The sequence below is a fragment of the Citrobacter sp. MGH105 genome (assembly GCF_001037485.2).
GTDB classification, from domain to species: domain Bacteria; phylum Pseudomonadota; class Gammaproteobacteria; order Enterobacterales; family Enterobacteriaceae; genus Citrobacter; species Citrobacter portucalensis.
Genome location: NZ_CP073048.1, coordinates 4,479,072 through 4,536,742 on the forward strand (window position 1 = coordinate 4,479,072; position 57,671 = coordinate 4,536,742).

The following is a 57,671-nucleotide window of genomic DNA, read 5'->3' on the forward strand; positions in this document are numbered from 1 at the left end:
ATATTTTGCGTCAACGCATGTTTATCTCATTGTTGCTGTTTGGCATTCAGGGTGAATGAATATTCATGAGAATCGTTTGCGATGAATAATTTGTGCATTTTTCGCTTGATCCCATAACGGAGCTGAGTATAATCGCGGACAATTTGCCGGGAGGATGTATGGTTCAGTGTGTACGACATTTTGTCTTACCGCGTCTGAAAAAGGACGCTGGCCTGCCGTTTTTCTTTCCGTTGATCACCCATTCCGAGCCCCTCAATTGAGGGGCTTTTTTTTTGCCCAGGCGTCAGGAGATAAACATGGCTAACCCGCTCTATCAAAAACACATCATTTCCATAAACGACCTCAGCCGCGATGACCTCAATCTGGTCCTCGCAACAGCGGCGAAATTAAAAGCTAACCCACAGCCGGAGCTGTTAAAGCATAAGGTTATCGCCAGCTGCTTCTTTGAAGCCTCAACCCGCACCCGTTTATCCTTTGAAACCTCCATGCACCGCCTGGGCGCCAGCGTGGTGGGTTTCTCTGACAGCAGCAATACCTCTCTGGGCAAAAAAGGTGAAACGCTGGCCGACACTATTTCCGTCATCAGCACCTATGTCGACGCCATCGTAATGCGCCATCCGCAGGAAGGCGCCGCGCGCCTGGCTACGGAGTTCTCCGGTAACGTTCCGGTACTGAACGCAGGCGACGGCTCCAACCAACATCCCACCCAAACGCTGCTGGATCTGTTCACCATTCAGGAAACTCAGGGTCGCCTGGACAATCTGCACATCGCCATGGTGGGTGACCTGAAATATGGCCGCACCGTCCATTCCCTGACCCAGGCGCTGGCGAAGTTCGAAGGTAACCGTTTCTACTTCATCGCCCCGGACGCGTTGGCGATGCCGCAATACATTCTGGATATGTTGAATGAAAAAGGTATCGCCTGGAGCCTGCACGGCACTATTGAAGAGGTGATGGCGGAGGTCGATATCCTCTATATGACCCGCGTACAAAAAGAGCGTCTGGACCCGTCCGAATACGCCAACGTGAAAGCGCAGTTTGTTCTGCGCGCCAGCGATCTGAACGGCGCCAGAGCAAACATGAAGGTACTGCATCCGCTGCCGCGTATCGATGAGATCACCACCGACGTCGACAAGACGCCGCACGCCTGGTATTTCCAGCAGGCTGGCAACGGCATCTTCGCCCGCCAGGCGTTACTGGCACTGGTATTGAATAGCGAACTGGCACTGTAAGGGAGAAAAAGAGATGACACACGATAACAAACTGCAGGTTGAAGCCATCAAACGTGGCACCGTGATTGACCATATTCCCGCACAGGTTGGTTTTAAGCTGCTGACGCTGTTCAAACTGACGGAAACCGACCAGCGTATCACCATCGGTCTGAACCTGCCGTCAGGCGAGATGGGCCGTAAGGACCTGATTAAAATTGAAAACACGTTCCTGACCGATGAGCAGGTAAACCAGCTCTCCCTGTACGCCCCGCAGGCAACGGTAAACCGCATTGACGATTACGACGTGGTGGGTAAATCTCGTCCGAGCCTGCCTGAGCGTATCGACAATGTACTGGTTTGCCCGAACAGCAACTGTATCAGCCATGCTGAGCCGGTTTCCTCCAGTTTTGCAGTGAAAAAGCGTGCTGATGACATCGCACTCAAATGCAAATACTGTGAAAAAGAGTTTTCGCATTATGTGGTGCTGGCCAACTAATTGGGGTTGGTTATGAGATCCCGGCTCCCTATAATGAGCGGGAACATTCTACTACCGCTGTAATTCAGGAGAAATCATGAGCAAGACTATCGCGACGGAAAATGCACCAGCAGCAATCGGCCCATACGTTCAGGGCGTTGACCTGGGTAGCATGGTAATCACTTCCGGTCAGATCCCGGTCGATCCGAAAACCGGTGCCGTAGCGGAAGACGTGTCCGCTCAGGCACGTCAGTCGCTGGAAAACGTAAAAGCTATCGTTGAAGCAGCAGGCCTGAAAGTGGGCGACATCGTAAAAACGACCGTCTTCGTAAAAGACCTGAACGATTTCGCAACTGTAAACGCGACCTACGAAGCGTTCTTCACCGAACACAACGCGACCTTCCCTGCGCGTTCTTGCGTAGAAGTTGCCCGTCTGCCGAAAGACGTGAAAATCGAGATTGAAGCGATCGCCGTTCGTCGCTAAATCTGCTTGTGCCGGATGGCGGCTTCGCGTAATCCGGCCTACGCAAGCGTAGTTTGTAGGCCCGGTAAGCGCGAGCGCCACCGGGCATTTATCACATCACACCAAACAGTTTCGGCAGGAACAGCGAAATCGCCGGAATGTACGTCACGAGCATCAGCACCAGGAATAGCACAAGGTAGAATGGCAACATCGCCTTCACCACCTGCTCTATTTTCTGTTTACTCACCGCACTGGCCACAAACAGCACCGACCCTACCGGCGGCGTAATCAGGCCGATCCCTAAGTTCACCAGCATGATCATGCCAAAATGAACCGGATCAATGCCGAGCGCGTTGGTCACCGGCAGCAGAACCGGCGTCAGAATGAGGATCAGCGGTGCCATATCCATCAGCGTACCGATCAGCAGCAGCATGATGTTAATACACATCAGGATGACGTATTTGTTGTCCGAGATGCTGGTGAAGGCTTCAGTGATACGCATCGGCAACTGCATATAAGTCATGACAGCACCGAACGCGGCGGCAAAGCCTATCAGGATCATGACGATAGTGACCGTTTTCACCGTGCGGAACATCAGCTTCGGCAGCTCAGACCATTTATAGTCACGATAGATAAACATGGTGACAAAGAAGGCCCACAGGCAGGCAATTGCCGCAGACTCCGTTGCGGTAAAGATACCTGACAGGATACCGCCCATGATGATCACAACGGTCATCAGGCCCCACAGCGTATCAACGAAAATCTTCAGTGCCTGGCGAAACGGTACACGTTCTCCTTTTGGATAACCGCGCTTGTGCGCAAAAGCCACGCACATCACCATCAGGCTGAGGCTTAACAGCAGCCCCGGCAGGATCCCGGCGATGAACAGCGCGGCAATCGACACCGTTCCACCGGTTGCCAGCGAGTAGATAACCGAGTTATGGCTGGGCGGCGTAAGAATCGCCTGCACCGAACCGCTGGCCGTTACCGCTGCGGCAAAGTCACGCGGATAACCTTTTTTATCCATCTCCGGGATCATTACCGAACCAATGGACGCGGTATCAGCCACCGACGATCCGGAAATAGCACCAAAAAAGGTTGATGCCACAATATTTACCAGCGACAGTCCGCCGCGGATAAAACCAACAAAAATATAGGCAAAGTTCACCAGTCGCCGCGCAATTCCCCCTTCGGCCATAATAGCCCCGGCCAGAATAAAGAATGGGATCGCCAGCAGCGAAAACTTATTCACCCCACTGGTCAGTTGGATCATTACCGCTTCCAGTGGAATATCTATGTACCAGGCCCCAATGATGGCGCTAATGCCAACTGCGTACGCTACCGGTACCCCAATCGCCAGCATAATGCCGAGCGTAAAGACGAGAATAAATGCATCCATCTGCTTTCCTTTCTGAAATGGGGGCGGTAACTAGCTGGTCGATCCCAGCATGACAACGGGACGTTGGTACTGCGGACCACGGAAAATCTTTTCAGCGATAAACAGCAGCGTTATGGCAGAGCCTATCGGCAACGGAAGATAGTTTTGCCCGGCGCTTAAAAGCGGGAATTCCGCCACAGGCTGGTCCCACAGTTCAAGACAGAGATTGGTTCCGTACCACAGAATGAACAGACTTATCGCCACCAACATAACGTCAGCGATTACCGAGCAATAACGGCGGGAAGCATCCCCCAGACGGTCAATCACCATGCTCACCGCGATATGCGAGCCTGCACGATAGCTCACCGCCGCGCCAATAAAGGTGAATGTCACCATACAGAGAATAGCGACGGGTTCAGGCCATGACAGGGCGTTATTCAGAACATAACGCGCGAATATGCCAATGGGGATAATGGCGACCATGACCAATAATGCGATACCGGCAATCCACATTGACACCCGATAAAGAAAATCCATTACCGATGAATAGCATTCACCCATAATTATCACCTCGAATTAATCAAAAGATTCAGGCGGAGGGTTGATATCCTCCACCTGATGAATTACTTCACATCCTGAATACGTTTGATCAAATCCTGGTGGTCTTTACCATAATTATCCCGCACTGACTGCGTGGCTTTATAGAAATAATCCGTATCAATATCGTGGAACTGAACGCCGTTGGCTTTCATGGTCTCCAGTGATTTCGCATTATAATCCTGCCAAAGTTTTCGTTGCTCTATCTGTGCTTCCTTGGCGAGTTTAATAATGAGATCCTGATCTTCTTTTTTCAACTTATCCCATTTAGCTTTCGAAAACAGAAAAAGCTCAGGAATAATAAAGTGTTTGCTCCAGGTATAGTTTTTCACGACCGGCAAATAGTTATGCGCAACAAACGTTGGCGGGTTATTTTCCGTGCCATCAATAACGCCGGTCTGCATGCCGCTAAATACTTCACTGACGCCCATGACAACGGAGTTAGCGCCCATCGCTTTCAGGGTATCCAGCGCTATCGGACTTCCTTGAACACGGATTTTCATACCGTGTAAATCTTCCGGTTTCACCACCGGATTTTTGGTGATCAGGTTACGCGTGCCGGCATCCATCCAGCCGAGAAACACCAGCCGCGATTTGGTATTAGCCGTCAGACGGTCGCCAATTTCCTGCCCGATCATGCCGTCGAGAACCTTATGCAGATGGTCCTCATCGCGGAAAATATATGGCAGGGTAAACACGTTAATTTCAGGGAGAATGGCGGCAACAGGCGTCATTGAGACACGAATAATATCGATAGCGCCTAATTGCGCCTGTTCAATCATCTGTTTTTCATCGCCTAACACGCCACCAGGAAATGTTTTAATCTCCAGACGGCCGTCGGTCGCAGCGCTAAGTTTTTCCCCCATATGTTTCACTGCGACAACGTTCGGGTAATCAGCCGGATGCACATCTGCGGCGCGAAAAGTTTGTGCCAGCGTTGCATGACTCGCCAGGAATACAGACGCGCCAATACACAGACTTAACAGGTTTTTTGTCAGTTTCATTTGTCCTTCTCCAGAAGTTCATAATATCCATTAACAGGAATAGCTTGCAGAGCAAATGACTGCCGGAATTAAAAACGGGCAGCGAGAAACTTTCTTAACGACGTTACCTGCGCAGACTAACTGGTGTAACAATTTATTTCGATGACTGCGTTCACAAAAAATCGCAGATGCTTAAAATTTTTAGCACACTGTTTCATTTTTGCAATGCAGATCGTTTTATTGATAAAAAAACAACGCAAGGAAGGCGATTTGATACTAATAACACCCGTTAGCATTTCAATAAAAATAAAACACTAATGTTGCGAGGTAATATCTTCGAATGAAAATGAGGAATGCAGGATGGTATTAACACCATCCTGCTGAGGCGTTTGATGTTTACTGCCAGCCGTAGCGACGGCTATAAAAACCTTTCACTAATTGAGTCAATGTCATGTAACCCGCCAGAATCGCAATCAGCCACGGGAAGTAGCTCAGCGGCAATGCCTGCAATTGCAGATAGCTGGCCAGCGGCGAGAACGGTAATGCAATGCCGACGACCATCACCACCAGCGTCATCAACATCAGCGGCCACGCGGCGCGGCTCTGGATGAATGGCACACGACGGGTACGGATCATATGCACAATCAACGTTTGCGACAGCAGGCCCACCACGAACCAGCCAGACTGGAACAACGTCTGATGTTCAGGCGTATTGGCATGGAAGACGAACCACATCAGGCAAAAGGTCAGAATGTCAAAGATCGAGCTGATCGGTCCAAAGAAGATCATAAAGCGGCCCAATTCGCTGGGATTCCAGCGCTGCGGCTTTTTGATCTGCTCTTCGTCGACGTTATCAAACGGAATCGCCACCTGGGATACATCGTACAGCAGGTTCTGAATCAGTAAGTGCAGCGGTAACATCGGCAGGAACGGTAAGAAGGCGCTCGCCACCAGTACGCTAAACACGTTACCGAAGTTTGAACTGGCCGTCATTTTGATGTACTTCAGCATGTTAGAGAAGGTACGGCGTCCTTCAATCACCCCTTCTTCCAGCACCATCAGGCTCTTTTCCAGCAGGATGATATCCGCCGCTTCACGTGCAATATCAACCGCGCCGTCAACGGAGATACCAATGTCCGCCGCACGCAGCGCCGGGGCATCGTTTATACCATCGCCCATAAATCCGACCACATGGCCTTCGCGCTTGAGCAGCGTGACAATGCGCTCTTTGTGCATTGGCGTCAGACGGGCAAACAGCGTGGTGCGCTGAGCAAGCCGAGCCAGCTCATCATCGCTTAACCCTTCAATGCTGCTACCGATAACCACATCGCCCGCATCCAGGCCCACTTCGTGACACACTTTTGCCGCCACCAGTTCACTATCGCCAGTGAGGATTTTCACCGTAATGCCGCTGGCTTTCAGCGCTTTAAGCGCAGGTGCGGTGGTCTCTTTCGGCGGATCGAGGAACGCAATATAGCCTTCGAGGATCAGATCTGATTCATCAATACGCTGGTAATCACCTTCACGCGCTGGCAGGTATTTCGTCGCCACCGCCACCACACGCAGCCCCTGGCGGTTCAGCGTGTCCGTAACGCGTTTCACCCGACGCAGCATGTTGTCATCTAACGGGACTATCTCACCGTTGTGACGCACCTGGGTACACACGCTGAGGATCTCCTGTAGCGCCCCTTTACAGACCAACTGGTGCACATCGGTTTCTTCTGCCACCACTACCGACATGCGGCGACGTTCAAAATCAAACGGGATCTCATCGATTTTCTGCCAGCGAGTCGAGAGCTGGCGGGCTGATTCTTCGTCCACACCTTCCAGCACCGCCGTATCCAGCAGATTCTTCAGCCCGGTCTGATAATGGCTGTTCAGCCACGCAGAATGCAGGACATGTTCGCTGGGTTTACCAGAGATATCCGTATGATTTTCAAGTACAATTTTATCCTGAGTCAGGGTGCCGGTTTTATCGGTGCACAGAATATCCATCGCGCCAAAGTTCTGGATAGCGTCGAGGTGTTTAACGATAACCTTTTGTTTTGACAGCTTCACCGCCCCACGCGCCAGCGTCGAGGTGACGATCATCGGCAGCATTTCCGGTGTCAGTCCCACCGCCACAGACAGGGCAAACAGCGCCGCTTCCCACCAGTCACCTTTGGTGTAGCCGTTGATGATAAGCACGATGGGCGCCATCACCAGCATAAAGCGGATCAGCAGCATGCTGACGCGGCTGATCCCTTTCTGGAAGGCATTCTGCTCGCTTTCCTGCTCGCTGACGCGACCGGCCAGTTGCCCGAACCAGGTATTGGCTCCGGTTGAAATCACGATGGCCTGCGCCGTGCCGCTCACCACGTTGGTGCCCATAAAGCACAGGGTATCGCATTCCAGAGGGTTGCTTTGCTGCGGATCGCGACTGGTTGCCACTTTCTCCACCGGCAGCGATTCACCGGTCAGCGAAGCCTGGGCTACGAACAGGTCACGAGCCTGTACCACGCGCAGATCGGCCGGGATCATATCCCCTGCCGCCAGCTTGATGACATCGCCGGGAACCAACTGGTCGATCGGCAGTTCAACCCAGCCGTTCTCCCCTTTCTCGTTGATGACGCGCAGCACCGTGGCGGTGTTGCTGACCATCGCTTTCAGCGCATCAGCCGCTTTGGTGGAACGCGCCTCTTGCACAAAATTCAGCAGCGTAGAGATGACGACCATCAGGGCGATGACGCCAGCGGCAAACAGATCTTCGGTGGCATAGGAAATCGCCCCGAGAATGGTCAGCAGTATATTAAACGGATTGCGGTAGCAGACCCACAGATGCACCCACCAGGGCGACGGCTTCTGCGCCGGCAACTGGTTCTCGCCATGTATTTCGCGGGCGTTTTCGACTTCTGCGGCGTTTAAGCCTTCCGGATGAGCGCCGAACGTTTTCCACAGCGCGTCTTCGTCCATCAGCGCCATTTTCAGGCAATGTTCGCTTAGCGATGGCGGGATCGGCGTGCTGGCAACGGTCTGAGCATTCGGCAATGGATCACGATGCACCAGACGATGCGGTAAATGGCGGTTTAGCCGGGCAAACAGCTGGCGGGTCATATTTTTGAACATAGGCAGTCCCTCTGCACTTGTATAAACAGGCGCAGTAAATCCTTCAGGCGTGGCAAAGCCTTGCCTGGTGGCAATATTAAAATCACAACAGGGACGTCAGAACGTCACTGTCTTACTGCTCCGGTAAGACAGTGAAAGACGGGCTTACCGGAAAGGGTTGTTTCTCCATCTCGGGAGAGGGGTGGGATCGGGATCCATATAGCCTCCGGTAAGTGAATGATTTGCGTCGCGGATTATACGCAGAAAACCATAAGGTTTGTGGCAATTATGGCGGTATGATAAACCATGGAAACTAAACCAAACGTATACCAGACTTTGCCCATTGCGCCGCGCTTGAGTAAAGTTATTCTCTATTTGGCATAACTTCACACGCAACACGGGAAAACAGGATGCAAAATCGGCTGACCATTAAAGACATCGCCCGCTTAAGCGGTGTGGGAAAATCAACCGTTTCCCGTGTGCTCAACAATGAAAGCGGCGTGAGTGAACGCACCCGCGAACGCGTTGAGGCGGTGATGAATCAGCACGGTTTTTCCCCTTCCCGCTCCGCACGCGCTATGCGCGGACAAAGCGACAAGGTGGTGGCGATTATCGTCACGCGTCTGGACTCGCTTTCGGAAAATCTCGCCGTGCAGACCATGCTGCCCGCCTTTTATGAACAGGGCTACGATCCAATCATGATGGAAAGCCAGTTCTCGCCCGAGCTGGTTGAAGAACATCTCGGCATGCTCAGACGCCGCAACATTGATGGCGTGGTGCTGTTTGGTTTTACCGGCATTACTGAAGCCATGCTCGCCTCCTGGCAGGATTCTCTGGTGCTGCTGGCAAGAGATGCAAAAGGCTTTGCCTCCGTCTGCTATGACGATGAGGGTGCCATTCGTACCCTGATGCAGCGTTTATACGAACGCGAGCATCGCCATATTAGCTTTCTTGGTGTTCCGCATAGCGATGTGACCACTGGTAAACGCCGCCATGAGGCCTACCTGGCATTCTGTAAAAAACATAAACTGCATCCTGTGGCCGCGCTGCCGGGTCTGGCCATGAAGCAGGGCTATGAGCAGGCCGCCAACGTCATCACCCCGGAAACCACCGCTTTAGTCTGTGCGACGGATACCCTTGCCCTTGGCGTCAGCAAATACCTGCAGGAGCAGCGGATTGAGAACCTGCAGCTGGCGAGCGTGGGCAGCACGCCGCTGATGAAATTCCTCCATCCGGAAATTATCACCGTCGATCCAGGATACGCCGAAGCCGGGCGACAAGCGGCCTCGCAGCTGATCGAACAGATCAACGGCCGTAGCGAACCACGACAAATCGTTATTCCTTCCACCCTCTCCTGATCGCTTTCTGAGCATTAATTTGTGATCTTCGCTGCGTTTCGGGAACGTTCCCATTTTTAAATATTCATCGAAGATATACTCTGGCGCCAACAACGAGAGAGTTGCCGAATGACGACGCAACAGCGTCTTTTCCGGTCTACGGGGAACACACACCATCATGAGCAAAATAAAACAAGCAGACATCGACCGGCTAATTGAGCTGGTTGGCGGGCGCGACAATATCGCTACGGTGAGTCACTGCATTACTCGCCTGCGTTTTGTGCTGAATCAGCCTGCAAACGCCAGGCCGAAAGAGATCGAATTGTTGCCAATGGTCAAAGGCTGCTTCACCAACGCCGGGCAGTTTCAGGTGGTAATTGGCACCGAGGTGGGCGATTACTACAAAGCGCTGTTGGCGACAACCGGTCAGGCCAGCGCCGACAAAGAGCAGGCAAAGAAAGCGGCGCGGCAGAATATGAAATGGCACGAGCAGTTGATTTCTCACTTCGCGGAGATCTTCTTCCCTCTGCTGCCAGCACTGATTAGCGGCGGCCTGATCTTAGGTTTCCGTAACGTGATCGGCGATCTGCCCATGAGTAACGGGCAGACGCTGGCGCAGATGCATCCTTCGCTGAAAACCCTCTATGACTTCCTGTGGCTGATTGGCGAAGCGATCTTCTTCTATTTGCCGGTCGGGATTTGTTGGTCGGCGGTCAAGAAAATGGGCGGTACGCCGATCCTCGGTATTGTGCTGGGCGTGACCCTGGTTTCTCCGCAACTGATGAACGCCTATTTGCTCGGTCAGCAGGTGCCGGACGTGTGGAACTTCGGCCTGTTCAGCATTGAGAAAGTGGGCTACCAGGCGCAGGTCATTCCGGCACTGTTGGCCGGGCTGGCGCTCGGGTTTATTGAAACACGCATGAAGCGCATCGTCCCGGATTACCTGTATCTGGTGATCGTCCCGGTGTGCTCGCTGATCCTTGCGGTATTCCTTGCGCACGCCTTTATCGGTCCATTTGGCCGCATGATTGGCGACGGTGTCGCGTTTGCGGTCCGTCATCTGCTGACCGGCAGTTTTGCTCCGATTGGCGCGGCGCTGTTCGGCTTCCTGTACGCCCCGCTGGTGATCACCGGTGTGCATCAGACCACGCTGGCTATCGACATGCAGATGATTCAGAGCATGGGCGGCACGCCGGTATGGCCACTGATCGCCCTGTCGAATATCGCTCAGGCCTCTGCGGTGGTCGGGATCATTATCTCCAGTCGCAAACACAACGAACGTGAAATTTCCGTTCCTGCCGCGATCTCCGCCTATCTCGGGGTAACTGAACCAGCGATGTACGGGATCAACCTGAAATACCGCTTCCCAATGCTGTGCGCGATGATCGGCTCCGGTCTCGCCGGACTGCTGTGCGGCCTGAACGGTGTGCTGGCGAACGGGATTGGCGTCGGCGGTTTGCCGGGCATCCTCTCCATCCAGCCGACTTACTGGCAGGTCTTTGGCATGGCGATGGTCATTGCGATTGTCATCCCAATGGTACTGACCTCATTCGTTTACCAGCGTAAACACCGTCTGGGCACATTACAGATTGTCTAACTTTTCTTCGGGGCGCAGTTGCGCCCCAGCGTATTTCCAGGAAACAACCATGAATATTCCCCACTGGTGGCAAAACGGCGTTATCTATCAGGTTTACCCCAAGAGTTTTCAGGACACCACCGGCAGCGGCACCGGAGATTTACGCGGCGTGACGCAGCGCCTCGACTATCTGCAAAAGCTGGGCGTTGATGCCATCTGGCTGACGCCGTTCTATATTTCACCGCAGGTTGATAACGGTTACGACGTCGCAGACTACACGTCTGTCGATCCGGCCTACGGCACGCTGGAAGACTTTGACGAACTGGTGGCGCAGGCGAAAGCGCGCGGCATCCGTATTATTCTCGACATGGTGTTTAACCACACCTCAACCCAGCACGCCTGGTTTCGTGAAGCGCTGGATAAAGACAGCCCGTATCGTCAGTTTTATTTCTGGCGCGACGGCACGCCAGACTGCCCGCCAAATAACTGGCGCTCCAAGTTTGGCGGCAACGCCTGGGGCTGGCACGCCGAAAGCGAGCAGTACTATCTACACCTCTTTGCTCCGGAACAAGCCGACCTGAACTGGGAAAACCCGGCGGTCCGCGCCGAGTTAAAGAAAGTGTGCGAGTTCTGGGCCGATCGCGGCGTGGACGGACTGCGCCTCGACGTGGTGAATCTTATCTCTAAAGATCAGGACTTCCCGAACGACCCCGACGGCGATGGACGCCGTTTTTATACCGACGGCCCACGCGCGCATGAATTTTTGCGTGAGATGAACCGCGATGTTTTTACCCCACGCAACCTGATGACGGTCGGCGAAATGTCTTCCACTACGCTTGAACATTGCCAGCAGTACGCCGCACAAGATGGTAGTGAACTGTCGATGACCTTTAACTTCCACCACCTGAAAGTAGATTACCCCAACGGTGAGAAGTGGACGTTAGCAAAACCCGATTATGTGGCGCTAAAAGCCCTGTTCCACCACTGGCAGCAGGGCATGCACAATCAGGCATGGAACGCGCTGTTCTGGTGTAACCACGATCAGCCACGCATCGTGTCGCGTTTTGGCGATGAAGGTAAATACCGCGTTCCGTCGGCCAAAATGCTGGCGATGGTGCTGCATGGCATGCAGGGCACACCCTACATCTACCAGGGTGAAGAGATTGGCATGACCAACCCGCACTTCCGCCAGATTACCGATTATCGCGATGTGGAAAGCCATAACATGTTTGCCGAGTTGAACGGCCAGGGACGCGATGCGCAAGAACTGCTGGCGATCCTCGCCAGTAAATCACGCGATAACAGCCGCACACCGATGCAATGGGATAGCAGCAAACACGCGGGCTTCACCCGCGGCGAGCCATGGATCAATCTGTGTGACAACGCAGCAGACATCAACGTGGCGGCAGCACTGAACGATACCGACTCGGTGTTCTACACCTATCAGAAGCTGATCGCCTTGCGCAAAGCGGAGCCGGTTATCACCTGGGGCGACTACCAGGATCTGCTACCGGACAGCCCGCATCTGTGGTGCTATCAACGAGAGTGGCAAGGGCAGCGGCTGCTGGTCATTGCCAATCTAAGCGATACCTTCCAGAACTGGCAGCCATCCCAGACCGACGGAAACTGGCAGGTGCTGATGCACAACTATGCCGAGGTTGCCAGCCAACCTGGGGACATGACACTGCGTCCTTTTGAGGCCGTCTGGTGGTTGCAAAAATAGCTTGCAATTATGTTCAGGCCCGGTACGCATAGCGCTACCGGGCGTTGCTACATACGCTTAGCTTAGCTTCCTGTTTTTGTTGAATAATTAATCAGAATTTTCTGCCCACAATTTACAATCGCTGTACTGCCCGTCATCTGTACGCTCCGATTTTTACTTTGCGCTACATCAAATAAATCGTAAACATCCTTGATGCAAATCACTACATATAGAACTTAAAATGCACGCCGACCCAATATGTTGTATTAATCGACTACAATTGCTACAACTACAGTGCACCGTTTAACGGTGGAATTGTGGATAAAGTGGGTCAGGATTGCGGGAAGTCATTGGCCAGATAGATGAATAAAGCCATGGCCGCTTCTCCAACCTCTGTGGATAACCTGTTCTTATAAATATGGAGTGATCATGACACCGCATGTGATGAAACGAGATGGCTGTAAAGTGCCGTTTAAATCAGAGCGCATCAAAGAAGCCATTCTGCGTGCAGCTAAAGCAGCGGGAGTCGATGACGCAGATTACTGTGCCACCGTCGCAGAAGTCGTTAGTAGCCAGATGAATGAGCGCAGCCAGGTCGATATCAACGAGATCCAGACAGCGGTAGAAAACCAGCTGATGTCTGGTCCGTACAAGCAACTCGCCCGTGCGTACATCGAATATCGCCACGACCGTGATATACAGCGTGAAAAACGTGGCCGTCTGAACCAGGAAATTCGTGGTCTGGTTGAGCAAACCAACTCTGCTCTGCTGAACGAAAACGCCAACAAAGACAGCAAAGTGATCCCGACCCAGCGCGACCTGCTGGCCGGTATCGTCGCCAAACACTATGCGCGTCAACACCTGCTGCCGCGTGATGTCGTCCAGGCGCACGAGCGTGGTGATATTCACTATCACGATCTCGACTACTCTCCGTTCTTCCCAATGTTTAACTGCATGCTGATCGACCTGAAAGGTATGCTGACGCAGGGCTTTAAGATGGGTAACGCGGAGATTGAGCCGCCAAAATCCATCTCCACCGCGACCGCTGTCACCGCGCAAATTATCGCGCAGGTTGCCAGCCATATTTATGGCGGTACCACCATTAACCGTATTGACGAAGTTCTCGCACCGTTCGTGACCGAGAGCTTTAATAAGCATCGCAAAACCGCTGAAGAGTGGCAGATCCCAGATGCCGACGGTTATGCGCATTCCCGTACCGAGAAAGAGTGCTACGACGCATTCCAGTCCCTTGAGTATGAAGTGAATACCCTGCATACCGCCAACGGTCAGACGCCGTTCGTTACCTTCGGTTTCGGCCTGGGAACCAGCTGGGAATCGCGTTTGATCCAGCAGTCCATTCTGCGTAACCGCATTGCTGGCCTGGGTAAAAATCGTAAAACCGCCGTGTTCCCGAAACTGGTGTTTGCGATTCGTGACGGTCTGAACCACAAGTTTGGCGATCCGAACTATGACATCAAGCAGCTGGCGCTGGAGTGCGCGAGCAAGCGTATGTATCCGGATATCCTGAACTACGATCAGGTGGTTAAAGTGACCGGCTCCTTCAAAACGCCGATGGGCTGCCGCAGCTTCCTGGGCGTATGGGAAAACGAGAACGGCGAACAGGTCCACGATGGCCGTAACAACCTCGGCGTTATCAGCCTTAACCTGCCGCGTATCGCGCTGGAAGCTCATGGCGATGAAACCACCTTCTGGAAACTGCTCGACGACCGTCTGATCCTGGCGCGTAAAGCGCTGATGACCCGCATTGCGCGTCTGGAAGGCGTGAAGGCCCGCGTTGCACCAATCCTGTATATGGAAGGGGCCTGCGGCGTGCGTCTGAAAGCAGACGATGACGTGTCAGAAATCTTTAAAAACGGCCGCGCATCGATTTCTCTGGGTTACATCGGCATTCACGAAACCATCAACGCGCTGTTTGGCGACAAACACTTGTACGACAGCGAGCAGCTTCGCGCTAAAGCTATCGCCATTGTGGAACGTCTGCGTCAGGCGGTCGATCAGTGGAAAGACGAAACCGGCTACGGCTTTAGTCTGTACAGTACACCAAGTGAAAACCTGTGCGATCGTTTCTGCCGTCTGGATACCGCCGAGTTTGGCGTGGTGCCGGGTGTTACCGACAAAGGTTACTACACCAACAGCTTCCACCTCGACGTGGAGAAAAAGGTTAACCCGTACGACAAGATCGATTTTGAAGCGCCGTACCCGCCGCTGGCGAATGGAGGTTTCATTTGCTACGGCGAGTACCCGAACATTCAGCACAACCTGAAAGCACTGGAAGACGTCTGGGATTACAGCTATCAGCACGTGCCGTATTACGGGACCAACACGCCAATCGATGAATGCTACGAGTGCGGCTTTACCGGTGAGTTCGAGTGCACCAGCAAAGGCTTTACCTGCCCGAAATGTGGTAACCACGACGCCGCGCGCGTGTCGGTCACTCGCCGCGTATGCGGTTATTTAGGCAGCCCGGACGCTCGTCCGTTTAACGCCGGTAAGCAGGAAGAAGTGAAGCGCCGCGTTAAGCATTTAGGTAATGGGCAGATAGGTTAATTTCGACAGTATTATTGCCCGGCAATGCGATGCTTTTCGGGCCATTTTTTCCGCAACGCAATTCACGTCTTAGCAAGGCAGCAAATGAGTGGGTCCCGGGGAGCTTACATAAGTAAGTGACTCGGGCGCACGAATGCAGCTAACGCAGCTATGGCGCGAATTGATAAGCGGATGAGAAGCAAAAATGAGGTTTCATCAATATTACCCCGTCGATATCGTTAACGGCCCTGGCACTCGCTGCACCCTGTTTGTGTCGGGATGCGTGCATGAATGCCCTGGCTGCTATAACAAAAGCACCTGGCGACTCAATTCCGGCCAGCCGTTTACCAAAGAGATGGCAGACAAGCTCATTGCCGATCTGAACGACACGCGAATCCCTCGCCAGGGTATTTCGCTGTCCGGCGGCGATCCGCTGCATCCGCAAAACGTGCCGGATATCCTGCAACTGGTACAGCGTATTCACGCTGAGTGTCCGGGGAAAGATATCTGGGTGTGGACCGGCTACAAGCTTGATGAACTCAACGCCGCACAAATGCAGGTGGTGGATCTCATCAACGTGCTGGTCGATGGTAAATTTGTGCAGGATCTTAAAGACCCGGCGCTGATCTGGCGCGGTAGCAGCAACCAGGTTGTACATCATTTGCGTTAATCGCTAAAGCCGTTTGTTTGCATCGTGATAAACGGCTAAATGTTCTCGCTTACCTACCGCGACAACAAACACGACCACAACCTCATCCCGAACCTGGTACACCAGACGGTACCCGGACGATTTAAGCTTAATTTTATAGCAGTCAGGAAGACCATTTAAACGGGCAGAGTCAATTCTGGGGTTCAACAACACGTCGGCCAACTTCTTCTTAAACTGAGTCTTCACCGTATCACCCAGTTTATGCCACTCTTTTAAGGCTCTCGGGTCGAATTCCAGTTCATAAGTCATCCAGACTAACCTTGATTCCCTTTTGCGGGCTGGCAAGCCTTTCCCGGACTGTCTGAATGAGTGCATCTTCACTGTCGCTAAGGGTGACGGTTTTCACCGGCATGCGCCCCGTTTCCGCGACGTACTGAAACAGTAATCGCACAGCTTCCGTTGGAGTAATATTCAGTTTTTCCAGCACGGCATAAGCCTCATTTTTGAGTTTGTCATCCAGACGGACGTTCAGCGTGGCCATTATGCCTCCAGTAAAATCGAATGTGTAATGCAGTTTAGCATTACATTCGCATTACATCGAATTCTGGATAACGCCTCTCAAAAACGGCTCACACACTCCATCGCAACCGCTTTGAACTCGGTGAAATGACGGCACGCGCAGAGTCGCGTCATCGCGCGTTCGCGCAGGAAGGTGACGAAGATATCGTAGATAGCCATCGCCTCTTCGTATTCACTCTTGCTGATGGCGAGCAAGAAGATCACGTGGGCCGTTTCATCGCCCCAGGCGATACCCTGTGGGGCGAGGATGGTGTAGACCACCGTTTTCTTTGCCAGCAGACCAAGGGCGTGCGGCAAGGCAATGCTGTCACCCAGCATGGTGCTGACGATGGCCTCACGCTCAACCACCGAATCAAGAAACTCCGCATCGACAAAACCTTCATCCTGCAACTGACGGCATAAGGTTTTGAACAACGTTTGTTGATCCATTGACTCGTCAATCACACGAAAATGGGCGGCCTCGAAGAATTTGTTCAACATCCACGGACGGGTTCTGTCGACCAGCACCAGTTTGCCAATCTGCTCCAGCTGATAATCGGTAGGGAATGGCGCAATCATCACCACCGGCTTATCTTTTTCACCAATCCGCGCGGTTGAGATGACAAAATCTTCGCTGATGCTTTCCCGCTGTTCGTAGTCACGAAGCGTTACGGTATCGACGATCTCTATCTGCGGATACTTACGCGCCAGTACCGCTTCAATCATCCGCGCCATCGCATTTCCGGCATCGCATACCAGCAGAACCTTCGGCTGCCTCTGGTAACCGATGTTGTAACTACGCTCCAGCCCGACGCCAATATGCAGCACGAGGAAGCCAATCTCATTTTCACTGATGGTGTACGGCGTATATTTTCCCCATCCCGAGACGGCGGCCAGCGTCATGTCCCACGCCATGGGGTAGTGCTGTTTAATATTTTCCAACAACGGATTGGGGATCATTATCTGGTAACGCACCCGGGTGATCATCGTCTTAATATGCGTCAGCAGGTCAGCATGCAACTGTTTATCATTCAACAGGTTGTAGTTGTACTGGGTGTTGATAAAACGCAGGATGTAATTGACCAACGCTTCGTCATCATCCGCATTGATAGCACTGGGCGCGATCTCCTGAACCTGGCGGGCAGCAATATGCACCTGTAGCCAGTTTTCTTCGGAAACGGAAAGCGGTTTGTCTGCCAGGCGGTGCAGTACCGCCGCGATTTCCCGCGTGGCCAGGCACACCGATTGATCGGCTTCTTCTGCGGCAAAATCCGGGAGTGGATATCCTTCGCTAATCCGCCGTACCGCCACCGCGCAGTACAAGCGTAAAAACAGCTCGCCCTCATCGGTCAGACGAATATGGAAACGGGCAAAAATGTCCTGCAAAACAGGTTGCAACTGTTCAGGGAGCCCCGCATTCAGCGCTTCTTGCGTCACTAACGGATGCTGCGGATCCTGCTGCGCCAGCGTCCACAGCAGATCGGTCAAACAGGCGCGGATCGCCATTTCGCTGCCGAACAGCTTCATGCCGTGACGGGGACGCGTTTCCAGCGTCAGATGATAACGTTGCAGATGCTCGCGCACCTCAGCCATATCGTTTTGCAGCGTCGCTCGGCTGATAAACCATTCATCAGCTAAATCTTCTAGCTTCAGTGAGAAAGCCGATGTCAGAAAACGTACCACCAGCCAGTGTATCCGTTCCTGGCTGGTGCGTGGGATGCGCAGCAACGTATTGGGCTGCTGCGTTTGCAGGGTGTGAAAGCTTGCCGGGTCGTCAATTTTGAGCTGATATCCATTACCCCGGCTGAGGACAAACTGTGCGCCATACTGGGTGAGCAGCGCGTTTAGCGCGGTGATATCCGCCCGTACGGTGCGTGTGGAAACCGACAACCGCTGCGCCAGCTCGTCCTGTGGAAGCGCTTCGTTTTGCAACATGGCAAACAGCTGTGCTAAACGTTGGTTGGGGAATCGCACGTCAGTTTCCTCATCAGTCAGTTAGCCTACGCAGGCCCGGGTCATCGCCATCAGTTGGCGTACGTCGTCCGGACGAGTGTTACCACTCACCTTATCAATAATCGAACTATAGATGTGAGGAATGATTTTACTCACTCCGGCATCGAGGGCAATTTGCAGGATTTCAGTGAAATTATCCAGATCGATACCGCCGGTTGGCTCCAGCCAGAAGTCATGACGGGCGCAGGCCTGCGCGACCGCAATGTACTCGTCACGGCATTTCAGGCCGCCCATCGGGAAGTATTTAATTGAGCTACCGCCCATGTCTTTGAGCAGCGCAATCGCGGTTTCTACCGACACAATACCGTCCGGCGACTGGCTGCTTAGCGGACCAGTGGAGATTTTCACCCTGCCCGGCGTGCCAGTTGGCGAGACCAGACCGTTGACCACTGTCTCCTGCTGGCCCAGCAGCGCGCGACTGGTAGCCACGCCGGTAAAAACCTGATTGACATGCTGTGGCTGCACCTGACGGGAGATTTCACTGACCATCGCCGACTGGTTAGGATCGCCCGCCCCCAGCCCCACGGAGAGCGCATTGTCGATAAGGGCCGCGTATTCACGCATATCCGCTACCGCGCTTGCGACATCCGGGTAATTTTTTGACAACACGCCAACCAGCACGTGTCCTTCCGCCGCCGCATAAATGTCCCGGGCATTTTCTTTGGAGCCTGCCAGCACGTTCAGGCAGACGCGGTCACGATAAAAGTTAGGGGTCAGTTTCATGCGTTTTTCTCCTGCGAAATCACTTCACCAATTCGACGGGCCACAATCTCCAGCTGCGCGCGATCGACGCTGCGCACATCGGCTTCGATAATGCCTTCATTGGCTTTGTAACCACGGAAGTAAATCGCGTACTCCCCCTGTTTCAGCGCGTCGACCAGTTCCCCCGTGGCGATCCCGGTTACCGCTTCATCAAACTTAATTTCTGTGCGCGCGATGTCGCGCCCTGCACTATCCCACACCACGCGGGCGCTCACGCCGTTAAGCTGGTTCAAGGCATTAATGAACGGCGTCATTTTCTCGACCATCTCCGCGCCGCTCTCTTTCTGCGCGTTCAGATACAGTTCGATGGCGCAGGTCAGGCCAAGAATCCCCTCTTTGCCCACCTTCATCGCCCGGCCAATTCCCGCCGTCTGGCGCTTCACCCACTCAACGTATTGGGTTTTACCAATCACCAGACCACTGGTTGGTCCTTCTATCGCCTTGGCGCCGCTATAAATCACCAGATCTGCACCAACCCGGTAGTAGCACTGCAAATCCTCTTCCGCCGCCGCGTCCACGATCAGCGGCAGATTATGCGTACGCGCCACCACCGCAGCCTGCTCCACGCTGAGCATACTTTTCTGGACGCAGTGGTGAGATTTGATATACAGAATGGCCGCCGTACGCGGTGTAATGGCCGCCGCCAGCTGCGCCGCGGAACATTCGTTGGCATAACCGGCTTCCACTAACTTGCCGCCGCCAAGCGCTACCATGGTGCCTACCGGAGCGCCAAAGTTGACGTTGTGACCTCTGGGCAGCACGATTTCGTTGTTCTCGATGGGCGTGACGTGCAGGTTCTCCAGCAGCCAGTCGCTGTCTTTAACCAATACGCCAGCCACCGACAGGGCAATCCCGGCCGAGGCGCAAGAGACAACCGTTGCCCCTTCCACTTCCAGTAATTTCGCGATGTAGTCGCCGGTTTTATTGACCAGGTCTTTCATCTCGAAATATTGGTTCATTCCCGCCATCGCGGCTTCAACCACTTCTGGTCGCGGCGTGGAAACGCCGAGCGCCGTCATGCGGCCGGAGGTATTAATCACCTGTTTTAAATCGTATTTCTCAAAAATCGAAGGCATGTTCCGCGCTCCCTTGTTCGGTCATATAGCCCTTGCCCGCACGTATTGCGGCAAGCGGCACCAGCAGTTGTTCAGCCTGCAGGCTGTCGTTTTCTGCATCTACCAGCACGGTTGGCTGGCGCTTAAGCGTAAAGAGGGTTAAATCGGCATCCAGACCGACCTGCAGCCGCCCCTTCTGTTTCAGGCGCAGACCATCGGCGGCATTGGCGGTAACGCATTCAATGACCTGCGGAAGCGACATCCCAATGGCGAGGAATTTCGACATCACATTCGCCAGGGAATGCACCGGGCCGCTGATACGGTTACGACAGTAAATATCGGAGCTGATGGTGTGCGGCAAAATACCCAGTTCGATAGCGCGTTTTGCCACCGCAAAGCTCAGGCTGGCGGTGCCATGCCCAACGTCCAGACGCACGCCGCGTGAAATCGCCCGCGTCACTGACGCCCGCAGCTCGCCTTGCGGCGTCAGAATGCGATTCGGCTTACCGTTGTAACAGTGGGTAATGATGTCACCTGCGCTCAGGCGCTCGGCGATCTCATCCAGGTCCGGCGGGTTGTTGCCGATGTGCACCATCAGCGGCAGATCACCGTTCTGCGCTTGCATCGCTTTGGCGCGATCCAGCGGCGTGATGCCATTTTCACCGACTACGCTGCTGCTCATACGTGCCTTCAGACCGACGATAAAATCAGGGTGGCGTTTCACCGCCTCTCGTACCGCATCAGCGTCAATATTGGCCATGTTGGCCAGCTCGTTCTGGGCAATAAGCCCAACGCGGGAGATATTCAGCAACGCGTACACTTCGGTGGCAGCTTCCCGGGTCAGGGTGTAAAAATCGTCGATGTCATCCGCCCCGGTACTGCCCGCATCCACTACGGTAGTGACGCCGGTCGCAATACCAACGCTATCCGGCTGGTCGTGGTAAATCGGGGATTTCGGGTAGCAATGAACGTGGGAGTCAATCCAGCCTGCGCTGACGTAGCACTCACCGCCCAGCTCGATGGTTTTCAGCGCCGGGCCATCAACGTCGCCCAACGCCGCGATCTTGCCGTCTTTGAGCGCAATATCGCTCACCGTATCGTCAACGAGGCGCGCACGGCGCAGGAGTAAATCAAACATGTCTCTCTCCTGTTGAAATGGGGGCGGTCGTGTAGGCCTGATAAGCGCAGCGCCATCAGGCGTCATTGCCGGATGGCGGCTGCGCCTTATCCGGCCTACAACGACACACCATCAACTAATGGCAATCGGGAAGATGGACCCGAGGATCATCGCGCCGAGGATCGCCCCGCCGGTAATCGGTTTTTGCCACAGGTAAAACAGCAGCGCGCCTGCCAGAGAACCGATTCCGATAGGAATCGAAGCCGTCATCGCGCTGAGGATAATCAACGGCCCGAGGAAGCGTCCGGAGGCGTTACCGGCCCCCATCATGACGTCCGCACCGTAGGTCGAGTCACTCTGGTTGATGGTGAACTTACGCGCCAGAATGATGATGTAGCCAATCGCCAGACCAATCACCAGACCGGTGACCAGCGAGGCGGCGAAGTTGGCGACCGGGAAGATAATGCCCGCGCCCAGCAGCAGCGCCGGAACACCTAACCCAACCCCGGTCTGAATCGCCCCGCCGATATCCAAAATCCCCACCAGCGAACCTTCAATGATGCGGGCAAACAGGAAGCTTGCGCCAAATGCCGCCACTGCTCCGTAGGATCCGGTATCCATTCCCGCCTTCAGCATCGCCACAAAAGCCACTTCGTTAAATGCGCCAATACCGTACAGGTAGTACATGTGTGTTCCGGCAAACACGCCAGAGGAGAGCAGGCCCACAAAGATCGGGAACGACCAGTCAGCGAACCAAAAACCTTTATTCTGTTCCATGATGACCTCCGTTATTTGCCGCTGAGCGAGTTGTGGATAAGTTCGAGCCAGTTAGGCACGGTCAGATGGAAGGATTCGATCATCTTCATGTCGAAGCCACGGAAGAAGCCGCTCAGGACAAACAGCGCGACGATAGCCACCATCATCACTTTAGTGACGTGGTTCCAGCCGCTCTCTTCAACACCTTTGCCGATCAGAATGCCGAGAACCAGACCCGGAACGGCGTTACCCATGATCAGCTGCGCCGCGCCGCCAAAAACGGTGGCCCAGAAGCCAGATTTCTTACCGGCGTCGATCGCCGCCAGCCAGAAGATTACTGGCATCACGGTGTTAACCAGCAGGTTAGCCGCGGGAACCAGCACCTTGACGGCGGTAACCTGCAACGCTTCCGGTACGGATGATGCGGTGAGGTTCAGGAAGGTCACCACGATCATCCCGATAACGCCGCAGGCAATTGCCATGCGTTTGGGGTCGTGCAGCGTTTCACCGACGTTGCGATTTTTAATCATCAGCGCGGCGGCGCCCCAGTTGGGGATGATGCGATGGTCGACGTCCTGCGTGAACGCCCCCGCCGCAACAGAGGAAGCCCAGGCGTTAAAGAAGAAGCCCAGGCCGAACGAGAAGTGAGAAGCCGGATCCCCTTCGCAGGAATTCAGTTCTCCCAGAGTACGAAACGCGCCCATCCCTTGAGTGGTAGGCGCATGAAACATGCGTGCAGCCCCAGCGCCGACACCAACGCCAACCAACGCGCCGATGATGAGCGATTTTATTAATATTATCAGGAACATAATTATGCCTTTTAATAGAAAATCAGCGTTGCGTAACGAAATCCACCTTGTCGAGATTGATGGCAGTCACGTTGACGGTCACGTCCAGCTCCACGCTGAAAGTGCGTCTTTCCCGGCGCAAAAAGAGGAATAAAAACGCCTCTTTACGCACCGATTCACGCGCTTGAACAACCTGCACATCCTGTGGCTCAATACGCAGTAAGATATGCGGCGACGCTTTCATCACCGCAGCCTGAACGTGGTTCAGGGCATCGGCAAAGGCGCGAGCTTTGGTCTCGCCCTTACCCGTGACTCTCACCATGGTGGTGAATTGCTCTTTCATGCTTAAGCGCCGTGTTTCTTTTGCCACGCCTGCACCAGGCGCTCGCCGAGCTCTTCTTTGTCCATAAAGCCGAATCCCAGTACGTTGCACCCTTCGTTGATGGCGGTTACCCCTTCATCGACCGAGCGCATGCCGTATTTCGCCTTGTAGCCGTATTTGGTCTGCGTGGTAATCGCACCCGCACCACCGCTGCCGCAAAACGAGATACCAAAGGTGGCGTTTTCCGCTTTCATCACGTCACCCAGCTTCATATCTGCTGCAACGCCCGGCACCACAACGGCACGGCCACCCGCTTTCTCTACGCCTGCCGCCACTTTCTGGCCTTTACCCAGACGATCGCCAATCACTACGGTAATCTGTTCCATCTTTTGCTCCTTAAAGGTTGTCTTTCGCGACTTCGAAGTGCACCGACAGCAGCCAGGCCTCTTCCTCAGGAAGATTGCCAAACTCGGCGACCACGTCGCGGGCAAGCGCCATTGATTCGGCAGATATTTCATCAAACAAGCTTGCATCGACCTCTGGTAAGGGTTCACCCGTTACCGAGCGGTGCGCCATGGCGCGAACATGCGACGTCAGCATCTGTTCCTGTACGGCGTTGGGAATAATGTTGCGTTCACGCAGCAAGGCATACACCTGCGCCAGCATGCGGTCGGCCAGTTCCACCGATTCCCCCATGTCATTCATTACAGCTCCGTTATTCACTCGTCTTACCCCGTTAATGTCTCTGAGGATAAATTAGCGACGGAGGTTATGAGTTTGTAGCGAGTTGTTTTCCACTTCGAAGTGGAAAGGTGTGCAGCGATAGTGATCTGTGCCGCAAAAAGAGCTGGAACCACGATTTATCACTGGAAGAATGTGATTGAGATCGCAAGAGCGAGCAGAAAAATGGAAGGAAGTGCGAACAATGAATGGGCGATAAAAATGAAAAAATGTGATGGGGATAGCGTTTACTTATGGGACGTGCAGTAGCGGGGTGTTGTATCCGACCTACGGGTATGCAGGTCGGATAGCGCAGATTAGCGGAACTTCTTGTGGTTTTCGTTGCGCGTGGTTTTCAGCTCTTCCGCAACGGCTTTCGCCTCTTTAACTTTACCTTCGTTCGCCAGCTTCAACGCACCGTCGATCTGACCGATCAGCGTGTCAAAGCCGTGGCGGAAATCCTTCATCTCCGGGCTGTCCGGGGATTTGTTTTCCAGCTTCGGCGGCGTTCCCTTTTGCGCGTCCAGCGCAGCTGCACGCATTTTGGTTAACGCATCTTTCAGTTCAGTCGCATTATCCGTTTTTTCGACGATTTTCAGGTTGTCGTTGAGGATCCCCATATCGTCTTCAAGATCGGCTGCAAACGCAGAAGAACCAAGAACCAGCGTTGAAGCTGCGACGATCGCTAACAGGTGTTTACGCATTGCTCACTTCCTTTTTTATTATTCAAAAATAAACAAACGCCAGATACCCTCAATAATTCACGCCACAGCTTGAAGTATGACGGGTATTATTGCCCGGCGATCTTCATCTCCGGCAACAGGACCGAACCACACTGAATATTACTGCGCGTTTCAATATCGTTGCCGACGGTGACGATATTACGCCACATCTCTTTTAAGTTACCAGCGATGGTAATTTCACTCACCGGGTACTGAATTTCGCCGTTTTCGACCCAGAAGCCCGCCGCGCCGCGCGAGTAATCGCCGGTAATGCCGCTTACGCCCTGTCCCATCAGCTCGGTAACCACAAGACCTGTGCCCATCTCTTTGAGCAACTGCTCGAAGCTTAGACCCTGTCCCGGAATTCGCCAGTTGTGGATCCCGCCTGCATGTCCGGTGCTCTTAAGCCCCAGCTTACGTGCAGAATAATTGGTCAGCAGCCACTGAGTCAGCACACCGTCTTTAATAATGTCGCGGCGTTTGGTCCGTACGCCTTCGCTGTCGAACGGTGAAGACGCCAGCCCTTTCAGCAGGTGCGGATGTTCTTCAATGGTCAGCCATTCCGGCAGAATTTGCTTGCCCAGCGAGTCGAGCAGGAAGGTGGATTTGCGGTACACCGAGCCGCCCGCAATGGCGCCAACCAGGTGTCCGAACAGTCCGGTCGCCACTTCATTGGCGAAAATCACCGGCGCTTTCATGGTGGAAAGCTTTCGCGGAGACAGGCGAGATAAGGTACGGCGAGCGCAGTCTGCCCCCACCCACTCCGGCGTTTGCAGATCGCCCATCGCCCGGCCAATGGTGTAAGCGTAATCACGCTCCATATCACCATTTTCTTCTGCGATTACGCAGCTGGAAAGGGAATGGCGCGTGGAGCAGTAGCCCTGCAGCATACCGTGGCTGTTGCCAAACACTTTGATACCATAGTGGCTGTTAAAGCTGCCGCCTTCGGTGTTGGTGATGCGTTTGTCGGCCTGCAACGCCGCCTGTTCAGCGCGGGCAGCAAGTTCGATAGCTTCGTCAGGGGAAACTTCCGCCGGGTGGAACAGGTCCAGATCGGGCGCATCAAAGGCCAGCAGTTCTTTATCTGCCACGCCCGCACACGGATCCGGCGATGTGTAACGTGCAATGTCCAGCGCGGCCTGCACGGTGCGTGCAATCGCCTGCGGACTTAAATCGGTGGACGATGCGCTGCCCTTACGGTTCTGGTGGTAAACCGTAATCCCCAGTGCACCATCGCTATTGAATTCGACGTTCTCCACTTCACCATAACGGGTGCTGACGCTAATACCCGTGGTCTTGCTCACAGCGACTTCCGCGCCATCCGACTTACCTGATGCTAATTCCAGTGCCGTCGAGACTGCTTCTTCCAGAATCTTACGCTGCGCTTCAACTTGTGAGATTACTTTCATCGCAAATGCCATAATGTAGAGAGAGTTTCTCTGAAGTCTAACAGAGAACCGTTTTTCAGTGCGCATCTTAACTGGTAACATTAGCCTCTTTTTTTAAGGAGCCTGACATGACTAAGCAGCCCGAAGACTGGCTCGACGACGTTCCCGGTGATGACATCGAAGACGAAGACGATGAAATTATCTGGGTCAGTAAAAGTGAAATAAAACGTGACGCCGAGGAGTTAAAACACCTGGGTGTGGAACTGGTAAAACTGGGGAAAAACGCGCTGGATAAAATCCCGCTCGATGCGGATTTACGTGCCGCGATTGAGCTGGCCCAGCGTATTAAGATGGAAGGTCGCCGTCGTCAGCTGCAGCTGATTGGCAAAATGTTGCGCCAGCGCGATGTTGATCCTATCCGTCAGGCGCTGGACAAGCTGAAAAACCGTCACAACCAACAGGTCGTTGTCTTCCATAAGCTGGAGCAACTGCGTGACCGTATGGTTGACGGTAGCGATGAAGCTATCGAAGAAGTGATGAACCTGTGGCCTGACGCCGACCGTCAGCAACTGCGTTCGCTGGTGCGTAACGCCAGGAAAGAAAAAGCGGGCAACAAGCCGCCAAAATCTTCCCGCCAGATCTTCCAGTATCTGCGTGAACTGGCGGAAAACGAGGCCTAACCTCTTCGTCCGCCGAAAGTGCCGGATGGCGGTGCAAATACCTTATCCGGCCTACGATCCGTTGTAGGCCCGGTAAGCGTAGCGCCACCGGGCATTTTTTTACTCTTCTTCTGCCTGAGCTTTCTTCGCCAGACCATCCAGCAGTTTTTGATGAATACCGCCAAACCCGCCGTTGCTCATCACCAGAATGTGATCGCCAGGCTGTGCGGTTTTCACCACCATATCTGCCAGTGCATCCACATCGCCGCTCCAGTGTGCCGGCTGAACGCAGGCTTCAGCGACTTCTGCTACCTGCCACGGAATGTGCGGGGGTTGCAGCAGGAACACTTCGTCTGCACGCCCTAACGACGGCGCCAGATCGTCTTTGCACAGACCCATTTTCATGGTGTTCGAGCGAGGTTCCAGCACCGCGATGATGCGCGCCGTGCCGCCCACTTTACCGCGCAGTGCCGCAAGCGTTGCCAGAATGGCCGTCGGGTGATGGGCAAAATCGTCATACACCGTCACGCCATTGGCTTCACCGCGCAGCTCAAGACGGCGACGGGCGTTGATGAACGAGCCCAATGCATTGGCCGCATCCGCAGGCACGACGCCAACATGACGCGCGGCTGCAATCGCCATCAGGCCGTTGTGCATGTTGTGCTCGCCCACCAGGCCCCACTTCACTTCGCCGACTTTTTCACCGTCCAGCCACACTTCCCACTCGGAGGCATCGGTGGTCAGCTTTTTCGCCTGCCAGTGACCTTGTTCGCCCACCAGCTCTTGTTCGCTCCAGCAGCCCATCGCCATCGTCTGTTTCAGATTGATGTCGTTTTCCGGGTAGATGATGCGTCCCTGGCCCGGCACGATACGCACCAGATGGTGGAACTGTTTCTGAATAGCTTTAAGATCGTCAAAGATATCCGCGTGATCGAACTCAAGATTATTGAGGATCAGCGTGCGCGGGCAGTAATGTACGAATTTAGAACGCTTGTCGAAGAACGCACAGTCGTACTCATCCGCTTCAATCACGAAGAAGTCGCTCTCGCCGAGGCGCGCGGAAACCTCAAAGTTGCCCGGAACGCCGCCGATCACAAAGCCAGGTTTATAGCCGCAGGCTTCGAGGATCCAGGTCGCCATCCCGGCGGTGGTGGTTTTACCGTGCGTACCCGCAACCGCCAGTACCCAGCGATCGCGTAAGACAAAGTCATGCAGCCACTGCGGGCCTGACATGTACGGAATGTTCTTTTCCAGCACCGCTTCCACGCACGGATTACCACGGGTCATGGCATTGCCGATGATCACCAGGTCCGGCTGCGGGTCGAGCTGGCTGGCATCGTAACCCTGAATCAGATCAATGCCTTGCTTCTCAAGTAAGGTACTCATCGGCGGATACACATTGGCGTCCGAACCGGTTACTTCATGACCGAGCGAGCGCGCCAGCATCGCCAGACCGCCCATGAAAGTGCCACAAATTCCCAAAATATGAATGCGCATACGTCACTATCCTTTTTTAATCTGGGGGCCATTTTACGCACATGTCCGGCAAGTGAGAAACGCATTTCAGGATATTCCGCAGTTTGCTGGCGCGATTCACCTAAGCGCAGCAATGGAAATATTTGTTAATATTGTTGCGGTCGCTTTACTCCACATAAATTGCAGGGAAAGTGTTATGAAAACGTTAGGTGAATTTATTGTCGAAAAGCAGCACGAGTTTTCTCATGCTACCGGTGAGCTCACTGCTTTGTTGTCGGCAATAAAGCTGGGCGCCAAGATCATCCACCGCGATATCAATAAGGCCGGTCTGGTCGATATCCTGGGTGCCAGCGGTGCTGAGAACGTGCAGGGAGAGGTTCAGCAAAAACTCGATCTGTTCGCGAACGAAAAACTGAAAGCTGCACTGAAGGCGCGCGACATTGTGGCGGGCATTGCCTCAGAAGAAGAAGATGAAATCGTCGTCTTTGAAGGCTGTGAACACGCTAAATACGTTGTGCTAATGGATCCGCTGGATGGCTCATCCAACATCGATGTTAACGTCTCTGTCGGTACGATTTTCTCTATTTACCGCCGCGTAACCCCAGTCGGCACACCGGTCACGGAAGAGGATTTCCTGCAACCGGGCAACAAGCAGGTTGCTGCAGGTTACGTTGTTTATGGTTCTTCCACCATGCTGGTGTATACCACCGGCTGTGGCGTACATGCCTTCACTTACGATCCTTCTCTGGGCGTATTCTGCCTCAGCCAGGAACGTATGCGCTTCCCGGCGAAAGGCAGCACGTACTCCATTAACGAAGGTAACTACATCAAATTCCCGAACGGCGTGAAGAAGTACATTAAATTCTGCCAGGAAGAAGATAAGCCAACCCAGCGCCCGTATACCTCGCGCTACATTGGCTCTCTGGTTGCAGATTTCCATCGCAATCTGCTGAAAGGCGGGATCTACCTGTACCCAAGCACCGCCAGCCACCCGCAAGGGAAACTGCGTCTGCTGTATGAATGCAACCCGATGGCCTTCCTGGCCGAGCAGGCGGGCGGCAAAGCCAGCGATGGTAAAGAACGCATTCTGGATATCACCCCAGAAAGTCTGCACCAGCGCCGCTCCTTCTTCGTGGGGAACGACCATATGGTTGAAGATGTAGAACGCTTTATCCGCGAGTTCCCGGACGCGTAAGTATCATTCATCGCACGGACGTAGGCCGGATAAAACGCGTAGCGTTGCCATCCGGCCTACAAAATCCATCGTCCGGTTACGCTTTCTGTAGCTTAAATACGGCCATTGCTTCGATTAGCGCTGAAGACTGCTCTTCCAGCGAGCGGGTAGCCGCTGAAGACTGCTGCACCAGCGCCGCGTTTTGCTGCGCCGTTTCATCCATCTGAATTACCGCGATATTCACCTGCTCTATGCCGCGACTCTGTTCCTGGGACGCACTGGCAATTTCACGCATCAGTTTGGTCATACGCATAACCTCGGTCGCGATTTCATCCATGGTTTCGCCCGCCTGCTGCGCCAGTTCACTGCCTTCCCCCACATGGGTGTGCGAATCGCTGATTAGCGTACGGATCTCTTTGGCCGCCTCGGCGCTGCGGCTGGCCAGATTACGCACTTCACCAGCCACAACCGCAAAGCCCCGCCCCTGCTCACCAGCTCGCGCCGCTTCAACGGAAGCATTGAGCGCCAGAATATTGGTCTGGAAAGCAATGCCATCAATCACGCTGAGGATGTCGGCGATTCGGCTGGAACTGCCGGAAATATCGCGCATTTTCTCGATCACATAGCACACCATTTCGCTACCGCGATCGGCAGTATCCGACACCGATTTTGCCAGCTGGTGCGCCTGTTCCGCGTTCTGCGCATTCTGTTTCACCGTCGCCGTGAGTTCTTCCATGCTGGCGGCGGTCTGCTCCAGCGAAGTGGCTGTCGATTCAGTGCGTTGCGCCAGATGCTGGTTCCCGGCCGTCAGTTCACGACTGCCAATATCAATTTGCGAGCTGGCATCGCGTACGCGCTGTACCGAGTCGCCCAGCGCATGGCGCATGTCATCCATTGCTGCGTTCAGGCGGTTGAATTCGGCGCTGGCCGACAACGCGGTAACCGGCGACAAATCCCCCGTTGCCAGACGTTCCAGTTGCTCAACCATGTTATCCAACGGTTTGAGAAACTTATTTCGCAGCATAAACCAAATGACCGCCAGCAATGCGATAGCAGCCAACATTGCAGCGCTCATAATACCGTTATAAATCAACGAGGTAATGACACGGGTAGAAGCATATAGCCCCATGCCACCGGTCAGTAACAGCAGGAACGTCAGCAGAGACAATAACACCAACAAACTTGATCGAATTGAAAGGGATTTTGGCATCGTTATATTTCCGGTTGTAGGGTTAAAACAGACCTGTACAGAACCTATCGACTACAACCGGAAAAAGTTTAGGTATTTAAATGTTTTGTGCAAAATCAGGATGTTACTTTGGTGTTGCCGCCGTACCCACTCGGGTAACCGGCGAGCTTTGACGATTTTCCCAAAGCACCGTCAGACCGCGTTGTAACGCTATAAAAATAAACAATAAAATGCCAATCGCGATCTTCGTCCACCAGGAACTTAATGTGCCGTCAAAATTAATGTAGGTCTGGATCAGCCCCTGAATAGCGACGCCAAACAACGTCCCTAACACTGTACCGACCCCACCGCTGAGCAGCGTTCCACCAATCACAACTGAGGCTATCGCATCCAGTTCGACGCCAACGCCCGCCAGCGCATAGCCCGCCTGGGTGTAAATGGAAAAGACAATGCCGGCAAGCGTCGCAAGCCCGGTAGACAGCATATAAATGCGGATGGTGGTGCTGCGGGTTGAGATGCCCATCAGGTTGGCAGAAGTGGCGTTGCCGCCAATCGCGTAAACCTGATTACCAAAGCGCGTACGGTGCGCCAGGAATATGCCGATGACGACAACCGCCAGCATCAGCAATCCCATCGCGCTCAGGCGACCACCGCCGGGAATTTTCCATGCCAGGCTTGAGAGCATGTCATAAACCGGATGGTTAATTGGGATGGATTCTTCTGAGACCAGATAGCTGACGCCGCGCAGGAAGAACATTCCCGCCAGAGTGATAATAAATGCTGGGATCTTCAGCGCATCAATCAGTAACCCCATAAACGCACCAAACGCGCAGCCCATCAGCAAAACCAAAGGGAACGCCAGCAGCGGAGAAATGCCCCAATAGCCAATGGCCTTCGCCAGAAATACGCCGGTAAAGGCGATCACCGAGCCAACGGAAAGGTCGATCCCGCCAGAGAGGATCACGAAGGTCATGCCTACGGCAATAATGCCCAGAAAGGCGTTATCGGTCAGGATATTGCAAATGACCCGGGTGGAAGCAAAAGCGGGAAACTGCGTCAGGCAGTAGAGATAACCCAGCACAAACACGCCGAGGGTGATCATCAGCGGTAAATTACGTTTTATCATGACCACGCACTCCTTTTATCAGGCTGATAAAGCGTTGTGACTGCACGACCAGCACACACAACACCACCACGGCTTTGACCACCTGATTCAGTTCCGGCTGGAAGCCCGACAGCAGAATCCCGGTGTTCATGCCCTGAATAATCAAGGCGCCGATCACCGACAGCAGCAGGTTAAAGCGCCCGCCCATCAGCGACCCGCCGCCGATAACCACCGCCAGGATGGCATCCAGCTCCAGCCATAATCCGGCGTTATTGGCATCTGCCCCGCGAATGTCCGCCGTGACGATAATGCCAGCGATAGCCGCGCACAGGCCGCTCAGCACATAGGTGAGTATCACGATAATGCGGGTGTTCACCCCGGCGTTTTTTGCCGCACGAATGTTGATACCCACCGCTTCGATAAACATACCCAGCGCCGTTTTCCGCGTCAGCAGCCAGAACACCACCAGCGTGAGCAGTGCAATAATTACCGGCGTAGGGAACAGTAAGAGCGAGCCGCTGCCAAACCATGACAGTTCGGGCGAGTTAAAGGTGACGATCTGCCCGGAAGTGATAAGCTGCGCCACCCCGCGCCCGGCCACCATCAGGATTAGCGTGGCGACAAACGGTTGGATCTTGAGGATGGCCACCAGAATCCCATTCCACAGCCCAGCCAGAATGCCGGATCCTAAGGCAGCAAGCAGCACCACCGGCAGACTGTGCCCGGCCACCGTCATCGCCGCGGTAGTGGCGCCAGCAATAGCCATGACGGCCCCCACGGAAAGGTCGATGCCACCGGTTGCAATCACCAGCGTCATACCAATCGCCAACAGCGCCACGGGAGCGGCGCGGTTGAGAATATCAATCGGGCTACCGAACAGCCGACCATCCTGCAAAATCACCTGGTAAAAGTGCGGGGCGACCAGGCTATCCACCAGCAGCACCAGCAGTAACGCCACCAGCTGTGGCATCCCCTTTGGCCAACGGAACCGCCGTTTAGACGGATTGGATTGAGGGAGAGATTGAGGCATCACCATAGTCTCCTTAGGCCGCAATGGCATTCATGATCGCCGGTACGGACAGTTCAGCCAGGGGGATCTCGGCCACCTGTTTGCGATCGCGCATAATAATGACCCGATCGGCATAGCCCACTAACTCTTCCAGTTCGGATGAAATGACCAGCAGCGCCAGACCATCCGCGCACAGCGTTTCGATCAGGCGGATGATCTCCGCATGCGCGCCAACGTCGATCCCACGCGTGGGTTCATCGAGGATCAGGAACTGCGGTTTGGTCAGTAACCAGCGCGAGAGCAGTACTTTTTGCTGATTGCCGCCGGAGAGAAATTCGATCGGTTGCTCAGCGTTCGGAGTACGAATACCAAGCTGGCGGATAAAACGCTCGGCAATCTCGTTTTGCTCTTTCCGGGGAATAGGCCGCAGCCAGCCGCGCTGCGCCTGCAATGCCAGAATGATGTTTTCCCGCACCGAAGCGGCAGCAATAATGCCATCCGTTTTGCGATCCTCCGGACAGAAACCGATCCCCAGACACGAAGCCTGATGTGGCGATCGCAAGGTCTGCGGTTTGCCTTTAATCAGCGCACTTCCGCTGTCGGCGGGTTTAATACCGAAGATCACCTCCGCCGTTTCCGTTCGCCCGGACCCCAGTAGTCCGGCGAGGCCGACGATCTCACCGGGACGCACCTGTAGATCAAATGGCGCGATGGTGCCTTTTTTGCCAAAGCCGCTGAATGCCGCCACCGGTTTATCACTCAGCAACGTGCGGCCCGCACGCTGTAGTGCATGGGTATCCAGTTCACGGCCCAGCATCATTTTGACCAGTTCGATCTGAGGCAGTTCTCGGGTTTCACGGCAGCCAACGAAGCCGCCGTTCCGCAGGACGGTAATGCGATCGCTGACCTGATAAACCTGATCGAGAAAGTGGGTGACGAAGATCAGACTGACGCCCCGATCGCGCAGATGTCGCATCAGGCCAAACAGCATTTCAACTTCCTGGGTATCGAGGCTGGCGGTGGGTTCATCGAGGATCAGCACTTTCGCGGAGAGATCGATCGCCCGACAGATGGCGACGATTTGTTGCATCGCCACGGAAAAGCGGTTCAGCGGCTCGCGCACGTCAAGGGAAAAACCGTATGACGCCATCAGTTCCGTCGCGCGTTTTTCCATCTGCTTGCGCTGAAGCAGGCCAAAACGCCGCGGTTCACGACCAATAAATAAGTTATCGGCAACCGACATATTGGGCAGCAGGTTCACTTCCTGGTACACGGTGCCAATCCCCAGTTGTTGGGCATGGGCGGTGTTTTTGGGGGTGATCGGTTGGCCTTCAAGCCAGATAGTGCCGCGATCGGCATGGTAAACGCCGGTCAGCGCTTTGATGAGCGTCGATTTGCCGGCTCCGTTTTCTCCCAGCAGCGCCATAATCTCGCCACGACGCAAGCTGAAATCCACGTTATCCAACGCTTTGACGCCGGGAAAGAATTTGCTTAATCCTTCGGTGCGGAGGATTTCCTGATGTTGGTCGGTGGTCATGGTTCCCCCTGCATCACGCCGGATGGCGCTACGCTTATCCGGCCTACAAAAGAGCGTAATGTAGGCCGGGCAAGCGCAGCGCCCCCGGCATTTTCATGAAGGCTTAGTAGCCCATGTTTTTCTTCTTCTCTAACTCTTCTTTTGCCGTATCCGGCAGATAGAGGATCGACTTGGTAATGGTCAGCTTCTCAGGCATCGTGCCGTCTTTTTTGAATTTCTCCAGCGCGTCGAATGCCGGGCCGGCCATATTCGGCGTCAGTTCGACGCTGGCGTTGGCTTCACCATCAATCATCGCTTTGTAGATATCCGGTACGCCATCGATAGAACCGGTGAGAATATCTTTGCCAGGTTTCAGGCCCGCTTCTTTGATCGCCTGAATCGCACCGATCACCATGTCATCGTTGTGGGCGTAAACCATACAGATGTTCTTGCCGTTGTTTTCCGCTTTGATAAAGCTCTCCATCACTTCTTTCCCTTTACTGCGGGTGAAGTCACCGGACTGAGAGCGAATAATTTTGATGTTTGGCGCATTAGCGATAGCTTCAGCAAAGCCTTTCTTACGATCGATCGCCACGCTGGCCCCAACGGTCCCTTGCAGCTCAACGACGTTACACGGCTTGCCATCCACTTGTTTAATCAGCCAGTCGCCGATCAATTTACCTTCCAGCACGTTGTCGGCGGTGACGGTGGTCATATAGAGAGATTTGTCTTTTACATCGATGGAACGATCGAGCAAAAAGACCGGAATGTCGGCATCTTTAGCTTCTTTTAACACCGGCTCCCAACCCGTTGCCACGACCGGCGCAATAAAGATGGCGTCGACGCCCTGCGCAACAAATGAGCGGACTGCTTTAATCTGGTTTTCCTGCTTTTGCTGGCCATCAGCGATTTTCAGCGTAATTCCCCGCTTTTCGGCCTCGCTTTTCGCGACGTTGGTTTCTGCGGCGCGCCAGCCGGATTCAGAGCCAACCTGCGAAAATCCTACGGTTAAAGGGGCTGCCATTGCCATAGACGACATGGCTGCCGAAACTGCTGTGACTAAAAGTAAGCGCTTCCACATAAGTGCATCCTCGTAGGGTGATTATTGTTGGTTAATTAACCGTTGCGAAAAAACTATAGACAATTGAGCATGTAACGGATTGCGTTACATCACACTTCAAAAAAGTAAATAAAACGTTAATCACAACTTTGTAATCGCTTTCATCTCACTATGAAAAATGCGGCTGAAGATATGGATTTTTCTGTCACGAGAGAGAGATAAAAAGAAGAAAATGCACGCAGAGAAAGCGAAAACAAGCGGAGACATTCCGCGCGAGTTGGCTATAATACCCGCCACTTGTTTGCCATAGCTTATTTAAAGGAAACAGACATGAGCTTACTCAACGTCCCTGCCGGTAAAGACCTGCCGGAAGATATCTACGTTGTTATCGAGATCCCTGCGAACGCAGATCCGATCAAATACGAAGTTGACAAAGAGAGCGGCGCCCTGTTCGTTGACCGCTTCATGTCCACCGCGATGTTCTATCCGTGCAACTACGGTTACATCAACCACACCCTGTCTCTGGACGGTGACCCGGTAGACGTTCTGGTCCCGACTCCGTACCCGCTGGAGCCAGGTTCAGTGATCCGCTGCCGTCCGGTTGGCGTACTGAAAATGACCGACGAATCCGGTGAAGATGCGAAACTGGTTGCGGTACCGCACACCAAGCTGAGCAAAGAATACGATCACATCAAAGATGTGACCGACCTGCCGGAACTGCTGAAAGCGCAGATCACCCACTTCTTCGAACACTACAAAGATCTCGAAGCGGGCAAATGGGTAAAAGTTGACGGTTGGGACAACGCTGAAGCCGCTAAAGCTGAAATCGTTGCTTCCTTCGAGCGCGCGAAGAAGTAAGTTCGCTTTCTAAAGTCAGCATAATTGATTGAAGCCCCTCGTTTTATGAGGGGCTTTTTTTGATACTACTCTAAAAGATTAGTTTCAGTTCAGGCTTCGTTTCAAAAAAACGTTCCTGCTCCTGCAAATCTATTAACCTACTAGCCCCTTCGGGTATTTTGGTTCTCGAAACCGTTACTCCTGATTTACAGGTCTCACACCAGATAATCTTCCATCCTATATCACTATTATCGAAACCAAGATATTGATAAGAAAGTCCCTTTTCACCACAGTTCAGACAGTCAGTTAACACATATAAACTATCACTCCGCGGCAGGTGTCTTAACCAATCAATATACCTCACTGAATTTTTCATCAATTGATTCATAGAGATGCTTTCAAGCTACACTGACTCGCACCACTGTCTATTCAACCGAGTTATTTCGCTGAGCAACTGACCGTCATCAAGATCATCATCATCTCTTAATTCAGAATCTGAACAATACTGGTCAACCGCAGTAAATACCCGATCCAGATATACTTGAGTGTTGACTTCAAGGTTACTAACATCATCTGATGTCTCTATAGTATCTCCAGGCATCAAGGTATTGCTTATCAAACTCTGAAGCAGATAGCACACCGGAAAGAAAGGAATCGATTAACCACTGACTGGCATTGGTCATTCTGCTATTAATCTCCTGAATGACGGTTTTTTACATACTCATGCCCTTCATCAGTAACCCGATAGTCAGGTTGAGTAGCATTTTCGATATCAATGATTTCTACAAGGCCCTGATCAGCCAAGCTATTAACAATTCTGACTACATTACCAAAACCTGGAATATCTCTTACAGAAAGTACCCGATCAAGAAGATAACAATTCCAGTTTTTGTCTTTCTCAGCCATAACTTTCAGTACGTTAAATTCAATTTCATTAATCATCTAGTATCGCATCCGGGTGATATAAATCTGAAGCTTTTAGGTTATACTCTTCCAGAGTAGCAGTATGGGCATTATTCCACAGTTCATACCCCTCAAAACCTTCCGGTTCGCCGGTCTCCCAACCTAAATTGCAATAACGCTGGAACTCCCGACATTCATGAGTATAGTAATTCAAATCAACTTGCTCATGGAGGATTTTACCATCAGCAATGTCCTTCAAGCGTTTAATCATTACATCATTGGCAGGATCATGCTTAAACCGCGACACATGCTTTTCTACGACAGCTATACCGTCATAGTTGATAGTGACACCATCCGTGGTTAAATTCTCAATAGGCCCTCCAGCTAAATCGGGATTAAAAGGGCGTCCTGATGATATTCCTCTGGCACCAAAATGCTCCAATTCCTTAAGTACCCGAATCTCCGATTCTAACTCCATCCTCCCAAGTCCATAACCTGCGGCAATTGAGGCCGCTATGATGGCAGTACTGACCGTTTTCTCATTAAGAACCTGGTCATAGCCTTTGACGGCATCACCCCCCAATTTTTCTGCAGTATCCCTGAACCCCTCGATGTTGCCGTTATAAATCCCCCCAGCCGCCAGCAGTCGGCCTACACCAGCACTGTTAAGAGTTTGCGTCTGGGGTTTCGGCACAGGAACAAACAGCTTATTGTACTCCGCAGGTAGAGCAAGATAGCTAAACTCAGTATTACTTATCAGATGTTTACTGAGAATATAATCATAACCAACAGATATTGCTTCTGTATGTATCTCGTCATTTATAACTCTCATCTGAATGCTTGATATTGAAGCACCTCTGAGCTGTATATAATAATACTTCTCCCATTGACCATATCTATTTATGCGATAAAACCAAAACTCTAGAAACAGGTTTTCATTGTTATTATCGCATTCATTAATAGTGGTGAGCTTTTATCTATTTGCTTACTGAATGTTAAGCTCTGTAGATTTGCACCTTTTCCTGAATTCGTCACCTCCGAACACAAAGAAAAAACAAATATTTCATTCACATGGTTTCGTTGCCAACGATTACCGATTGAATCAGTTGTACCACATCTACAAGAAATATCACCTTGCTGTTCACCAATAAGTTTAAGATAAACAATATTGCTCATCCATTACTATCCTCCATGTTAGTAAATTTATACCTGAGTAATATTGCCTATGGCGTTTAATTATTTATGCCAGGCAGATCAAATTAAATAATTTTTTTATAACTATAAATACGGAGAATATTATTTCAGGAATAATTAGATATATTAATTAACATAACCTCATTGCAGTAACGGCAACTGAGCTATCGTGATTTTTGCTGTAAATACACACACATAAACCATGCCTATAAACACCTACCAGATTGGGTAGTCACATTTCATTTATCTTAATTGCGAATGAGATTAGATCTCATTATCATCTCAAGCATGTAAATAAATGTGAATAAAAGTCAATGAACCTCCACAATGTGAAGTCCCTGAAACGCTATTCCTGCGTGGCTCTCGCCACAGCACTGTTATTTACCAGCCTGTCCAGCGTGGCGCAGACGCTACCTGAGCAAGATTTTCTGACCCGCGACGTTGGCAACGGCGTGTATGAACTGGCGGTTGATAGCCAGCAGAATGCGCTTTTTGCTGCCTCGTCGCCGTCGTTTGATAAAGATAAAACCAGCGGGCTTATCTATAAACTCGATCTGGAGAAGCTCACCACGACTGAAGTTATCGAAACCAGCCGTCGTGCCTTTGCCACTGCCCTGGATGCAGGAAACCAGGTGCTCTATGTCGGCAACACGCTGGAGGGTTCGGTCACGCTCATTGATACCCGCAGCGGTAAAGAGCTGGCGATACTGCAACTGAGCGAAGCCAAAAACCCGAAAGAAATTGTCCATACCCGCGAAATGGTGCTCGATAAACAGCATCACCGCCTGTACGTTTCCGGCGTGGCTGAAAAGGGTATTGTCTGGGTGGTGGATACGCAAAAGCACGAGAAAATCGCCACCCTTGAAAACATGGGCCAGTATCCGACCGGTATGGCCGTAGATGCCAATAAGAACCGCCTGTATGTCGTAAATGGCCGCAACGAACTTATTACGCTGGATACCACTAACCATCAAATTATTAACCGCTTTAGTATTGAGCCAGGCAAAAAACATTTTTTCCTGAATATTGCTTTGGATGCAAAAAATAATCGCGCATTCCTGACCGATCCTGATTTAGCGGATGTACTGGTTGTTGATATTAATACCGGTAAGGTTATTGCCCCCATTAAGGTTATCAACTCCCTGGCAGTGATATATAACGAAAAGCGCCAGGAAGTGTATATCACCCACCGTAATGCAAAGCGCATCAGCATTGTGGACAGCAAGACTTATCAGGTAAAACAAAGCATTGAAACCAATGCGTTACCTAACAGCCTGGCGCTCTCGTCTGATGCCAACACCCTGTATGTCAGCGTCAAACAGCCGGAAAAAATGACCGGTGTGAAGCCCGACTATGTGCTGAAAATCGACCTCTCCAAATATTAATAATTAAAAACGCTTCTGACACCTTGCAGCTTTTCTGGGCTGCAAGGTGATGCTTTTATTTTTTACTTTTCAGGTGTCTATATTATGAAAACGCGTCAACTTATTACGCTGACAGGGATCGTTGCATTCTCAGGCGGTGTTATTTTCCCCACTCAGGCAGAAGAACTCACCGAAACCTCACGCAATAGCGAAGATGAAATGGTGATCACCGCATCCGGGTTCTCGCAGCAAAAGCGCGAAGCGCCGGCCACCATTTCCGTTATCGATCGTAAAACGCTGGATATTCAGCCGGACCGTAGCATTGGTGAAGCGATTAAAAACCTTCCTGGCGTCTCGGTCACCAACAGCAGCGGTATGAACGCTGGCAGCATTATGATCCGCGGCATGGACCCGTCCTATACCGCGTTTATGGTCAACAGCGTCAAACAAAATACCGGTGAATCTCGCCCTTACGGACATGACATCGGTACTGAAGCCAACTTCTTACCGCCGATGGAGGCCATTGAGCGTATCGAAGTTATCCGCGGGCCCATGTCCTCGCTGTACGGATCAGATGCCATCGGCGGTGTGGTCAACGTGATTACCAAAAAACCGTATGGCGCAAAAGAGTGGACGACGGCAATTGCCGCCAATACCTGGCTTCAGGAACACCAGTATTTGGGTAATACCAGCCAGATGAATCTGTTTACCATGGGGCCGATTGTGCCCGATGTTCTCGGCCTTAGCGTAGCGGCCTACTGGCTCGACCGTCGCGATGACGATCGCAATAACTATTTCGGCAAACACAACCGTAAATCCGTTGATATGACGCTGGGCCTGGCCGCTAGCGAAAATAACCTGTTCGATCTCAATGTGGTCACCGGTGAGCAGGAGAAAAACCGTACCCAGAAGCGCGGCGCGCCGTGGTCATGGCTGTTCGATCGTAACGCCGCCACCCTAACGCATACCGGCTGGTATGCCGACGACACCATCGCAACGACCAACTACATAAACTATGAAAAAGGCCGTTCGAAGTACGTTTATGACAGCCAGTCGCCGCAGTATGTGCAGATGGAGAACTACGTCGCCAATTCGCAAACCACCTTCACGCTCGACAACCATAAACTGACCGTTGGGGCGAATTTCACCCGCGAAGAGCTGAATGACCGCTTTGATGTGGCCAACAAAACGCTGCCCGGATCTGAGCCAGTGACAAAAATCAGCCGTAACGGTTGGGCATTGTTTGCTGAAGACGGCTGGAGCATTGACGACTTCATCCTGACCACATCAGCGCGTATGGACCAGGATGATAACTTTGGCACACATATTACGCCGAAAATGTACGGTAACTGGGCCTTCAGCAATGACTGGGCGCTGAAGGGCGGCGTTTCCGCAGGTTATAAAAAACCTGAGCTGCGTGCGACATCCAGCGACTTTGTCACCCCATACGGCTCGACTGTACCTTATCCCTTCCTGACCGTCGGTAACGACGATCTGAAACCAGAACAAAGCGTTAACTCTGAGCTGGGCCTCTACTGGACGGGGAATGCGCTGTCACTGGATAGCACCGTCTTCTATACGCAGTTCAAAGACAAAATTGCTGAACAAACCATTTGCGAAACCACATCGACGAATCAGTGCTCCGTGAATGGCTACAAGGCGGACTCCGTCAGTAAATACTTCAACGTCAGCAAGGCGGACGTGTACGGCATAGAACTGAATGCCGACTGGCAGATTAGCGCCGATGTAAAAGCCAACGCTAACTACACCTGGAACCATAGCGAACAGAAAAGCGGCGTAAACAAAGGCTACGCGCTCAACGATTACCCGCGCCATATGGCGAACCTGTCGCTGAGCTGGGCGGCAACGCAGAGTCTGGACGTATGGAGTACGGTGAATTACCGCAGCAGTAACCGCAACAGCGGCAATAACTATAAGTACGATGACTACACGATGGTCGACGTAGGCGTACGTTATAAGCTCAATAAGCACACGCAGCTGATGGCAGGGATCTACAACGTGCTGGATGAAGATCCGAAACTGACGACTGCATGGAATGAATCCGCGCAGGTGGAAGGACGCCGCTATAACCTCGGCGCGCGCGTGGAGTTTTAAGCCTTTAATAAACAACGCCACCCGAAGGCGGCGTTGTTTATTCTGGTAGACGATATATCAGTACTGGTCTCTGTCTAACCAGTTACCGCTTTCAATCAGCGTTAAGCCATCAACCGGACGTTGGTACACGTACATCCATGCACTTCCGTACGGCGTTTGAATTAACTGGCGTGCGTATTCACCGCCGCGGGTACGCAGAGCGTCAAGCTCTGCCAGCGTGGCGTTATCAATACGATAAACTTCCCCGTGTACTGTTCCATTTCCCGGAACCGCGCCTGGATAGTGGCCCAGGCTGTACAACTGGTAGTTATCGATACTGAAATTTCCCAGCAACAGGGCATTGGTCATCCAGTGGCTGTTGCCTTGTTTGGTTCGTAAACTGCCGTAGACAAATATTCGCATTGCTAAAACTCGAACTGATAGAGCAAATCAAGTGCCTGATCTACGCCAGACACTGCTTCCAGATATAGCTTAGGCATCAGACGATAACGTAGCGTGAGTGTCGCTAAGGAGTCAAATATACCCACACCATATTTCACCTGCAGACCTGGCAGTACGTATCCGCTGACAACCACCTGAGATGAGTCGCCCACCCCTTGCGTGTCCAGTGCCAGATTGCTTACGCCAAATGTCTCCCCGATTTTACCCACAACCTGACCACTTTGTGCAACCCCCAGACCAATAAGCATTGAAGTCATCGCTGCGCTATCGCTCTGTTCGCTATCCAGCCCTTGTCCACGTAGCAGGTAGGAAAGCGCCATTTGCTGCGACATTGCCGGGTCGGAGAAGATCTCCGCCTTCGGTTCATCGGCGGTACCGGTGACGCGAACGCCAGCGATCACGTCGTCTTCGGTGGCATCTGGGTTACGAATCGCTTCGATGTTGAGCAACGGCTGATCCGGCGGACCGGAGAACAACAGCTCGCCCTTACGCACAATCAGATCCTGACCATAGGCGTGGAAGCGACCGCTCGGGATATTAATTTGCCCGTTAAGCCCCAGACCTTGCTTATCCTGCACCACTTTCAGATCGCCCGTCAGACGCGCTTTCAGACCAAAGGCGTCAAGACGCACGTTGTTACCGACGTGGATGTTCAGGTTGCTGTTGATCGGAATACCGGCGGTCTGCGGTTTCTCCGGCTGCAGATTGTTGTTAAGCATAACCATATCGCTGGAAACCCCAACCGCGCTTTCCGGCAGGTCATGTACCACGATACGCGCCCACGGCACATCCACGTTGCCATCGAGAGTAAACAGGCTCGGCGTGGCTTCAAAGACCACGTCCGGCGATACGTCGAGGCGGACCATCGGCGGTACGGTAATACGTACCCTGCTGCCTTTAGCCGCGACACGCGCCCGCCAGTTGTCTATCTGACTCCAGTCGGCATCGCCGCTCAGGTTAATTTCGCCCTGCTGCGTACGCACCACGCCCGCCAGCGTTGAGCGTGTTCCGGTGAAGTTAACGGCTAACTGGCTTGGCTGCATGTCAAACGGCATGAAGTTACCGTCGATATCCAGACCACTCAGTTGCAGCTGTCCGAGCAACTGCGGGCTTTGCACATCGCCGCCCAGCCGCAGGTTGGCGTTGATCATCCCTGCCGCTTTTTCACCGCGCGAGAAGATGGGGTTCACCATCGCCAGATTGAAGTTGCGAATATTGACGTTACCGCCCAGATTACGACGCCCTTGCGGATCCGTTACCTGCACCTGTCCGTCAAACTGCCCGTTGTTGGTCAGACGAATCAGCCAGCCCAACTCGGCACGGTTATTGTGCAGGTCGGCGGTCAGATTCAGCGTTTCAAACGCCACGGGGAGCGGGGCATCATTCACGCTTTGCGTGACCTTGACGTTACGTCCGCTCAGGGTGACCTGCCCCTGTGGCAGCCCCTCTTTGGTAGTGTCCCAGCTCACATCAGCTTTGCCGGTGAACACTCCGCTGGCCTGGGTTGTCTCCGGCATAAACGGTTTTAGCATAGCCAGGTCGAAGCGGTTAAGATTCACCACCGCGCGACCTTCTGCACCGGCATCAATGGTTTGTGGTACGCACAGCTCCGCATTCGGGTTGTTCCAGCAGTGTGGCCCGATACTAATTTTCTGTTCCTGATTACGATAATCCAGCGCGATAGCCCGGTTGAGCGACCACGGACCGACCGGCGTCTGGAAGCGGGTATTGCTTAACTCCCCTTTCCAGCGCTGTTCTTTGCGATCAAAGCTCCCGGCAAGATCCAGTTGCCCGGAAACCGGCTCACCCTGAATACGTAACTGCAGTTCATGCTGCTTTTCACTGCCTTTGGCGTTGAGCGTTACCAGACCAATATTCACGTCAGGTTGTACAATTCGCTCTACGCGAACGTTGAGATTACCGGCGATTTGCTCGGCCGATTTCACATCGCCTTCGACGCGCACCTGAGCAACGGAAAGTTCCTGCCAGCGCAGACCACGGGCGGTAATATCCGCCAGCAGCTGTGGTGCTTCAACCGTACCGCGAACTTTTACCAGCCCTTTCGCCGTACCGCCCAGCCCCGGCAGCGCGTTATCCAGGCTTGGGGCATCAATCGTCGCGTCGAGGTTGAGGTCTTTAACCCCCAGCTCGCCTTTTACGTCCGCACTGTTGCGTCCCAGCTCCAGATGCAGGCCCGGAATCGTCCACTGCAGGTAACTGTTCCCCTTCAGCGAACCGTTCACATTGACCTTGTTCTGCTTCACGTTGCCGGTCAGCTTCAGCTCCGGAACCTCCATCTGCCAGCTTCCGCCGTACAGACTGCCGCGCGTTTTCACCAGGCCATTCAGTTTTGACGGCCAGTCCGGGATCGCTTTCGCGGTATTGATACCATCCAGCGTTAGCTCCCCGCGCCAGCTGATCGCCTGCTGCCAGTCCACCAGCGCTTTCAGCTCGGTTTTCCCTTCCAGCGCCGCAACGCTGAGTTTGTCGAGATTGATCTGCTGCTCGTTGCCTTTGGCGTCCAGCGTGATAGTAGCTGGAGGAATATCCTGACCTTTCACGGCGGTACGCATCGACAGCGTATAGTCGGTCATCTTGCCGGTCAGTTTGAGCTTGATGTCATCGGCCTGGAACTGTTTCTCACCGGTAAACGGCCAGTAAACCTGCTTACTCACCACCTCAATGTTGAGCGGCAATCCGGCTTCCGCCAGACGCGTCTGCGCACGCAGGTCCATATCCACCGGACCAGACAGATTGACGCCGACTTCCAGCTGTTCGCGCAGCGCGCCGCCAACCTTCAGCTTCACCTTTTCGCCTTTTAATGGATCGACGTTCAGCGTGCTGTTGAGGGTAATATCCACCGGCCATGTGTTGGTGAGCTGCGCCGTACCGCTGGCTTTTACCGTTCCCTGATTCGAGTCGATATCCAGCGCGTCGAGCTTCATGTTGCCGTCAATGCTGCTCACTTTCAGCAGCATACTATGTACTGTTAAATCCGTATCCCCGGTCACGCGCAGCTGCTCGCCGCGAAACTCTTCAATATTGAGATTGAGCGGCAGATGGACATCGGTCATTTCCGGCAGTACCGGCTTTGAGAACAGATCTTTTAGCGTTTCCCCGAGCGGCTTTTCATCCGGCTGTGGGTTTTGAATCTTCGGTTCGACAACCTCTTCCTGTGCCACTTCCGCCACTTTAGGCAGAGCAATCAGCAGCCCCTGTAATGACGTTGGCTTCAACGTCAGCGTTTTTTCCTGCCAGTTCAGGCCAGAGGTAAAATCCAGCACCGAAACCGTGGTGTCATCGATTTTGATATTGATGTTGTTCAGCGCCACGCGCGAAAGCGTGATGGGGTAAGGCGTGGAAAGATTAAGCGGACCGCTCTCTTCTTCCTCAACCGGCGCTGAGGGCGGCATTTTTTTGCTGTCGATCGCCACGTTGATGTTTTTCAGCGCCAGATCGTTGACGCACAGGCTGCTGTCCCACAGACAGTTAAGCCCCACGGCCAAATGCACTTCACCAGCATTCACCGCCACGCCAGGCTGGTCGTAGCGAATATTTTTCAGTGATAGATCCCGCCAGCCCCCGGTGACCTGACCAATTTCCAGACCCGGAACCCAACGATTAGCGGCTTTGAAGATCAGATGCAGGCCCGAGGTGGTACCGACGAGGAACGCCACCGTGCCTAACAACATCAGGATAAAAACCAGCACGCCGAGGCTTATCTTCTTCCATAAACTCATAATTCAGGCCCCAGACCGATGTAAAACTGTAAACCATGTTCATCTTTGTCGCCGACCGGGACGGCAAAGTCGAGCTTGATAGGTCCAACCGGCGATTGCCAGCGTACGCCGACCCCGGCACCGGTTTTGAAATCGCTTCGGCGAATATCGCTGACCGCTTCGCCGCTATCGACAAACATCGCTCCCCACCATTTACCAGTCACGTTGTACTGGTATTCCAGCGAGCCAGTTGCCAGCTTGGAGGCCCCTTTCAGCTTGCCGTCGCTGCCTTCCGGCGAAATAGATTTGTATTTGTAGCCGCGAATACTGCGATCGCCCCCGGCAAAGAAACGCAGGTCCGGCGGCACTTTGTCGAAGTCTCCGGTTTCAATCCAGCCGAGATTACCGCGCATCACAAAGCGATGCCTGTCGTACAGCGTGCGGATCCAGACGTTTTGCGCCTGGAAAACGGAGAAATCAACATCTGAACCCCAGGCCGTGTTCGAGTAATCAATAGAGTAGCGCTGGGAATCGCCCCAGACAGGCATCAGGCCGCCGCGTGAACGCGTCCGGCTGATCATCACGCCTGGATAGAGCAGCATAGTGGTGTTGGTGACATTACCCTGGGTAAAGTGGTCGAGGCTCCAGCGCAGGTTAATCGCGCGCTGCCAGCCGCTGGAGAGGTCCCAGTAACGGGAAACCGCAAGCGTTGTGGAATCCTGCTCGGTGTCGTTTAAATCGGTACGCTTAAAGCCGCCCTGTACCAGGTAATACTGCTCCAGCGGGTTCTTTAACAGCGGCATTTTATAGCTGAAATCAAGCACCTGCTCTGGCGCCGAGATACTGGCGCTGGTCGTCAAGCTGTGACCGTAGGAGTTCATCCACGGCTTTTTCCACGAGGTCTTCACCCGTGGCCCGACGTCAGTTGAATAACCGACCCCGGTTTCGATGGTGTTTTCGGTTCGCGGTGAGACCACGCCTTTCAGGGGCAGCACCTTGGTTTTGCGGGCTTTATCAAACTCCGGTGCGACGACCACGGAATTAAACCATCCGGTCGCCGACAGACGACGGTTCAGTTCGCCCAGATCTTTCGACTCGTACTCTTCACCTTCTTTAAAGGGCACCAGATTTTGCAGATACTCATCGCGAATTTGCGAGCCTTCAAAGGTGACATGCCCAAAGCGATAGCGTTCGCCGCTGTTGTAATCGATATCCCAGAACGCCTGGCGGCGCTCAAGCGCTATCCCGAGCTGGCTTTTATTAAATTCACTGTCGAAATAACCTTTACGCAGCGCCACGCTGGTGAGTGACTTTTTGAAGTTGTCATAGTCCCCCTGATTCAGCACGGTGCCGATTGCCGGGCGTGTTTTCAGCAGATCCAGATAATCTTTATCCGTACGCGCGCCACCGCGCAAAATCACCTCAGTGCCACCAATCAGCACCGGCTCGCCGGGGATCACTTTGGCAATCAGCACCTGGCGGCCTTTTGCCGGCGGTGGACGCAGCTCAAAATCGATGGTCGGCTCAAAGTAGCCCAGCGCTTTTAGCCCTTCGCGGATGGCATCATCAACGCGCGCACGAAAGCGTCGGTCTGGAGTGACTTCATCACTTTGAATCGTGGACAGCTGCGCACGGACGTTTTTCTCCAGCGGTCCTGATAATCCTTCGACCTGTAAGCGAACATTCGCGGCGGCGGCGGAGCCACTTAAGCACAGTAATCCCACCCAACATAACTGACGGATATGTGGCACATTTTCTCCTGAATATCCTTTTTTCCCACCCCTGGAAAAAAATACTATGCCGTTCCTCGGCTTAACAAAAAATCAACAATAAGAGTTGAAAAACAGACGACAACCCAAATATTTCTTATGTTTAACTCTAGACGTATTCACGCCGTTTATTGTGGGCAAAGACGCGTCTCGTTACAACCTTAACCCAAATGACTGATTTCGGGAGAACGGCCATGAGTTTATTTGATAGAAAGCATCTTGTTACTCAAGCAGATGCGCTACCTGGACGCAACACCCCGATGCCAGTGGCAACGCTGCATGCGGTTAACCAACATTCGATGACCAACGTGCCCGACGGTATGGAGATAGCTTATTTCGCCATGGGATGTTTCTGGGGCGTTGAGCGTTTATTTTGGTCATTGCCAGGGGTCTACAGCACAGCGGCCGGGTACACCGGCGGCTACACCCCAAACCCAACCTATCGTGAAGTGTGTTCTGGCGATACCGGGCATGCCGAAGCGGTACGCATCGTCTATGACCCGCATGTTATCAGCTACGAACAACTGCTGCAGGTGTTCTGGGAAAATCACGACCCGGCTCAAGGCATGCGTCAGGGGAACGACCAGGGCACGCAGTATCGCTCCGCCATTTACCCGTTAACGCCGGAACAAACCGCCGCCGCACAGGCCAGCCTTGAACGTTTTCAGGCAGCAATGACCGCCGCAGGCGACGAGCGCACCATTACCACGGAAATCACTACGGCAACCCCGTTCTATTATGCCGAGGACGATCACCAGCAGTATCTGCACAAAAATCCTTACGGATATTGTGGCATTGGTGGTATTGGTGTTTGCCTGCCCCCACAAGGATAATTTCCCCCTCTGGCGACTTTACAGTACCTTACGCTATACTAGCTTCTGAATTTACCGGCTCACTTCCACGAGCCGGTTTTCAATGAATATTCCATTGGATTTATACTCTAAGGATTTCGAGTTGCAGGCAGGCGGCAAACTCGTGAATCCCCAGGAGCATAGAGAACTATGTGACTGGGGTGAATGAGTGCAGCTAACGCACCTGCAGCTTGAAAGACGACGAGTATCAACTTCTCCCTTCCGAGGATCTGACCCGAACGGTCGGATAAGATATGTTAAACAGTATTTTAGTCATTCTCTGCCTGATCGCCGTGAGTGCGTTTTTCTCGATATCTGAGATCTCGCTTGCTGCATCACGCAAAATAAAACTTAAACTGCTTGCCGATGAAGGCAACGTAAACGCACAACGTGTTTTGAAGATGCAGGAAAACCCCGGCATGTTTTTTACCGTCGTGCAAATTGGCCTTAACGCGGTCGCCATTCTCGGCGGTATCGTCGGTGATGCAGCATTCTCTCCGGCGTTTTACAGCCTTTTCTCGAAGTACTTCGCTCCAGAGCTGTCCGAACAGTTAAGCTTTATTCTGTCGTTCTCGCTGGTTACTGGCCTGTTCATCCTGTTCGCGGATTTAACCCCGAAACGCATCGGTATGATTGCGCCAGAAGCTGTGGCTTTGCGTATCATCAACCCGATGCGCTTCTGCCTGCTGGTCTTCCGCCCGCTGGTGTGGTTCTTTAACGGTCTGGCAAACAACATTTTCCGTCTGTTTAAGATCCCAATGGTGCGTAAAGACGACATCACCTCGGACGACATTTACGCCGTGGTCGAAGCGGGTGCGCTGGCGGGTGTTCTGCGCAAGCAGGAGCATGAGCTGATTGAAAATGTATTCGAACTGGAATCCCGTACCGTCCCGTCTTCAATGACCTCGCGCGAGAATATTATCTGGTTCGATCTCCATGAAGATGAGCAAAGCCTGAAGAACAAGGTGGCGGAACATCCGCACTCCAAATTCCTGGTGTGTAACGAAGATATCGACCACATCATTGGTTATGTTGATTCAAAGGATCTCCTCAACCGCGTACTGGCGAACCAAAGCATGGCGCTGAACAGCGGCGTACAGATCCGCAATACGCTGATCGTCCCGGACACGCTGACGCTCTCTGAAGCGCTGGAAAGCTTCAAGACCGCAGGCGAAGACTTTGCCGTCATCATGAACGAGTACGCGCTGGTGGTGGGGATTATCACCCTCAACGACGTTATGACGACGCTGATGGGCGATCTGGTAGGCCAGGGTCTGGAAGAGCAGATTGTGGCACGTGATGAAAACTCATGGTTAGTCGACGGCGGTACACCGATTGATGACGTAATGCGCGTGCTGGATATCGACGAGTTCCCGCAGTCCGGCAACTATGAAACCATCGGCGGCTTTATGATGTTCATGCTGCGTAAAATCCCGAAACGCACCGACTCGGTGAAGTATTCAGGTTACAAATTTGAAGTGGTGGATATCGATAACTACAAGATCGATCAGCTGCTGGTGACGCGTCTGGACAGTAAACCTACCGTTCTGGTACCAAAACTGCCAGATGCAAAAGAAGAGGCCAAGGCGTCTTAACGCCTTACAGAAACATCAACGGCTCCCATCAGGAGCCGTTTTTTTAACTACTGCATAGCACTTTGATCAAGCCATCTCAGTTTGCAGACGCAAGACCTGACGGTTAACTTCGGACATCACGGAAAAATGCAGCTTGTCCTTCACTTTTGGGATAAGAATCTTACCCTTATCAAATTCAAAAGCGCCTACATCCTTGATATATAACCGTCCACGAAACAGGATCTTCACGTACTTCGCCACCTGCAGCGGGTTGTATCGTTGGAAAATTTTCATTGTTGTCTCCTGCTGAGCATTACGCCTTTGCGGTACCACAATCGGTCCGACAATCCTCAGGCGCAAATTTTAATGCCCTATGACTATAGACTATCTCGTTGATGTTTCCAGCGTGTATAAGTTTATTTACCTTCAAGTTACAATTATTCAGAATTATCTTTTCAACGCTTCGCTGTCTTCAGTATAAGCCTTCATTTTTCGCAGGATTTGTGCGCCCGTCCGCAAACTGGCATCGCGCTTGCGGGAAAAAGCATCATTCGCACATATGATTAAATTCCAGACCCAAGTGGTCGGATCACCTGCAAAATAAAAGAAAGAAGGAAAACCTATGACCTTACGAAAACTGCTGGCGCTGTCGTGCCTGCTACTGCCGATGATTGCCTCCGCACATAAGTTTGAGACTGACCAGCGCGTACCGCCGGTGGGGATCGCCGATCGTGGCGAACTGATTCTTGATAACGATAAGTTTAGCTACAAAAGCTGGAATAGCGCGCAGTTGCCAGGCAAAGTGCGAATTGTGCAACACATTGCCGGACGCACCTCCGCCAAAGAGAAAAATGCGACGCTGATCGAGGCAATCAAAGCCGCCAACCTGCCGCACGACAAATACCAGACCACCACTATTGTCAACACGGATGACGCCATTCCCGGCTCCGGTATGTTTGTGCGCAGCAGTCTGGAGAGCAATAAGAAGCTCTACCCGTGGTCGCAATTCATTGTCGACAGCAATGGCATTGCGCGTAAAGCCTGGCAACTGGATGAAGAGAGCTCCGCTATCGCCGTACTCGACAAGGACGGACGCGTGCAGTGGGCAAAAGATGGCGCATTAACGCAGGAAGAGGTGCAGCAGGTAATTGCCCTGCTGCACAAATTACTCAGTAAATAGAGACGCGGAAGCCGGGGTTGAGGAACGATTCACGTGGGGTGTAATCCAGAGGTTTCCCCTGCCAGTCGTGAACGTGCGCTCCGGCTGCGGCTGCAACGGCATGGCCAGCGGCGGTGTCCCACACGTTGGTTGGCCCAAAACGCGGATACAGCTGTGCGTGCCCTTCCGCCACCAGGCAGAACTTCAGCGATGAGCCAATCGACGTGGTCTGGTGCTCACCCAACTGTTGCAGATATTCTTTTAACTCATTGTCGGCATGCGAGCGGCTAATGACCACCAGCGGCGGACGCGCGTCACGAACCTGAATTTGTTTGCGTACGCCGCACTCTTCTTTCCACGCTTTACCTTCTGCTGCGCTGTACATCACTTTCATTACCGGCGCGTAAACCACGCCCAGAACCGGCTTTCCTTTCTCGATCAGCGCAATATTGACGGTAAATTCACCGTTACGCTTAATGAACTCTTTGGTCCCGTCCAGCGGGTCCACCAGCCAGTAGCGCTGCCAATGCTGGCGAACATCCCAGCCAGGAGGCGCCTCTTCAGACAGAACCGGAATATCCGGCGTCAGCGCCAGTAATCCTTCGAGGATCACCGTATGTGCGGCGATATCTGCCGCCGTGACCGGAGAATCATCCTGCTTGCTGGTAATCTCCATCGGTTTGATTCCATCGTAGACCTGCATAATGGCATCGCCCGCGTTCCGTGCAAGCTGGCATACATGTTCTAGCATTCTCCACCTCGTTTCTGTCAGTGGTGTTAACTCGTTGTTTTACTTATACCCGATCGTCAGGGGATCCGCCAACTGTGATAGCGTCTGCGGTTTTAAACGCTATATTCATGTCATGATTCACAGTTCTGTAAGCAAGAAGATTTATATACATTTTCTTTTGTGGCTTAGATCTTAAAAGGATGCCCCTGATGATTAAGTTTAGTGCAACGCTTCTGGCAACGCTGATTGCAGCCAGCGTCAATGCCGCGACCGTCGATCTGCGTATAATGGAAACCACTGATTTGCATAGCAATATGATGGATTTCGATTATTACAAAGATACACCGACTGAAAAATTTGGTCTGGTACGTACGGCAAGTCTGATCAACGCTGCGCGTGGTGAAGTCAAAAACAGCGTGCTGGTTGATAATGGCGATCTGATTCAGGGCAGCCCGCTCGGGGATTACATGGCGGCCAAGGGGCTGAAAGCGGGCGAAACTCACCCGGTATATAAGGCGCTGAATACCCTGGATTACGCGGTGGGTAACCTCGGCAACCATGAATTCAACTACGGTCTGGAGTATCTGCACAACGCGCTGGCCGGGGCGAAATTCCCTTACGTTAACGCCAATATCATCGACGTGAAGACCAAAAAGCCGCTGTTTACGCCTTACTTGATCAAAGACACTGAGGTGGTCGACAAGGAAGGGAACAAGCAGACGCTGAAGATTGGCTATATCGGCTTTGTTCCACCGCAGATTATGACCTGGGATAAAGCCAACCTCAGCGGCAAAGTCACGGTGAACGACATTACGGAAACTGCACGCAAATACGTTCCGGAAATGCGGGAAAAAGGCGCCGATGTCGTGGTGGTGGTTGCTCACTCCGGGCTTTCTGCCGACCCATATCAAACGATGGCGGAAAACTCCGTTTATTACCTCAGCGAAGTACCGGGCGTCGATGCCATTATGTTTGGTCACGCTCACGCCGTCTTCCCGGGTAAAGACTTTGCCAATATTAAAGGCGCAGATATCACAAAAGGTACGCTGAATGGGGTTCCTGCGGTGATGCCGGGTATGTGGGGCGATCACCTGGGCGTGGTGGATTTAGTGTTGACTAACGACAGCGGTAAATGGCAGGTCACTCAGGCGAAAGCCGAGGCGCGCCCGATCTATGACGCCGCAGCCAAAAAATCACTGGCAGCAGAAGACAAAAAAATCGTTGAGATCCTGAAAGCCGATCACGACGCCACGCGTGAGTTTGTCAGCAAACCGATCGGTAAATCCGCCGACAACATGTACAGCTATCTGGCGCTGGTACAGGATGACCCGACCGTACAGGTGGTGAACAACGCGCAGAAAGCCTATGTGGAACACTTTATTCAGGGCGATCCGGATCTGGCAAAACTGCCGGTACTTTCCGCCGCCGCGCCGTTTAAGGTCGGTGGACGCAAGAACGATCCGGCAAGCTTCGTAGAAGTCGAAAAAGGTCAGTTAACCTTCCGTAACGCCGCTGATTTGTATCTCTATCCCAACACTCTGGTGGTGGTGAAAGCCAGCGGTAAAGAGGTGAAAGAGTGGCTGGAATGTTCCGCCGGGCAGTTCAATCAGATTGATATCCACAGCAGCAAACCACAGTCGTTGATTAACTGGGATGGCTTCCGTACCTATAATTTCGACGTGATTGACGGCGTGAATTATCAGATTGATGTTTCACAACCCGCCCGCTACGACGGTGAATGTCAGACCATTAACCCGAAAGCGGAACGTATTAAAAATCTGACCTTTAACGGCAAACCAATCGATCCGAATGCCACCTTCCTCGTCGCGACCAACAACTACCGCGCCTACGGCGGTAAGTTTGCCGGAACCGGAGACAGCCACATCGCGTTTGCGTCACCAGATGAAAACCGCTCGGTGCTGGCCGCATGGATTGGTGCTGAGACGAAGCGTGGCGGTGAAATTCACCCGGCGGCAGATAACAACTGGCGTCTGGCGCCAATTCATAGCGACACACCACTGGATATTCGCTTTGAAACATCACCGTCTGATAAAGCCGCGGCATTTATTAAAGAGAAAGGCCAGTATCCGCTGAAGAAAGTCGCGACCGATGACATCGGTTTCGCTATTTATCAGCTGGATTTAAGTAAGTAATTTTCGTGCCGGATGCGGCGCAATAGCGTCTTATCCGGCCTACAAAACTACGCAGCCCGTTCGTCCCGCTGCGCTAAAACCTGCGGCAAATTCAGTTCTATCCAGTCCGCCAGCGCGGCGACTTTATCGCTCACCTGCTCACCCAACGGCGTCAGGCTATACTCCACGTGCGGCGGTACCACCGGATACGACACCCGATTGATAAACCCGTCATGCTCTAACGCTTGCAGGGATTGCGCCAGCATCTTTTCACTGACCCCGCCCATCTTACGGCGCAAATCACTGAAACGGTGCGTACCGTCGCGCAGCGCCACCAGAATCAACACGCCCCAGCGGCTGGTGACGTGTTTTAACACCTCACGGGAGGGACACTGTTCGGCAAACAGGTTGCCATCGCGTAATTGCTGGGAAAGCGTCGAAGCTGTCATTTTTATACTAACCTTTTTGTGCGTACTTACTAAAAGTAAGTTTAGGTGTTAGCGTGATTAAACACAAGACCAATACCAAGGAGTCACCCCATGATCGCAATTACTGGCGCCACCGGCCAACTGGGCCAACACGTTATTGAATCTCTGCTGAAAACCGTTCCTGCCAGCCAGATTGTGGCAATTGCGCGTAATCCCGCTAAAGCGACGGCGCTTAGCCAGCAGGGCATTACCGTTCGTCAGGCGGATTACAGCGATGAAGCCGCCTTTACAACTGCCTTACAGGGTATCGACAAGCTACTGCTGATCTCCTCCAGCGAAGTGGGACAACGTGCCCCGCAGCATCGTAACGTGATTAACGCAGCGAAAGCCGCGCACGTGAAATTCATCGCCTACACCAGCCTGCTGCACGCCGACACCTCCCCGCTGGGGCTGGCTGATGAGCATGTGGCAACTGAGAAGATGCTGGCTGAATCCGGTATCGCCTACGCGCTGCTGCGTAACGGCTGGTATACCGAAAACTATCTCGCCAGCGCACCGGCTGCACTGGAACATGGCGTGTTTATCGGGGCTGCAGGTGAAGGCAAAATTGCCTCAGCGACCCGCGCCGACTATGCCGCTGCCGCCGCGCGCGTCATCAGTGAAGACGGTCACGCCGGTAAAACTTATGAACTGGCGGGCGACGCAGGCTGGACCCTGAGCCAGTTGGCTGCCGAGCTGGCAAAACAGAGCGGTAAAAAAGTGGTGTATCAGAACCTGAGCGAAGCAGATTTTGCCGCCGCGCTAAAAGGTGTAGGCCTGCCTGCCGGGCTGGCGGACATGCTGGCTGACTCAGACACTGGCGCCTCCAAAGGTGGTCTGTTCGACGACAGCCATACGCTGAGCAAACTGATTGGTCGCCCGACAACCTCGTTGGCTGACAGTGTCAAAGGCATCGTGTAAGTGTTAAAAATTAGTTAATTGTGGTGGCATCCCCGCGCATCCTCTCTGATAATGACAGGATGATGCGTGGGGAGAGAAAACGTGCAAGGTGTACCTGAGCAGTTTATTGATGAGAAAGACAGCGCCCGCTTTCGCCATCTGGCGCAGGTGCCGGGCGTTGAGCTGTATCATGCACACATCTCGCGTTACGCTTTCGAGCCACACACCCATGAAGCGTTTGGCATTGGCGCGATAGAAGCCGGAGCCGAACGTTTTCGTTATCGCGGCACGCAGTATGTTGCCCCCGCCCATTCCGTCGTCACCATGAATCCCGATGAGCTGCATACCGGCGAAGCCGAAACCGCCGACGGCTGGCGCTATCGGATGATTTACCTTGAACCCGACCTTCTGGAAGAGGTCACCGGGATCCGCCACTGGTGGTTTCATGACGTAACGCGTCACGATCCGCTGCGCTCGCGCCAGATCTGCTCGCTGATCCACGGCCTGTGGAACACGGAGGATCCGCTGGCGCAAAAAGGACTCCTACTCGATCTGATCGACACGTTCCAGCCGCTGGCCCGCCATGCGCCGGTATTGCCGGAGGGGGCGCATCGCTTTGAACGGGTACGCGAGTATCTGCATGATAATTATATGCATCCGGTCACGCTCGACGAGCTGGCGCGGGTTGCATCGCTGAGTCCCTGGCATTTTCAGCGCCAATTTAAGTCTCATTTCCACGTCACGCCGCACCAGATGCTGATGGCGATCCGGCTGTGGCGAGCCAAAGGTTTTCTCACTTACGGTATGCCCGCCGCAGAGGTCGCCGCCGCAACCGGCCTCACCGACCAGTCGCATCTCACCCGCGCGTTTACCCATCGCTACGGCATTACGCCGGTACGTTATCAGAAACAAGTCGTCCGGCGTTGATCAGCAATCTCATACAATACGGCGGCATTTTTCCTGCCTACACTCGACTTATTGTTAAACGATGTGGATGTCCAAAATGATTAGCGGTGTGTTGTATGCCCTGTTGGCCGGGCTGATGTGGGGATTAATTTTTGTTGGACCGCTGATCGTACCGGAATACCCGGCGGTATTGCAGTCGATGGGGCGTTATCTGGCGCTGGGGCTGATCGCATTGCCGATTGCCTGGCTGGGACGTGCGCGCCTGCGTCAACTCGTGCGGAAAGACTGGGTAACTGCGCTGACGCTAACAATGATGGGGAATCTGATTTATTACGTTTGCCTGGCAAGCGCCATCCAGCGCACCGGCGCACCGGTCTCCACAATGATTATTGGTACATTACCGGTGGTGATCCCAGTCTTCGCTAACCTACTCTACAGCCAGCGTGACGGCAAATTATCATGGTGGCGTCTGTCGCCTGCGCTGGTATTGATTGGTATAGGACTGCTGTGCGTGAATATCTCGGAGCTGAATCAGGGGTTACCAGACTTTAGTGGCTGGCGTTATGGCTCAGGTATCGTGCTGGCGCTTGTTTCGGTGGTGTGCTGGGCGTGGTATGCGCTGCGTAACGCCCGCTGGCTGCGCGAGAATCCGGATAAGCACCCGATGATGTGGGCGACGGCCCAGGCTTTGGTAACGTTGCCCGTTTCTCTGCTCGGTTATATTGCCGCCTGCCTGTGGCTGAACGGGCAAACGCCGGACTTCGCTCTGCCCTTCGGTCCGCGTCCGGGTGTGTTTATCGGCCTGATGATAGCCATTGCGGTATTGTGTTCGTGGGTTGGCGCACTGTGCTGGAACGTCGCCAGCCAAAAATTACCGACGGTGATCCTCGGCCCGCTGATTGTCTTCGAAACGCTGGCTGGCCTGTTGTACACCTTTATTCTGCGCGAGGAATTTCCACCTCTGCTGACGGTAAGCGGAATAGCACTGCTGATGGTTGGGGTGGTGATAGCCGTCAGAGCCAAGCCGCAGAAACCGAGCGTCGTGGTGGTTTCACAATCATAATATGCCGGATGGCGCTGCTTATCCGGCCTACAAGGACTGTACGATATCATGTAGGCCGGATCAGGCGTTTACGCCGCCATCCGGCGCGACACTTTAAACACCGCTACCGTCTGGTTCAACCGCGCGGCCTGCTCTTCAAGCGCGGCAGCGGCGGAA

At 53.1% G+C, this 57,671-nt stretch carries 54 protein-coding genes and 1 pseudogene (1 of these 55 only partly in view); 21 read left to right on the forward strand and 34 right to left on the reverse strand.

Translation table 11 applies throughout. From position 1 onward, the window contains the following. Positions 1 to 158 precede the first annotated feature (158 nt). From pyrL to ridA, 4 genes are all read left to right on the forward strand, one after another. Positions 159 to 260, forward strand: coding sequence for a pyr operon leader peptide (pyrL, locus tag SK35_RS21455; RefSeq protein ID WP_003025819.1), 102 nt, complete (start codon positions 159 to 161; stop codon positions 258 to 260). A gap of 36 nt (positions 261 to 296) precedes the next feature. Continuing rightward, entirely contained in the window at positions 297 to 1,232 is a 936-nt protein-coding gene (gene pyrB / locus SK35_RS21460) for an aspartate carbamoyltransferase (protein ID WP_003025818.1), read from the forward strand. 13 nt (positions 1,233 to 1,245) lie between these two features. Next, positions 1,246 to 1,707 carry an aspartate carbamoyltransferase regulatory subunit gene (pyrI, locus tag SK35_RS21465; protein WP_003025816.1) on the forward strand — a complete coding sequence of 154 codons (462 nt, stop codon included), beginning with the start codon at positions 1,246 to 1,248 and terminating at the stop codon, positions 1,705 to 1,707. Between the two features lie 76 nt (positions 1,708 to 1,783). Then, entirely contained in the window at positions 1,784 to 2,170 is a 387-nt protein-coding gene (gene ridA / locus SK35_RS21470; RefSeq protein ID WP_000047544.1) for a 2-iminobutanoate/2-iminopropanoate deaminase, read from the forward strand. A gap of 91 nt (positions 2,171 to 2,261) precedes the next feature. On the opposite strand, the gene SK35_RS21475 is transcribed toward ridA, so the two are convergent. From SK35_RS21475 to mgtL, 5 genes are all read right to left on the reverse strand, one after another. After that, on the reverse strand, positions 2,262 to 3,548 hold the full coding sequence (locus SK35_RS21475; RefSeq protein WP_003830349.1) for a TRAP transporter large permease: 1,287 nt from the start codon (positions 3,546 to 3,548) through the stop codon (positions 2,262 to 2,264). A 30-nt stretch (positions 3,549 to 3,578) separates the two neighbouring features. After that, a complete protein-coding gene (locus SK35_RS21480; RefSeq protein ID WP_020996255.1) occupies positions 3,579 to 4,088 on the reverse strand; it encodes a TRAP transporter small permease in 510 nt (169 codons plus the stop codon). Between the two features lie 62 nt (positions 4,089 to 4,150). Beyond that, positions 4,151 to 5,128: a TRAP transporter substrate-binding protein gene (locus SK35_RS21485; RefSeq protein ID WP_048215053.1), complete on the reverse strand. Its 978-nt coding sequence runs from the start codon at positions 5,126 to 5,128 to the stop codon at positions 4,151 to 4,153. Between the two features lie 375 nt (positions 5,129 to 5,503). Continuing rightward, on the reverse strand, positions 5,504 to 8,212 hold the full coding sequence (gene mgtA / locus SK35_RS21490; protein ID WP_048215054.1) for a magnesium-translocating P-type ATPase: 2,709 nt from the start codon (positions 8,210 to 8,212) through the stop codon (positions 5,504 to 5,506). A gap of 144 nt (positions 8,213 to 8,356) precedes the next feature. Then, positions 8,357 to 8,410: a mgtA regulatory leader peptide MgtL gene (gene mgtL / locus SK35_RS27165; protein ID WP_223240846.1), complete on the reverse strand. Its 54-nt coding sequence runs from the start codon at positions 8,408 to 8,410 to the stop codon at positions 8,357 to 8,359. Positions 8,411 to 8,601: 191 nt separating this feature from the next. Here mgtL and treR point away from each other — a divergent pair, with 191 nt between their 5' ends. The 5 genes from treR to nrdG all read left to right on the forward strand — a co-directional run bounded on the left by treR (position 8,602) and on the right by nrdG (position 16,023). Further along, positions 8,602 to 9,549, forward strand: a complete 948-nt coding sequence (gene treR, locus SK35_RS21495; RefSeq protein WP_032942194.1) for a trehalose operon repressor TreR — start codon at positions 8,602 to 8,604, stop codon at positions 9,547 to 9,549. 157 nt (positions 9,550 to 9,706) lie between these two features. Further along, positions 9,707 to 11,125 carry a PTS trehalose transporter subunit IIBC gene (treB, locus tag SK35_RS21500; RefSeq protein WP_048215055.1) on the forward strand — a complete coding sequence of 473 codons (1,419 nt, stop codon included), beginning with the start codon at positions 9,707 to 9,709 and terminating at the stop codon, positions 11,123 to 11,125. Positions 11,126 to 11,174: 49 nt separating this feature from the next. After that, complete coding sequence (treC, locus tag SK35_RS21505) at positions 11,175 to 12,827, forward strand: alpha,alpha-phosphotrehalase (protein ID WP_048215056.1); 1,653 nt, start codon at positions 11,175 to 11,177, stop codon at positions 12,825 to 12,827. A gap of 408 nt (positions 12,828 to 13,235) precedes the next feature. Further along, on the forward strand, positions 13,236 to 15,374 hold the full coding sequence (nrdD, locus tag SK35_RS21510) for an anaerobic ribonucleoside-triphosphate reductase (protein ID WP_048215057.1): 2,139 nt from the start codon (positions 13,236 to 13,238) through the stop codon (positions 15,372 to 15,374). A 184-nt stretch (positions 15,375 to 15,558) separates the two neighbouring features. Then, positions 15,559 to 16,023: an anaerobic ribonucleoside-triphosphate reductase-activating protein gene (nrdG, locus tag SK35_RS21515; protein WP_048215058.1), complete on the forward strand. Its 465-nt coding sequence runs from the start codon at positions 15,559 to 15,561 to the stop codon at positions 16,021 to 16,023. A 3-nt stretch (positions 16,024 to 16,026) separates the two neighbouring features. On the opposite strand, the gene SK35_RS21520 is transcribed toward nrdG, so the two are convergent. The 13 genes from SK35_RS21520 to pmbA all read right to left on the reverse strand — a co-directional run bounded on the left by SK35_RS21520 (position 16,027) and on the right by pmbA (position 26,236). After that, positions 16,027 to 16,311 carry a type II toxin-antitoxin system RelE family toxin gene (locus SK35_RS21520; RefSeq protein ID WP_048215059.1) on the reverse strand — a complete coding sequence of 95 codons (285 nt, stop codon included), beginning with the start codon at positions 16,309 to 16,311 and terminating at the stop codon, positions 16,027 to 16,029. Beyond that, on the reverse strand, positions 16,301 to 16,543 hold the full coding sequence (locus tag SK35_RS21525) for a type II toxin-antitoxin system RelB/DinJ family antitoxin (RefSeq protein WP_003830370.1): 243 nt from the start codon (positions 16,541 to 16,543) through the stop codon (positions 16,301 to 16,303). Before SK35_RS21525 ends, SK35_RS21520 begins: the two co-directional genes overlap by 11 nt. A 77-nt stretch (positions 16,544 to 16,620) precedes the next feature. Continuing rightward, complete coding sequence (locus SK35_RS21530) at positions 16,621 to 18,534, reverse strand: BglG family transcription antiterminator (protein WP_048215060.1); 1,914 nt, start codon at positions 18,532 to 18,534, stop codon at positions 16,621 to 16,623. A gap of 21 nt (positions 18,535 to 18,555) precedes the next feature. Further along, positions 18,556 to 19,296 (reverse strand): 2-dehydro-3-deoxy-phosphogluconate aldolase, encoded by a 741-nt coding sequence (gene dagF / locus SK35_RS21535; RefSeq protein ID WP_048215061.1) that lies wholly within the window; start codon positions 19,294 to 19,296, stop codon positions 18,556 to 18,558. Next, positions 19,293 to 20,411: a DgaE family pyridoxal phosphate-dependent ammonia lyase gene (locus tag SK35_RS21540; protein WP_032942188.1), complete on the reverse strand. Its 1,119-nt coding sequence runs from the start codon at positions 20,409 to 20,411 to the stop codon at positions 19,293 to 19,295. Before SK35_RS21540 ends, dagF begins: the two co-directional genes overlap by 4 nt. Next, on the reverse strand, positions 20,395 to 21,528 hold the full coding sequence (locus SK35_RS21545) for an amidohydrolase/deacetylase family metallohydrolase (protein ID WP_048215062.1): 1,134 nt from the start codon (positions 21,526 to 21,528) through the stop codon (positions 20,395 to 20,397). Before SK35_RS21545 ends, SK35_RS21540 begins: the two co-directional genes overlap by 17 nt. Positions 21,529 to 21,639: 111 nt before the next feature. Beyond that, on the reverse strand, positions 21,640 to 22,284 hold the full coding sequence (locus SK35_RS21550) for a DUF4310 family protein (RefSeq protein ID WP_003830379.1): 645 nt from the start codon (positions 22,282 to 22,284) through the stop codon (positions 21,640 to 21,642). 11 nt (positions 22,285 to 22,295) lie between these two features. Further along, positions 22,296 to 23,072, reverse strand: coding sequence for a DUF4311 domain-containing protein (locus SK35_RS21555; RefSeq protein ID WP_003025764.1), 777 nt, complete (start codon positions 23,070 to 23,072; stop codon positions 22,296 to 22,298). A gap of 22 nt (positions 23,073 to 23,094) precedes the next feature. After that, complete coding sequence (locus SK35_RS21560) at positions 23,095 to 23,394, reverse strand: DUF4312 family protein (protein WP_048215063.1); 300 nt, start codon at positions 23,392 to 23,394, stop codon at positions 23,095 to 23,097. A 2-nt stretch (positions 23,395 to 23,396) separates the two neighbouring features. Then, entirely contained in the window at positions 23,397 to 23,759 is a 363-nt protein-coding gene (locus tag SK35_RS21565) for an SFCGS family glycine-rich protein (RefSeq protein ID WP_048215064.1), read from the reverse strand. Between the two features lie 10 nt (positions 23,760 to 23,769). Further along, a complete protein-coding gene (locus tag SK35_RS21570; RefSeq protein ID WP_003025758.1) occupies positions 23,770 to 24,078 on the reverse strand; it encodes a glycine dehydrogenase in 309 nt (102 codons plus the stop codon). A gap of 332 nt (positions 24,079 to 24,410) precedes the next feature. Beyond that, positions 24,411 to 24,797, reverse strand: coding sequence for a cytochrome b562 (gene cybC / locus SK35_RS21575; protein ID WP_003025756.1), 387 nt, complete (start codon positions 24,795 to 24,797; stop codon positions 24,411 to 24,413). 86 nt (positions 24,798 to 24,883) lie between these two features. Then, the gene (gene pmbA / locus SK35_RS21580; protein WP_048215065.1) at positions 24,884 to 26,236 is read right to left on the reverse strand and encodes a metalloprotease PmbA; all 1,353 of its coding nucleotides are present in this window, start codon (positions 26,234 to 26,236) and stop codon (positions 24,884 to 24,886) included. Between the two features lie 95 nt (positions 26,237 to 26,331). Between pmbA and yjgA the strand changes: the two genes are divergently transcribed. Continuing rightward, on the forward strand, positions 26,332 to 26,883 hold the full coding sequence (gene yjgA, locus SK35_RS21585) for a ribosome biogenesis factor YjgA (protein WP_008786039.1): 552 nt from the start codon (positions 26,332 to 26,334) through the stop codon (positions 26,881 to 26,883). 99 nt (positions 26,884 to 26,982) lie between these two features. Here yjgA and mpl read toward each other — a convergent pair whose 3' ends face one another. Next, a complete protein-coding gene (gene mpl, locus SK35_RS21590) occupies positions 26,983 to 28,359 on the reverse strand; it encodes a UDP-N-acetylmuramate:L-alanyl-gamma-D-glutamyl-meso-diaminopimelate ligase (protein ID WP_003830388.1) in 1,377 nt (458 codons plus the stop codon). A gap of 175 nt (positions 28,360 to 28,534) precedes the next feature. On the opposite strand from mpl, the gene fbp reads away from it, so the two are divergent. Then, on the forward strand, positions 28,535 to 29,533 hold the full coding sequence (fbp, locus tag SK35_RS21595; RefSeq protein WP_003830390.1) for a class 1 fructose-bisphosphatase: 999 nt from the start codon (positions 28,535 to 28,537) through the stop codon (positions 29,531 to 29,533). 76 nt (positions 29,534 to 29,609) lie between these two features. Here fbp and SK35_RS21600 read toward each other — a convergent pair whose 3' ends face one another. The 5 genes from SK35_RS21600 to ytfQ form a co-directional block, all read right to left on the reverse strand. Next, entirely contained in the window at positions 29,610 to 30,722 is a 1,113-nt protein-coding gene (locus SK35_RS21600) for a methyl-accepting chemotaxis protein (protein ID WP_075551217.1), read from the reverse strand. A gap of 103 nt (positions 30,723 to 30,825) precedes the next feature. Beyond that, on the reverse strand, positions 30,826 to 31,827 hold the full coding sequence (gene yjfF, locus SK35_RS21605) for a galactofuranose ABC transporter, permease protein YjfF (protein WP_048215066.1): 1,002 nt from the start codon (positions 31,825 to 31,827) through the stop codon (positions 30,826 to 30,828). Next, a complete protein-coding gene (gene ytfT / locus SK35_RS21610) occupies positions 31,814 to 32,836 on the reverse strand; it encodes a galactofuranose ABC transporter, ATP-binding protein YtfT (protein ID WP_048216362.1) in 1,023 nt (340 codons plus the stop codon). The genes yjfF and ytfT overlap by 14 nt, the downstream gene beginning before the upstream one ends. Positions 32,837 to 32,849: 13 nt before the next feature. Beyond that, positions 32,850 to 34,352, reverse strand: coding sequence for a galactofuranose ABC transporter, ATP-binding protein YtfR (gene ytfR, locus SK35_RS21615; RefSeq protein ID WP_048215067.1), 1,503 nt, complete (start codon positions 34,350 to 34,352; stop codon positions 32,850 to 32,852). A 103-nt stretch (positions 34,353 to 34,455) separates the two neighbouring features. Beyond that, on the reverse strand, positions 34,456 to 35,412 hold the full coding sequence (gene ytfQ / locus SK35_RS21620; protein WP_008786033.1) for a galactofuranose ABC transporter substrate-binding protein YtfQ: 957 nt from the start codon (positions 35,410 to 35,412) through the stop codon (positions 34,456 to 34,458). 309 nt (positions 35,413 to 35,721) lie between these two features. Here ytfQ and ppa point away from each other — a divergent pair, with 309 nt between their 5' ends. Next, the gene (ppa, locus tag SK35_RS21625) at positions 35,722 to 36,249 is read left to right on the forward strand and encodes an inorganic diphosphatase (protein WP_003025726.1); all 528 of its coding nucleotides are present in this window, start codon (positions 35,722 to 35,724) and stop codon (positions 36,247 to 36,249) included. 382 nt (positions 36,250 to 36,631) lie between these two features. Here the strand turns inward: ppa and SK35_RS27170 are convergent, their stop codons facing one another. The 3 genes and pseudogenes from SK35_RS27170 to tssD form a co-directional block, all read right to left on the reverse strand. Beyond that, on the reverse strand, positions 36,632 to 36,829 hold the full coding sequence (locus SK35_RS27170; protein WP_075551219.1) for a colicin immunity domain-containing protein: 198 nt from the start codon (positions 36,827 to 36,829) through the stop codon (positions 36,632 to 36,634). Positions 36,830 to 36,918: 89 nt separating this feature from the next. Further along, positions 36,919 to 37,170, reverse strand: coding sequence for a hypothetical protein (locus SK35_RS21635; protein WP_048215068.1), 252 nt, complete (start codon positions 37,168 to 37,170; stop codon positions 36,919 to 36,921). Continuing rightward, positions 37,163 to 38,307: pseudogene (gene tssD, locus SK35_RS21640) on the reverse strand (type VI secretion system tube protein TssD). The gene SK35_RS21635 and the pseudogene tssD overlap by 8 nt, the downstream one beginning before the upstream one ends. A 332-nt stretch (positions 38,308 to 38,639) precedes the next feature. On the opposite strand from tssD, the gene yncE reads away from it, so the two are divergent. Both yncE and SK35_RS21650 read left to right on the forward strand, forming a co-directional pair. Then, positions 38,640 to 39,710, forward strand: a complete 1,071-nt coding sequence (gene yncE / locus SK35_RS21645) for a 7-bladed beta-propeller protein YncE (protein WP_048215069.1) — start codon at positions 38,640 to 38,642, stop codon at positions 39,708 to 39,710. Positions 39,711 to 39,794: 84 nt separating this feature from the next. Beyond that, positions 39,795 to 41,804 (forward strand): TonB-dependent receptor domain-containing protein, encoded by a 2,010-nt coding sequence (locus SK35_RS21650; RefSeq protein WP_048215070.1) that lies wholly within the window; start codon positions 39,795 to 39,797, stop codon positions 41,802 to 41,804. Between the two features lie 57 nt (positions 41,805 to 41,861). On the opposite strand, the gene SK35_RS21655 is transcribed toward SK35_RS21650, so the two are convergent. The 3 genes from SK35_RS21655 to tamA are packed head-to-tail and all read right to left on the reverse strand — an operon-like array spanning position 41,862 to position 47,715. Continuing rightward, positions 41,862 to 42,206: a gamma-glutamylcyclotransferase family protein gene (locus SK35_RS21655; protein ID WP_003025723.1), complete on the reverse strand. Its 345-nt coding sequence runs from the start codon at positions 42,204 to 42,206 to the stop codon at positions 41,862 to 41,864. Between the two features lie 2 nt (positions 42,207 to 42,208). Next, positions 42,209 to 45,985: an autotransporter assembly complex protein TamB gene (gene tamB / locus SK35_RS21660; RefSeq protein ID WP_048215071.1), complete on the reverse strand. Its 3,777-nt coding sequence runs from the start codon at positions 45,983 to 45,985 to the stop codon at positions 42,209 to 42,211. Beyond that, positions 45,982 to 47,715 carry an autotransporter assembly complex protein TamA gene (tamA, locus tag SK35_RS21665; protein WP_048215072.1) on the reverse strand — a complete coding sequence of 578 codons (1,734 nt, stop codon included), beginning with the start codon at positions 47,713 to 47,715 and terminating at the stop codon, positions 45,982 to 45,984. Before tamA ends, tamB begins: the two co-directional genes overlap by 4 nt. Before the next feature lie 212 nt (positions 47,716 to 47,927). Between tamA and msrA the strand changes: the two genes are divergently transcribed. Both msrA and SK35_RS21675 read left to right on the forward strand, forming a co-directional pair. Further along, entirely contained in the window at positions 47,928 to 48,566 is a 639-nt protein-coding gene (gene msrA, locus SK35_RS21670; RefSeq protein ID WP_003830412.1) for a peptide-methionine (S)-S-oxide reductase MsrA, read from the forward strand. Between the two features lie 272 nt (positions 48,567 to 48,838). Beyond that, complete coding sequence (locus tag SK35_RS21675) at positions 48,839 to 50,179, forward strand: hemolysin family protein (RefSeq protein ID WP_003025713.1); 1,341 nt, start codon at positions 48,839 to 48,841, stop codon at positions 50,177 to 50,179. A 66-nt stretch (positions 50,180 to 50,245) separates the two neighbouring features. Here the strand turns inward: SK35_RS21675 and SK35_RS21680 are convergent, their stop codons facing one another. Then, positions 50,246 to 50,452, reverse strand: a complete 207-nt coding sequence (locus tag SK35_RS21680) for a DUF1107 domain-containing protein (protein WP_003025710.1) — start codon at positions 50,450 to 50,452, stop codon at positions 50,246 to 50,248. A gap of 328 nt (positions 50,453 to 50,780) precedes the next feature. On the opposite strand from SK35_RS21680, the gene SK35_RS21685 reads away from it, so the two are divergent. Further along, on the forward strand, positions 50,781 to 51,338 hold the full coding sequence (locus tag SK35_RS21685; RefSeq protein ID WP_048215073.1) for a YtfJ family protein: 558 nt from the start codon (positions 50,781 to 50,783) through the stop codon (positions 51,336 to 51,338). On the opposite strand, the gene cysQ is transcribed toward SK35_RS21685, so the two are convergent. Then, entirely contained in the window at positions 51,328 to 52,068 is a 741-nt protein-coding gene (cysQ, locus tag SK35_RS21690; RefSeq protein ID WP_008786026.1) for a 3'(2'),5'-bisphosphate nucleotidase CysQ, read from the reverse strand. The genes SK35_RS21685 and cysQ overlap by 11 nt on opposite strands. Positions 52,069 to 52,256: 188 nt before the next feature. Between cysQ and cpdB the strand changes: the two genes are divergently transcribed. Then, positions 52,257 to 54,200 carry a 2',3'-cyclic-nucleotide 2'-phosphodiesterase gene (gene cpdB, locus SK35_RS21695; RefSeq protein WP_048215074.1) on the forward strand — a complete coding sequence of 648 codons (1,944 nt, stop codon included), beginning with the start codon at positions 52,257 to 52,259 and terminating at the stop codon, positions 54,198 to 54,200. Positions 54,201 to 54,247: 47 nt separating this feature from the next. On the opposite strand, the gene SK35_RS21700 is transcribed toward cpdB, so the two are convergent. Next, the gene (locus SK35_RS21700; protein ID WP_032934267.1) at positions 54,248 to 54,628 is read right to left on the reverse strand and encodes a winged helix-turn-helix transcriptional regulator; all 381 of its coding nucleotides are present in this window, start codon (positions 54,626 to 54,628) and stop codon (positions 54,248 to 54,250) included. Between the two features lie 90 nt (positions 54,629 to 54,718). Here SK35_RS21700 and SK35_RS21705 point away from each other — a divergent pair, with 90 nt between their 5' ends. The 3 genes from SK35_RS21705 (at position 54,719) to SK35_RS21715 (ending at position 57,515) form a co-directional block, all read left to right on the forward strand. Then, positions 54,719 to 55,567: an SDR family oxidoreductase gene (locus SK35_RS21705; protein WP_048215075.1), complete on the forward strand. Its 849-nt coding sequence runs from the start codon at positions 54,719 to 54,721 to the stop codon at positions 55,565 to 55,567. Positions 55,568 to 55,648: 81 nt separating this feature from the next. After that, positions 55,649 to 56,473: an AraC family transcriptional regulator gene (locus SK35_RS21710; protein WP_032944272.1), complete on the forward strand. Its 825-nt coding sequence runs from the start codon at positions 55,649 to 55,651 to the stop codon at positions 56,471 to 56,473. Positions 56,474 to 56,549: 76 nt separating this feature from the next. Beyond that, on the forward strand, positions 56,550 to 57,515 hold the full coding sequence (locus SK35_RS21715; protein WP_048215076.1) for a DMT family transporter: 966 nt from the start codon (positions 56,550 to 56,552) through the stop codon (positions 57,513 to 57,515). Between the two features lie 68 nt (positions 57,516 to 57,583). On the opposite strand, the gene SK35_RS21720 is transcribed toward SK35_RS21715, so the two are convergent. Beyond that, on the reverse strand, positions 57,584 to 57,671 hold the 3' end of the coding sequence (locus SK35_RS21720; protein WP_048215077.1) for a methyl-accepting chemotaxis protein. Its footprint extends 1,484 nt past the window's final position; 88 of the gene's 1,572 nt are visible here — the last part of the coding sequence; its start codon lies beyond the right edge, outside the window — the gene reads right to left on this strand; its stop codon occupies positions 57,584 to 57,586.

Bases quoted from the DNA above. Each gene is read 5' to 3' on its own strand.
- pyrL (WP_003025819.1), top strand. From the start codon at position 159: ATGGTTCAGTGTGTACGACATTTTGTCTTACCGCGTCTGAAAAAGGAC.
- pyrB (WP_003025818.1), top strand. From the start codon at position 297: ATGGCTAACCCGCTCTATCAAAAACACATCATTTCCATAAACGACCTC.
- pyrI (WP_003025816.1), top strand. From the start codon at position 1,246: ATGACACACGATAACAAACTGCAGGTTGAAGCCATCAAACGTGGCACC.
- ridA (WP_000047544.1), top strand. From the start codon at position 1,784: ATGAGCAAGACTATCGCGACGGAAAATGCACCAGCAGCAATCGGCCCA.
- SK35_RS21475 (WP_003830349.1), bottom strand. From the start codon at position 3,548: ATGGATGCATTTATTCTCGTCTTTACGCTCGGCATTATGCTGGCGATT.
- SK35_RS21480 (WP_020996255.1), bottom strand. From the start codon at position 4,088: ATGGGTGAATGCTATTCATCGGTAATGGATTTTCTTTATCGGGTGTCA.
- SK35_RS21485 (WP_048215053.1), bottom strand. From the start codon at position 5,128: ATGAAACTGACAAAAAACCTGTTAAGTCTGTGTATTGGCGCGTCTGTA.
- mgtA (WP_048215054.1), bottom strand. From the start codon at position 8,212: ATGTTCAAAAATATGACCCGCCAGCTGTTTGCCCGGCTAAACCGCCAT.
- treR (WP_032942194.1), top strand. From the start codon at position 8,602: ATGCAAAATCGGCTGACCATTAAAGACATCGCCCGCTTAAGCGGTGTG.
- treB (WP_048215055.1), top strand. From the start codon at position 9,707: ATGAGCAAAATAAAACAAGCAGACATCGACCGGCTAATTGAGCTGGTT.
- treC (WP_048215056.1), top strand. From the start codon at position 11,175: ATGAATATTCCCCACTGGTGGCAAAACGGCGTTATCTATCAGGTTTAC.
- nrdD (WP_048215057.1), top strand. From the start codon at position 13,236: ATGACACCGCATGTGATGAAACGAGATGGCTGTAAAGTGCCGTTTAAA.
- nrdG (WP_048215058.1), top strand. From the start codon at position 15,559: ATGAGGTTTCATCAATATTACCCCGTCGATATCGTTAACGGCCCTGGC.
- SK35_RS21520 (WP_048215059.1), bottom strand. From the start codon at position 16,311: ATGACTTATGAACTGGAATTCGACCCGAGAGCCTTAAAAGAGTGGCAT.
- SK35_RS21525 (WP_003830370.1), bottom strand. From the start codon at position 16,543: ATGGCCACGCTGAACGTCCGTCTGGATGACAAACTCAAAAATGAGGCT.
- dagF (WP_048215061.1), bottom strand. From the start codon at position 19,296: ATGAAACTGACCCCTAACTTTTATCGTGACCGCGTCTGCCTGAACGTG.
- SK35_RS21540 (WP_032942188.1), bottom strand. From the start codon at position 20,411: ATGCCTTCGATTTTTGAGAAATACGATTTAAAACAGGTGATTAATACC.
- SK35_RS21545 (WP_048215062.1), bottom strand. From the start codon at position 21,528: ATGTTTGATTTACTCCTGCGCCGTGCGCGCCTCGTTGACGATACGGTG.
- SK35_RS21550 (WP_003830379.1), bottom strand. From the start codon at position 22,284: ATGGAACAGAATAAAGGTTTTTGGTTCGCTGACTGGTCGTTCCCGATC.
- SK35_RS21555 (WP_003025764.1), bottom strand. From the start codon at position 23,072: ATGTTCCTGATAATATTAATAAAATCGCTCATCATCGGCGCGTTGGTT.
- SK35_RS21560 (WP_048215063.1), bottom strand. From the start codon at position 23,394: ATGAAAGAGCAATTCACCACCATGGTGAGAGTCACGGGTAAGGGCGAG.
- SK35_RS21565 (WP_048215064.1), bottom strand. From the start codon at position 23,759: ATGGAACAGATTACCGTAGTGATTGGCGATCGTCTGGGTAAAGGCCAG.
- SK35_RS21570 (WP_003025758.1), bottom strand. From the start codon at position 24,078: ATGAATGACATGGGGGAATCGGTGGAACTGGCCGACCGCATGCTGGCG.
- cybC (WP_003025756.1), bottom strand. From the start codon at position 24,797: ATGCGTAAACACCTGTTAGCGATCGTCGCAGCTTCAACGCTGGTTCTT.
- pmbA (WP_048215065.1), bottom strand. From the start codon at position 26,236: ATGGCATTTGCGATGAAAGTAATCTCACAAGTTGAAGCGCAGCGTAAG.
- yjgA (WP_008786039.1), top strand. From the start codon at position 26,332: ATGACTAAGCAGCCCGAAGACTGGCTCGACGACGTTCCCGGTGATGAC.
- mpl (WP_003830388.1), bottom strand. From the start codon at position 28,359: ATGCGCATTCATATTTTGGGAATTTGTGGCACTTTCATGGGCGGTCTG.
- fbp (WP_003830390.1), top strand. From the start codon at position 28,535: ATGAAAACGTTAGGTGAATTTATTGTCGAAAAGCAGCACGAGTTTTCT.
- SK35_RS21600 (WP_075551217.1), bottom strand. From the start codon at position 30,722: ATGCCAAAATCCCTTTCAATTCGATCAAGTTTGTTGGTGTTATTGTCT.
- yjfF (WP_048215066.1), bottom strand. From the start codon at position 31,827: ATGATAAAACGTAATTTACCGCTGATGATCACCCTCGGCGTGTTTGTG.
- ytfT (WP_048216362.1), bottom strand. From the start codon at position 32,836: ATGCCTCAATCTCTCCCTCAATCCAATCCGTCTAAACGGCGGTTCCGT.
- ytfR (WP_048215067.1), bottom strand. From the start codon at position 34,352: ATGACCACCGACCAACATCAGGAAATCCTCCGCACCGAAGGATTAAGC.
- ytfQ (WP_008786033.1), bottom strand. From the start codon at position 35,412: ATGTGGAAGCGCTTACTTTTAGTCACAGCAGTTTCGGCAGCCATGTCG.
- ppa (WP_003025726.1), top strand. From the start codon at position 35,722: ATGAGCTTACTCAACGTCCCTGCCGGTAAAGACCTGCCGGAAGATATC.
- SK35_RS27170 (WP_075551219.1), bottom strand. From the start codon at position 36,829: ATGCCTGGAGATACTATAGAGACATCAGATGATGTTAGTAACCTTGAA.
- SK35_RS21635 (WP_048215068.1), bottom strand. From the start codon at position 37,170: ATGATTAATGAAATTGAATTTAACGTACTGAAAGTTATGGCTGAGAAA.
- yncE (WP_048215069.1), top strand. From the start codon at position 38,640: ATGAACCTCCACAATGTGAAGTCCCTGAAACGCTATTCCTGCGTGGCT.
- SK35_RS21650 (WP_048215070.1), top strand. From the start codon at position 39,795: ATGAAAACGCGTCAACTTATTACGCTGACAGGGATCGTTGCATTCTCA.
- SK35_RS21655 (WP_003025723.1), bottom strand. From the start codon at position 42,206: ATGCGAATATTTGTCTACGGCAGTTTACGAACCAAACAAGGCAACAGC.
- tamB (WP_048215071.1), bottom strand. From the start codon at position 45,985: ATGAGTTTATGGAAGAAGATAAGCCTCGGCGTGCTGGTTTTTATCCTG.
- msrA (WP_003830412.1), top strand. From the start codon at position 47,928: ATGAGTTTATTTGATAGAAAGCATCTTGTTACTCAAGCAGATGCGCTA.
- SK35_RS21675 (WP_003025713.1), top strand. From the start codon at position 48,839: ATGTTAAACAGTATTTTAGTCATTCTCTGCCTGATCGCCGTGAGTGCG.
- SK35_RS21680 (WP_003025710.1), bottom strand. From the start codon at position 50,452: ATGAAAATTTTCCAACGATACAACCCGCTGCAGGTGGCGAAGTACGTG.
- SK35_RS21685 (WP_048215073.1), top strand. From the start codon at position 50,781: ATGACCTTACGAAAACTGCTGGCGCTGTCGTGCCTGCTACTGCCGATG.
- cysQ (WP_008786026.1), bottom strand. From the start codon at position 52,068: ATGCTAGAACATGTATGCCAGCTTGCACGGAACGCGGGCGATGCCATT.
- cpdB (WP_048215074.1), top strand. From the start codon at position 52,257: ATGATTAAGTTTAGTGCAACGCTTCTGGCAACGCTGATTGCAGCCAGC.
- SK35_RS21700 (WP_032934267.1), bottom strand. From the start codon at position 54,628: ATGACAGCTTCGACGCTTTCCCAGCAATTACGCGATGGCAACCTGTTT.
- SK35_RS21705 (WP_048215075.1), top strand. From the start codon at position 54,719: ATGATCGCAATTACTGGCGCCACCGGCCAACTGGGCCAACACGTTATT.
- SK35_RS21715 (WP_048215076.1), top strand. From the start codon at position 56,550: ATGATTAGCGGTGTGTTGTATGCCCTGTTGGCCGGGCTGATGTGGGGA.